Below are 57,671 nucleotides of genomic sequence, written 5' to 3' on the forward strand. Positions count from 1 at the left end.
GGTTTGAACGAGCTTCAAGTTCATCGTAACTCAGCGTTTCACCTTGATAGGAGATGGCGGGGTCACTCCCATGTGTCTTAACCTTTTGCTGAAATAGATCTAATAAACTTGTATTAGGAATTATATCTAAGGACGAGTGCCCTGCACTGTTTACATTTGATTGATCGTGCTCACTCATCTTCATTGAAGTAGTCAATAACGCTGGTTTGAAAACATCCTCGTCTAATGAACGAATGCTTAGCTCAACTAAATGGCTTAGTTGTTTCGCAAAACCTTCAATAGTTTCTCGAGTAAAAAGATCTAAAGCATAGTTCCAGTTAAACTCCACTTTATTCGGATGAATCCTCACACCTAGGCTGATATCAAACCTTGCTTCTTTATGTTTAATCGATAACGGTGTTACCTGTGTTTTCTCAAACTCAAACTCCTTGTTACTGGCATGTTCAAGCACCATCATAATTTGAAATAACGGTTGCTTTAATTGTTTCGCTGAGAGTTTTAAGAGCTTAGTTGCCTGCTCAAAAGGAAGAGACTGATGCTCAAAATCAGACAAAAGATTTTGATGAGAGCTTTGAATAAGTGCCTTAAAACTTATCTTTTCAGGCAGATGGGTTCGCAGGGCTAAATTATTCACAAAAAAGCCAATCAGATGATTGAGCGCTTCTTTTTCACGGTTTGCACTGACTGTCCCAACAAGTACGTCCTTCTCTCCTGAGTATCGGCTTAATAAAACAACCAAGGCTGAGTACAGGATAGAAAATGGTGTCACTTTTAATTGCTTTGCCGTTTCGAGCAAATGATGTGAAGTACTTTCATCTAATGCCGTTGAAACATTTTCCCCCTGGTAACTCGAAACCTCAGGACGCTTTAAATCCGTATTTAAAAATGTTTTAGGCTGATACTCAGCTAACCTTGTTTGCCAATAGTCTTGTTGTTTACTTGATGGATTAGTTTCATGTTCATTTCTTTGCCAAGCGGCATAATCTTTATACTGAAAGGCTAATGGCTTTGGTTGGTAGTCCTTTCCAGAAACAGATGCGTTATAGGCATTTTGTATCTCGTTTAAAAGAATATCACTAGACTCACCATCGATAGCAATATGATGAACGCCAACATAGAGATGGTATTTATTATCAGCAACTTTGGCCAAACCTACTCTAAAAACATCGCCTTTTGCTAGATCGAAAGGACGCTCAAAAATATTAGACTCAAAATGACTCACCAGATCATCTAAATCACGCGCTTTAGTGACGTCTTGATAATCTAATAATTGTTTAACAAGGTTAGAATTAACCGATTCATGCTTAACCACTCTTTGATAAACTTTTTCCTGCTCTGAATGATATGAAGTTGTTAATATCTGATGACGTTTTATTAGAGCTAAGAGGCTTTCTGACAAAGCTTTAAGACTCAATTCGCCCTTTATTTCGAACTTAAAAGGCACACAATAGTGCTTACCTTTTGTTTCAATTTGGTCGAGAGTCCAGAGTCTTAATTGCGAGAAAGATAAAGGGCTTTCTTGCTTTTCACTCAGCTGAACAGGCGTTGTTTTAGGAATGATATTAGTGTCATTATCTCCACTTAACTTATCACTTAGTTCATCTATTAGCTTAGCCAGTTCATACACAGTGCCAGCTTGTATCAAACTTCTTAATGATACTTCGTACCCTACTTTGTCACTGATACGATTAACCATCTTTATTGCTAGAAGTGAATGACCACCTAGGCTGAAGAAGTTTTTATTAATATCAAGCTTGGCAATGCTTAACATCTCCTCCCATAACGCCGCTAACCATGTTTCTCTGTTTGTATTAGCGTGAAGCACTAATGTCTGATCAGTATTTTCTGCACCTGCTTTATCTATATCAGGTAATGGGAGAGCAAGTCTGTCTACCTTGAGGTTTTGGGTTAGAGGAAAAGCCCACAGTTCAACAAAATAACTAGGAACAAAACTTGAAGGCAAATGCCTGGTTAAATATCGACGAATTTCAACAAGATCAAGTAGCTCACCTGACTTGGGAATCAGATAGGCAACTAAAGCTTGATAATCTGGCTTAATTTCTTTGATCGTCACAAGCGCATTATCAATGCTGTTGATCTGCAATAGATGATGCTCTATTTCACCAGCTTCAATACGAATGCCGTTTAACTTAAGCTGGAAATCTTTTCGAGAGATTAACTCAACACTGCCATCTTCTAATCGCCTTGCAAGGTCTCCTGTTTGATACATGCGCTCACCGGCATCGTCACAAAAGATATCTGGCTTAAAACACTGTCTTGTTAATTCATCATTAGCTAAGTAACCTCTGGCGAGGTTTTTACCTGATATGTAAAGCTCACCAATACAGCCAATGGGCAATTGATGCTCATTTTCGTCCAAAATATAATAACGATTATTGGCGAAGGGCTTACCAATATTCACCTTATCTTGATTAAGGCTGACTTGATTACCTGAGCAGTAAACTGTTGCTTCTGAAGGGGCATACAAGTTAAAAAGTTTGGCCTCTGGATGGCTGTTCAATAAAGCTTGTTTCAAGCTCTCAGGTAAATGATCCCCTCCTGTTATCATTTTAAAATCAGAATTGGGCCTGAAGCCTTCATCGTAAAGCAGCTGCCATACTGACGGTGTCGCTTGCATTAAGCTGATATTATCTTGCTTTACCCTGTTTAAAATCGTTTTAGGTGATCTAGCTTGATCCCAACTTAAAAGACTAATGCTGGCGCTGCTGACAAGCGGCATTAAGATTTCGGTAATATGAATATCAAACCGTGTTGATGTCATGCAGGCCACAATATCATGAGTTTGATAATTCACTCTTTCTTGCATGGCATCCATAAAATTATTCAAGCTGGCGTGCTCTAACATAACGCCTTTTGGTTGCCCGGTAGAACCTGAAGTAAAGATTACATAAGCAAGATCTGATGCGTGACTTTTGGATGTAGGATTTGTGTTTGGAAAGTTCGCAAGTATGTCTTCTGCTGTGTGCGATGATATATCCATCACATTAAGCGATTGCATGCCTGCTTTAGCTCTATCTGGGCCAAGCATCAATTTAATCGAGGCATTTTCCAGCATGCCTTTCAGTCTTTGTTCCGGCTGCTCCGTATCAATTGGCACATAAGCTGCGCCTGATTTTAAAATTGCTAAAATGCTAATAATCGCATCAATATGCCATGAATAACCCATGGCGATACAAACATCTCTTTTAGCAACTTTGCTTATTAGGTAATGTGCAATACGGTTAGCTTTTTTGTTGAGTTCAGCATAGCTTAGGGTTTGCTTCTTTCCCTCTAAATACCAGACACAAGCAAGTTTATCTGGGTTCTGACTGACATTTTTCTCAAACCTTTCAATAAAACTTAAGTTTGGATGGAAGTTTTGTTGAGTATTATTCCAAGCTTGAATTTGTTTTAAATCAGTTTGACTAATTAATGAAAAAGAAGCGATGCTTTTATTAGGCGCTAGAATGAGCTGCTCTAACAAGGTTTTATAACTTTGTTTAAATGCTATGATACTCGTTTCTTTGAACAAGGCTTTTGCATATAGCCAATATAATTCTAAGCAATCTCCCTTATCCGTAACGTGCAGCTCTAATTCAAAATTAATCCGTTTTCTATCCACTAGAAGCTTAGTGACATTAGCACTATCTAACGCTAACGATGCTTTGTCAGTTTGATTAAGCACGAATAGCAACTGCAATATCGGTGCATGTAACTCACTTCGTTCTAGTCCAATCTGATCAACAATTTTCTCAAAAGGCATGGCTTGATGCTGAAATGCTTCTGCTAACCCTTGCTTGGTTGTTTCTAATATTTCGGAAAAACTTTTATCTGCCGCAATTTGATTTCTTAAGATAAGCGTATTTGCAAAAAAACCAATTAAATCACTTACCCCTGAGATGTCCCTGCCTGAAACAGGTGTACCTATCACCACGTCTTCGTTTTCAAGCCAGCGGCCAACCAACACACTATAAACACTCATTAAAACCGTATAGAGACTGACGCCTTGCCTCTGAGCAAAAGCTTTGACTTGATTAGTCATTGCCTGATCTAGCTGATCTTCAATCAAAACACCCTCAGATAGGGTCTGATTAGTCCGTTTATAATCTGTCGGTAAGCTATTTAAGCTTTGCACCCCAGACATTTTTGCTTTCCAGTAATTTAACGTTTTTGTACTTAACTTGCTCTGCTCGCTTTCTTGCCAATGTGCGTAATCAGCGTACTGAAACTTTAATGAAGGCAGTTTCACTTCAGAAACGGGTTTATTAAGCGCGTAAGCTCGGTAAATGTCATTCAACTCTGAAAAGAAACAAGAGTAGGAATAGCCATCGAAAATTAGGTGATGAAATACAAACGTTAAAATAGTTTCTTCTGGTGCTAGCTTTAACAGGGAAACTCTAAATAAAGGAGGCTTACTTAAATCAAACGGTTTATTTGCTTGTTTAACTAACCAATCGGACTCTGTTAGATCACCCTTTTCTTCCACTTTGATCGGGCATTCTACTTGGTTTTGGCAAATTACCTGTTTTATGTCTTTGTCTATAGAGGCTATGGCCGTCGACAAAATACTATGCCTTGCCATGATCTGCTTAATGCTGGCTTCTAGCCATTCGATATTTAATGGTCCAGAGACTTTAAACGCCGCCACCATGTGATATAGAGCGCTATCGCAAGCTAATTTTTCAAGAAAATACACACGGCTTTGGGCAAAGCTAAGAGGCGCTTTATTTGAGTTTAATGCCTGAATTTCTAGCGCTAAATCAGGCTTTTTATGACTCTCCAAAAAATCAATTAAGGCCTGTTTTTGTTCCTTTAACTCCGCCGCTAAACTTTTAGTTAACTTGCCTTTTTCAGCTTTGTATTTTAGTGAACCATTTTCCACATATAGATAAACACCTTGTGACTTAGCCCGGCTAATTAGCTTATGTGGCATTAGATTTCTCCTTCTTCTAGATCTAACGCTAATTCAGGACTGTCTTGGCTAACATTGCTGTCGATTACGGCCTGAATGAAGCTCGCTTGAGCTTTAATGCTGGGGTTATTGAAGAAGTCACTAATACTTAGCTGCACAAAGAATTGTCGCTGAATCTCTGCAATGATGTTCATCGCTAAAAGTGAATGCCCACCAAGTGAGAAAAAGTTTGCTTGAATACTTAATTCAGTTCTATCAAGATGCTTTTGCCATATTAAACTTAACTCTTTTTCTAGCATGCTTGAGGCAGGCTCAAATGGTGTATCAGTGCTTAGAGGAGAATCCAATTTGGCTTTATTTACCTTGCCTTGTGCTGTCATTGGGATCTCATCCATTAAGATAATGGCATTTGGGCACATGTATTCAGGCAGTTTCGCTTTTAGTTGTCTTCGAAGCTGTCTTACGAGTTTCCTTTCACTTCCTTGTCCTGCTAACCAAGCCTGTTTGACCTCATTTTCTACAACAACATAAGAATAAATAGCCGCATCACTCACAATTGAATAAGCTTGCTTAACATCTAGGCTAGTTTCTAATTGGTAATTAATTTCTCCCAAAGCCACTCTAAAACCACGGACTTTTATTTCATCGTTGAGTCTACCTAAAAAGATAAGCTGTCCATCTTGATTCCATTTAACTAAATCACCTGTTCGGTAATATCTTTCTTGAGTGGAAATCTGAGCCGAAGCTGACATTGGATTAGTATTTGGGTCTATGGCTTTGCCTGGTAAGGCACAATCCGGGATAAAGACTTTTTTATTAAGTTCGTCATTATTTAGATAACCTTTGGCAATACCATCTCCTGCAACATATAGCTCTCCCGGTACCCCAATAGGTGCTATTTGACCATTAACAAGGACTCTTACTTTGGCATGAGATACAGGACGACCAATTGGCACGTCTTTAATATTGTGAAGATCAACCTTGTAGAAACAGGCATCAACGCAGGTTTCAGTTGGTCCATATAAGTTATAGAAAGCAGCATCAAAGCCCTCTGGTAAACGAATGTCTCCTAGGACATCGCCACCAGTGAGCAAGGTTTTTAAACTCCTTGGCCACTGGACTTGGTTAGCACATACATGAGTCAGCAAACCTGTCGGTAAGCATGTGTGAGTAACTTGTTGAGCATTTATTAATTGTATTAGAGTACTTGGGTTATCTCTTTCTGCATCAGGTACAAGCACCAATTTCCCGCCTGCCATTAATACCGGCCAGACCTCGGCCATAAAGGCATCAAAGCCAACATAGGCAAGGCTTGTACCCACACTGTTTTCATCTAATTTAAATTCATCGATATGCCATAAGCTCATTTTATAAAGAGCAAGTTGGCTGATTTCAATGCCTTTGGGTTGTCCGGTTGAGCCAGATGTATAGATAACATAAGCACTTGCATCTGGTTTGTACTGACTTGCTTCAAAATGTGTATCTTGAATGCTTGTGAAAAGCACGTTATTTAAAACAATCTGATTACATGGCAGGTTATTAACGCCAACTAACGAGCCATCATCAATGATGAGCTTTGCTTGGCTATCAAGTAAAATATGCTTCAATCTCTGTTCTGGTAAATCACTCCCCACCATAACGGCACAAGCACCGAGCTTAAACACAGCCAGCATAGCAATTAGATTAAAGGTATTTCTTTGACAATGAATGGCGATTTTATCGCCTTCTTGGTAACCATTATTTTTAAGCTGATGTGCTAACGCATTCGAGTAAATATCTAGCTTGGCATAAGAAAGGGTTTCTTGGATATCTTGAATAGCCGTTTTGTCTTTAAGGCTCTTAGCCTTTTCTCTAATCGAAGTAACTAACCCATGTTCTTTAAACGTTTCACTTGTATTATGAGATAAAGGAGCACCTTGACCCCAAACACTTAGTATTTGTTTTCTCTCTTGTTCTGTAAGGACATCTATTGCAGAAATCGGTTGATGAGAGAGAAAACGATACTCATCTAGAATATTTAAAAAACTGGTTTTGAAAGCAGACAAAAATCGCTGCATCTCATCTTGGGTGTAAATGTCATTACGGTATTCCCATAAAAAGTGGACTTCTTCACTTTCGTTAAAGGTTTTACCTCTTGGAACGACAAGACAATCAATATCAAATTTTGAAGTATCTGAGATAACGGTTTCGTCTTTATACCAAGTCAATCCCTCAATTTCGCGCTCATTAACCGGTGTATCATGAAAGCCTAAAAGAACATTAAAAAATGGATTAGATGCACTACCGCGCTCTGGATTAAGTGCTTTTACCACAAGGGGGAAAGGTAATTCTTCATTCGCCTGAGCCTGATCAACGATATTCTGTGTATTTTGAAGAAATTCAAACAAGGGGGTTTCAAGATTAAGTTTATGTCTAAGTACAACCGTATTCACAAACATACCTAATGTGGCATGTGAGTCCGCCCAGTTACGATTAGCAAAAGCTGAACCAAAACTTAGATCTTGTTCACCTGAAAAACGCCCAAGGCAAAGATACAAAATAGAGGATGTATAACTAAAGGGAGTAATGCCTATATCACGGCATAAAGTCTCCATTGCATGCCATTGTTCACGCGTGAAAATCATTTTCTCATGAGAACCTGCAAAGCCTAAGCTATGCGATTTTTTACCAAAAAGAGCCACACCTTGCGGTGCACCTTCTAACTGCTTTTTCCAATAACTTTTCTGTTTTTCAGCATGCTTTGAATCTAACCAAGCTTGTTGCGATAAAACAAAGCTAGAGTATTGGCTTGCCTCTTGATAAGAGGTTTTAAACTCAGCATTAACAAAACTATGGTAATGATGTATTAGTTCGTTGGTGAACTCGTTCGCACTCCAACCATCATGGATAATATGATGTTCTTGATGCAGTAAGACATGATGCTCTTTATCAAATCTTACCAAGATAAATTCAGCTAATGGTAACTGACTTAAATCCTCGATACGGTCTAATTCTGTCTTAAAAGTATGTTCTAAAAAGGCCTCTTTATCTTCCTCTGTCACAGTTAGAGCATCAATACTTCTTAGACTCATCTTATATTCTGGCAATATAGTTTGGACAATGCGGCCATCTATTTCCGTGAATCTTGTGCGATAAATATCGTGATTAATAATAATTTGGTTAATTGACTTCTCAAGAGCATCACTTACGAACCTCCCTTTAAAGTGCGTTGCGGCTTCAGCCAGATAAGCTTTGCTATCTGGCTGGTTCTTATGCATGTACCAAGCAACCATTTGCTGGTTGGAAAGTGGAAATTCAGTTTTACCTTTATCGATTGCCTTTGTTGTTAGACCATCTATTTGCTCAAGCTGACTATTCGCTAACACACCTTGTATTGTTGCATCTTGTTTAAATTGCTTCATGGTGAGATGACGGTTCAGCAAGCTTCGTAATCTACTCATAAAACGTATTGCGGTGATTGAATCACCACCTAGAGCGAAGAAATCATCATTTACCCCAAGCTCATCAAGATCAAATATATTTTTCCATTCATTTACAAGTATTTCTTCATCTGGTGAGTTCGCTAAAATGAGTTCACCTTTTCTTAGTGGCGCAAAGCCTGTAGGAAGTTGCTCGTGATCGATTTTACCCGCCAACGTCAGTGGCCACTTTTCTAATGGAACGAATAGGCTTGGAATCATGTAGTCTGGCAAACTTTTAGCCAATTTCTCTTTAATCGCGGTGATATCTGAGTCTTTAAGGTCTTTTCCTACCAGATAGGCGATTAATTTATGCGTTTCTTTTGTGGTCACTGCTTTAACAAGTGCCTGGTCAACCAGGCTATCAAGGCAAAGGCTTGCTTCAATTTCAGCAGGCTCAATACGATAGCCTCTTACTTTTACTTGCCTGTCATTTCTGCCGATGTACTCATAGCTGCCATCTTGCTGACAAACAACCAAATCACCTGTTTTATATAGAATCTCATGACCAACTTCGCTATAGGGATTTGACATGAAGTGGTTTTGAGTGAGCGTCTCTTGATTCAAGTAGCCATTAGATAAGGCGATACCACTAATATAAAGCTCCCCCATCTCGCCTATTGGCAAGCGGTTCAAGCTTTGGTCCAAAACATAAAAGTTCACCTTATCGATAGGCTTACCAATATTGTTTTTAGCTTTTGAAATATCATGACAAAGATTCATAGAAACTGTCACAGTGGTTTCAGTTGGACCATATGAGTTAACAAGTCTCTCACCCCAAATTTGCTGAAGCGATTTTGGGCATTTATCTCCCCCTGTGACAATGCGTTTTAAATTTGGCAGTTCTCCACAATCGCCCAATGCCGATAAAAATGATGGCGTTGCATGTAGGTGGGATATTCTATTGAATTCGAGCATTTGCTTGAAAATCGTTGGGTCTTTTATGTCATCACTTGAAGGGATGAAGAGCTTGGCACCATTGAGTAAAGCTAAGAATATATTTTCAATTGAGGCATCAAAGATATGGTTAGAAGATAAAATGATGCTTTCATCTTCGGTAAAGTGATACGCCCTAGTTTGGTTTAATATTAAGTTAATAAGACTATCCTGTCTTACCATCACTCCCTTGGGTTTTCCTGTTGTTCCTGATGTATATAATAAATAAGCTAAATCAGTAATTTCATTAGTTTTAGTAGGTCTTTTTATGCCATCAAAAGTAAATTCTGTAATTTGGTGTAATTGACTGTTTTCTTTTTTGTATCTGATTTTATTTAAATAAATTTTATCACAAACTATTATATCTGCACCTGAATCTTCTATTATGTATTGAATTCTATCTTCTGGATAATCTGGTGAAAGAGGAATGTAAGCCGCGCCTGATTTTATTACACCTATAATTGCGATTATTAAGTCAATACCTTTATCAAACAGAATAGGAATGAATGTTTTATCATCTATGTCTTTTCCATTGAGTTGGTGGTAATCCCATCTTATTCGTTTAGCCAAGGTATCTGATAGCTTATTAAGCTCTTGATAAGAAATGGTTTTATCTTTATAAATTAAAGCTTCTTTAGCGGCATATTGCTCGAATTGGTAGTCTATCAGCTCGACTAACGAGAAACTTTCAAACTCCATCATTAGCTTTTTTTTGACATCAAATATACTGTCTTTAGTTGTTGTTTTCTTGTCTTTTTTATTATTATTTTCTTTGATCAAGTCTTCCATAATTCAACCTAAACTAAATTTTTTTAAAAACTTTTTACTTGTTATTTATGCATTTGTAAAGTTATTGTTAGTAAAGAAAATTATCAATCTTGACTATTAAGTTAAGCTCGTGAGGTTAAATGAAGAGTGTAAACAAAGAGTTTTGGTATTCTTTTTTTGATGAGAATCCAGAGTCAGATGATGTTGCTGATGCTATTAAATCTGTAGGAAGTTTAAGTCGATTTACACGCCCTGATTGGAGTTTAATCCTTACTCCTAGCCTATTTACTGAGACGGAAATCTCTAAAAATACGCTTGAGCTAAATACGCTTTTCCAACTCATAAAAAAACTAGTACTAAAACTTTATGATGGAGATTATTACGCTTTTTCAAATGCTGTAGGCTTTAAAAATATAAAGTTACAAGCCCTTTTTGATAGCTATGCTAAGCGTCATCTCAATGTCATAACCCCTTGTCGCTGGGATCTCATTAAATCAGATTCCGGATTAAAAGTTTTAGAGCTTAACGCTGGTGGATCTCTAGGTGGCTTTGCCTTCGATCAAGTCCAGAAAGTATATGATGACTGCTTTAACAAAGCCCAACTAGAAACAGATCGCTCGCTTGATAATGAAGTTTGGGCTGCACCTTTCGATGAAATTGCCAATTTTATGATCCAAAAACTTACCAAGCTAAACAACCCACTTGTTTTAGTGATTGATGATGAAACCATGTATCAAGACAGCCCTCTGATTGCGAATAGTATCTCTATGGCTCTTGCCACTAAATTGCAGATTCAGGTTAAAACCATAGTACATACGGATTTTGAGAAATCGTTAGATGAACATGATGGTGATGTTATGACTTTTGAAGTCTTTAGCATGAGTCATATTGCTAAGGCTGAAGATGAGTATCATGGATACTTTTGCGCCATAGACAATGATGAGATCACACCAACAATTGATCTTTTAAGCGAGCTCTATATGAGCAAAGCCATGCTTGCTCTCATTGCTGATAAAAATCACTTCCCACTCTTTTCGACAGATGAAGTTAAAGCCATTGAATCGCTCGTACCAGAAACCTATCTGTTAGAAAACGCATCTGAACTCGATCTAGGCAATGATTGGTTGCTCAAGCCGGCTAATGGTTATGGTGGTCAAGGTGTTATCTGCAAATGGGAAACACAGAATGAGTCTTGGCAACAAAGTTTAAATAATGCCAAAGATATTGACTCAGCATTTATATTACAGCGTAGAGTCAACGCCACCCAAGAAAAACACATCGCAATGACAGCCAGAGGGGACTTTGTAGAATCTACTTATCCTAGTGTTTATGGATTCTTCAATATTAACAATCAATTTGCTGGCGGCAGTGTCAGACAGTCACTTACCGCTAGTGGTGTGATTAATGCGAGCAGAAACGCCGCGGTGGGGATTGTTAGACATCACAAAGACAGTTGAAAGACTGACATAGGCTTAACTTGGGTCAGCAATCGCGCTTCCTTCTCGTGTGTTTAAAGTTTGATTCAAAAATATCACACTGGCAAAGGACGCGATTGCAGCACCAACTAACCAAGTATTAGTTAGTCCCATGTAGCTAGCACCTAATGCGCAAAGCAGAGTACCAAGCACTCCCCCAGTCCTAGAAACAAAAGACATAATAGAGTCAACCGTTGATCTCACTTTATCTTGTGTCGCATGACCAACTAAGTGGCTACGAGCAGATGCACCCAGCTCAAGTGAGAAATCAAAGGCGATAAATGAAATGAGAAACAGAATAATATGATTAGAAAGACTTAACGCAATGACACTAAGGAGCTGGCACATCAAACCAATAAATAGCACCTTGCCCATTTGCTGATTTAAAATATCGCATAGCCATGTTGTTACGCGTGCTGCAAGTCCTGCAAGAAATAGAGTAACGGCAAAAACTAATCCAAACATCCATGCAAGCGATTCACCTTGAGTAATATCATAAAACTCAACCTGCCAAAATTTTTCAATTGCACTAGCAAGTGGAATAGCGAGCAAACCAGACATTAAGATTCGCCATAAAACCGGATGTGAAACGGCAATAATTCCATTTTTTAACTGCAAACTCACGCCATTAAAACTCGACTTTGACATAGTGTTAAACACCCTCTTTTCTTTAATCCAAACAAAAGAAGCGATAGACACCAAAAAATAGCAACTTGCTGCAGCTAACAATAAGATTCGAAATAGAGTCAATTGATCAATTGATATCCAAATGCCTATATAGACAAAAAGAGAGCCCAGTAATGCGCCGCAAGCCCCCATTAAATTCGTTCTAAAACCTACCATGGCAAAACCTTTTTGCAGGCTCTGCTCTCCTTCTGATGCTTGGTAGGTTTCAACAAACCAAGCAGTTATTGTTCCAGAACTTAATGAGATCCCTGCGCCCCAAAATAGCATGCTTAAAATTGCACCTATGACACTTGGATAAACACACAAAATTAGTAGTGAACAGATATTAAGAACTAACGAAGATATGAATAATTTCTTTCTTCCTATCTCATCAGCTAATCCCCCTGTTGGTATTTCTAAGAGGATAACTGTGCCACCCATTACCGCCATAATGACGCCAATCTCTTCAATATTGGCGCCCATTTCGATAAATAACGGCGTTAAAATGGGCAGAGCTAAGAACTGTCCGAAGAAAAATAGCCCTAAAAGAAGTCCATAATAATGGCTTAATTGTTTTCGATTCATCCATAAATCCTATCAAGTACTAAATACTGACCACTTACAAAAAAATTTATTTTTAATTTTGCATTAATGTTATAACCATATAACAAAGATTAAACAATTATCACAATAAATTAATCACTTAGGATTTAGGTTATAGCTCATGGATGAACAAATCTTAAACAACATACCTGGCATGGATAGCGCTAAACAGGTCGTTTGCATTGATGCTGATGCACTAACTGAGTCATCTTTTTACGACAATTTTGTCTCATTAAACAAGCCTTGTTTAATTAAGAATGCCATATCCCATTGGCCAGCAATGAATAAATGGTCAGATAAAGAATACTTAAAGACTTTGTGTGGAGAGAATACCTCTAACTATTACCCCCACATGAATTATGACGATGAAAAGAATATGTTGGTTGATGAGACAAAAGTCAGTTTTTCTCAGATTCTAGATCTTCTTTCTGTCGACTCTGACGAAATAATTAGTGCTCCTTCCATTTTATTAGAAAGAACGCCTTATAATGTCCTGGCTACAGATATGGCTGGGTTCAACTTTTTACCACAGCCTTCAAAACCAATTGCCTATCCAACAAGTCGTGCCTTCTTTTATAAGAAAGCAGGTACTGGTTGGCACTATCATTTTGTAGATGAAACTTTAATGTGCCAAGTAAAAGGCACAAAACGAGTGGGCCTTTTACCACCCGATAAAATTACAGATGATATTGTTCATGATATTTTCACAACAGATGCTTATTTGTTAAAGGATGCTTTTAAAGATAAAGACAAGGAGAAAATACAACCTCTCATTGCACAGGTCGAACCTGGTGACGCGCTTTATATCCCTCCTTTTTGGTGGCACGGTGTTGAAACCTTAGATAAAGAGTACGGCATCACTGTTGCCAATTGTTGGCGCTCACCTTTTCATGTTATGGGCGACCTTTCATATCCTACTGTTAGAAAAATTTGGAAAAAATCTCTTACCAAACCTAATAAAAACACACCTTTTGTTGTTGCTTTTGGCTCACTTAGTTTTATTGCTCAAGCAATACGACTGTTTCAAATCCCATTTAAGCCTAAAAATCTAAATAATTAACTAACCATATTAGACAATGAACTGATTATGTTTCATACAGTTACGCTCAATTCATTGTCGAAATACGGACAAATTATGTCTATATTGTGAAATCATCTAAAAAAGTGCGAATTAGTTCACTTTCTCCTTTGACACCTGCCTGATAAACCAATACATTTTGCCTGCTGGTACAAAACCAGCTTCGTTCTCGGGGCGGGGTGAAATTCCCCACCGGCGGTAAGAACTTTATGTTTAAGCCCGCGAGCGTCTAACCTTGGTTAGAGTCAGCAGATCTGGTGTGATTCCAGAGCCGACGGTTATAGTCCGGATGATAGAGAGCGTGATAGACAAGATAGTCCCATGGCAGTTAGTCAACTAATTGCTTGGTAACTCTGTGTGAGTTCGCTCAACATGGTTATTTTTGCCTGTCCGTTCGCCCTGATTCAATATTTTATATAGGATTTACCAATGAATCAGAGCTTAACGAATAACTCTACTTTTAATGCTGAAGACCAACGTATTGCTTTTTTATACGGTTCTTGGCACTCAGAAATTGTTTTAAACTGCCTAGAAGGCTTTAAAGCAGAATTAGCCAAACGTGGATACAATACAGACAATATTGATGTCTTCCCTGTTCCAGGCGCTTACGAAATTCCATTACAAGCAAAAATCTTAGCTAAAACTGGCAAATATGCAGCTATTGCAGGTTCAGGTTTAGTTGTTGATGGTGGTATTTATCGCCATGATTTTGTTGCTCAAGCAATTTGTACTGGTCTTATGCAGGTTCAGTTAGAAACTGAAGTGCCTGTTTTAACAGCGGTATTAACACCTCATAACTTCCATGAGCATGCTGAGCATAAAGACTACTTTAGCCGCCACTTTGTGGTAAAAGGTACTGAACTAGCTAATGCTGTTGATGAAACAATCAAACTTACGGCTCAAACTAAAGCTCTCTAAGTTTAAATTTGTTATTAAAAAAGCCGATCAAATGATCGGCTTTTTTTGTAGTTAGAGTGTCTTGTCGTATTGCTTGACTATTTAATTGGCAATACTAACTCTACCGTCAAACCGCCACCAAATGTGTCTGTAAAGAGCAAATCGCCATTTAATTTTTCAATAATATTATGGACAATTGAGAGGCCTAATCCTGCGCCTGCTTGGGAACCATCCCGATAGAAACGCTCGATTAAACGATGTTTTATACTAGCCGCTCCACCTGTTCCTTGAACGCCCACACCGTGGTCTTGTACTTTAACAGAGTAATGCGTATCCGTTTGCGCTAATAATACGTCTATAGAACCGCACTGGTGGGAGTGCTTAATAGCATTCGATATTAAATTTTGCATTAAGATATCGAAAATACCTTCAGACATGGTTAAGGTCCAATTATCAGACTCTTCAACATCTAATGTTATTTCAATTGATTTCTTGTTAGCTAACGGAATTAGCTCTGCCAGACATTGCCTTGAATGTCTCGCCAAGTGTATTGTCTCTGCTACTACAGGTTTACCCTGCTCTAACCTAGCTAAAGTTAGCAACTGAGCCACAATACGTGCAGATCTATCCACTCCTTGCTCAAGTTCGTTAAGGGCTTTTTCTTTATCGGCTAAATCATCTATTTGAATAGCATTTTGAGCATGAATTTTAAGCACTGCTAGAGGTGTTCTTAATTCATGAGCAGCATCACTGATAAAGCGCTGCTCCCTTGCCATCATGTCATCAATATTAAATAACAAATCATTTAACTTGTTCTGAATTGGTTCTAGTTCATCTGGCAATGGCGAGATTTGAACAGGCTCTAACTTTTTAGGGTTACGGTTAGATATTTCATTAGCCAAAGCGGCGATAGGAGAAAGACCACGTTTAATCGCTAACATCAACAGAAAAGCTAAAATAGGTAATGATATCACTTGGGGAATGACAGTTTGTAAGACAATATACTCAACCATTTCATTACGAATATCTTCACGTTCAGCAACAAGAACACTGATATCTCTACCATCTATTTTACTGATAAGGTGGTAAGTTCTCCAAGATTTGTCATGGCTTTCGACATAAGAAAATCCCTGCTTTGAGTTTGAAAGGTCGCTAATCAAGGCATGACTTGAGCCTATCCAGTTTTTACCATTTACTTTAATCTCAAAATAGACCTTATGTTCATACTCATGGGGCTCAGTTGAACTGTCTGTTTTGTTATTTAAAGAGTTCTCAATCACATCTAAAAAGTTTTTGCGTTGTGACAAATTTAGATCATTAATAATGCTGCCTGTAACTAGCGTTCTAAGTGTTCTAGCTTGTTGTGACAATCTAGCATCAAATATTTCTTCCACTTCATGATTTGCGTTTACAATTCCAGTGATAGAAATAATGCTACCTACTAGCACTAAGCAAGTCATTACTAAAAATAAGGTACGCCTAAGAATTGATTGATAAATATATTGCTTCAACTTTACTCTCATTTATGCAGATTCTTTATCTAAAACATACCCTATACCACGAACCGTGCGAATGACTTTTGGAAAAAGTTTCTTACGGATATGATGAACATGGACTTCTAAAGTATTACTCTCAACATCATCTTCCCAGCCATAAAGCAGTTGCTGTAAAGTGTCTCGGGTAAAAACATGTCCAGGCTGGCTCATCATTTCTTGAAGCAAGGTGTATTCACGACGAGTTAGGGAGACTGGGCTTCCAGCATATGTAACTAATTTTGCACTGGGATTAAGCTCAATTCCGGCATGAGAAATGTGGGCTTGAGTACGACCTGAGTTACGTCGTAATTGAGCTCTTATGCGGGCTTTTAACTCAGTAATATCAAATGGCTTTACTAGATAATCGTCTGCGCCTGCATCAAGACCAGCAATTCTATCGTCTATGGCATCTCTTGCCGTTAGTATAATCACAGGCATATTCTTATCTGCAGACCTTGCTTGTTTCAAGACAGAGATACCATCTAAATTTGGTAAACCTAGATCTAAAATAACAAGATCAAACGTTTCATTCAAAAGCGCATGTAACGCTTGGTTGCCGTCAGTAAGCCAATCAACCACATAGCCTTCTGGCTTTAATGCCATACGCATCCCTTCACCCAAAGAATGGTCGTCTTCTACTAATAATATTCTCATGCTCTTTAAACCTTAACTTATTCTAATTGTGCTTTTTGTGATTTTGTAAAAATGAAACTACTTGCTTCAAAGTTGGTACACCTTTAAACCTTGCTACTTCTTGTGAATCTTCATTCAAAAACATCATTTTCAAACTTTGGCACGACACGCCACCCTATATTTGAGCCAATGAGTCAGGCTTTTAATCCTATTAATTTTAAATGCATCATTCGTTTTTGAAAAATCTACTGATACAGTTCATTTTTTAATGATTATTAATTAACCAATTAGCACTTAAGAGTTTACGAATACTCTTGCCTGATAGGATGCTTATATTTTTCAATCATGAAAGATAAAATCTGATTACTTAATTGTAAAAGTGCCTCCTATTGTTACCAACTAAACTTAAGGAAATATTATGTCTCTCTTAATCTAGAGGTAATTTTTCAATTCTATAGTGTTTCAAGATTAAGACTCAGGCCTAACATTCACTTTAAACAGTAAAAACTAGATGAAAACCTAATGTTAAGCACTCTATTAAAAAGCTTAATGAAGGCAATTTGAGGAATTGCTGAAACTAACTAATGGCATGTTCAACATTAGTTCAGGCAATTTACACCTAATTCAAAAGTCACCAAGCAAGGTAAGATTGATCAAGTATTAGGCAATGTTGGATGGAAAAAAGTCGATTTAGATAAGATATAAGGCATAAAATTGCCTCCCTAAATGGAATTAGATTTAGGTGGCATAGGTAAAGAGTATGCTGTTGAGAGTTTTTACAGCTTGTTAATCAGCACTATAAGCAAGTCCCAAATCTAGTTAACTTTGGTGGAGACATAGTTTGTAATTTAATAATCAGCTTGGTTAGCTGGAATTGAATCACCTATTGGTTTAAATGCTCAAACAAGTATGCCTTTAACCTGCGAAGCCCTTGCAACATCAGGCGATAGTAAGCGTTTTATTTAGCATAAGGGGAAGCGATATTCTCATGTATCAAATCCTAAAACAGCTTGATCTGCTTCAACTATCCACGTGCCATAACGGTTGCCACGCCAGCATGCACTCAAGCAGGTTTATTGGCAACATTGAGCTTAATACAAGGTAAAGGTGCTGAAAAATATTTACAAAATATAGGCTTCAAATATTCTATATATCTATCTTAAGTTATTGTTCTAAATGCGTTTCAATAACATCTTCAAACTCTAGTTTAATACTAAATATCTGGGAAAAAAGCCAAAGACCGGAAGCGCTTAATGCCCAAAGTAAACTCGTAAGTAACAAACTGATTAAAGGCCAAATAATGATGAAGACGATAAAAACATAGCTGTAATGGTACGCTTTCCCGAAAAAATCGATACCTGAGCTGTAACTTAAAACAGCAACGAGAATTGAGATGATGAGTAGTAGAACAAATAAGCTACTGCTTAGCGCAGTTAGAAGTAGTTTAAATAAGGATAATTGAGACAGTCTTTCTGCTTTTACAAACATTCAAAATCACTCCAATAGCCAATTATATAAGCGGCATAGCCAGAGTCTGATGAGAAAGTCGCATGAAACAGTTTGCGGCTAACTAAAACTACTTTAATCAGAAGGCAAAGCGTTAATCTGTACCAATTAAGGTACTCAGTTTGTTATAAGCAAAAAAAACGCCAAGTTGGCGTTTTTTTGATCAAGCAAGAAAGAAGTTATTGCTTGTTTACTGGATTGTTCTTGAAAAGTTTATAAATGAAACCCTCTACAGTATTTGTATATTGGCTTGATAAGCCTAATGTGTCGATCATATCAAACTCATCTAATTCGAGTTTTATTATTTCTGTACTTCGAGCCAACCCCTGACCTTTAAGTTTAAATGCCTCAGAAGTGGCACAGTTATCTGGTGTTTCTATGATGGAGCAGACGAGTAACACTGGTGATGCTGAAGCTTGCATAACATGCATTGGTGATACACTCGCCCAATAATTTTGATCGGACCCAAACGCATCACGTTCAGCATAATTTGAATCGTTTTGCATTAGGTTAACGGTATCTAAACCAATAGGGTTAACCGCAATTGTACCTAACCAAGGCTTAGCGCCTTGTTCAAATGCCATTTGTGGGTTTGCAGCTAATAGAGATGTTAGATAAGCACCAGACGAGTGTCCCATCAAGATAACATTACTTGGGTCCCCTCCCCATGCAAGCATTTTTCTCTGCACCAAAGCGATTGCCTTAGCAACATCCCTAGCTTGATCATCTGGTTTAACACGATTAATGGAGCGGTAATTAGTTGAAGCAAATACCATCCCATTAGGAACCCAACGTGAAAGCTTATTCGATGTAAAAATCGAATCAGACTTATCACCAAATGTCCAAGCCCCACCATGCACCATAAGTATAGCTGGGCGATTTTTTGTATTAATTGGATAAGACGGTAAATAAATATCTAAGGTTTGCTTGTCATCATCACCAAAAGGCTGATCTTCCAAAAAGAAGACTTTTGGCTTTTGAACCTGATCTTGGATAGGTGCAATTTGAGCTTTTGCTGGCAGTGATGTTAATAAAGCACTGGCTAGCATTAAACCTAGCGAAATTTTTGAAATCATCTATTTGAACCGTTCAAGCATTAAGTTGATTGCAATTATAAGCACTTAGATTCCTTAAAGAAAAGTTAAAAAAAGAAAAAAGCGTAGAAGCATTAAGGAGTCTTCGAATAAGCCACCACTTCTCAGTCTTATCAGAAAAAGTATCAGTTATGACGGCGCTCTAAAGTAATCTAGGGAACCTACTAATAAGCTCCCCCGCCTCAGCGCAACATTAAAAAAACCATTTAATAGCCACTTAGCCAAGCCTTTGACATCGAAAAAGTAATTTATAAGCGTTCTTTTCAACGCTTTCATATGAATTAGATTGTAAAAATTTTACATATGGTCAAAAATATCGATTCTCATTGTAATTTTATGACATAATGAGTGCGGTTAACGACTATCTTAAACCGTTTAAGTTAATAAAATGAAATTTTATAACATGATGTTTTTGTCAGTATAAGCATTAAAACACATGCATTTATGACATAATTAGCGCTAATAAAGTTAGCGCTTGATAAGGGATCTATAAAAGATACTCATTAAGCCCTAAACCTTTTAAATACGTACACTTACGTTACTGACTGACAACATCTATTACTAAATAATTTTATGCAAGAAAATACCAAAAACACCAAACCAGCATCACAAAATAGTCTAAACCGCCGTTTCTCCATTGCGCCAATGTTGGATTGGACAACTTCTGATTACCGTGTTTTTGCAAGAGCCTTAACTAAGGAAACCTTGCTATATACAGAAATGGTTACAACCGGTGCGCTCTTAAAAGGAGATAACCCAGAGCGTTTTTTAAGATTTGAAGATGTGGAGCACCCAATTGCCCTTCAACTTGGTGGCTCTGATGCGAAAGCACTTGCGCAGTGCGCTAAGCTAGCTGAGAGTTTTGGTTATGACGAGGTAAACCTAAACGCGGGTTGCCCAAGTGATAAAGTGCAACATAGTTTGATTGGCGCCATTCTAATGGCTCACCCAGAAAAGGTGAAAGATGCCATGAAGGCAATGCAGGATGCTTGTTCAATTCCAGTTACACTCAAGCATAGAATCGGTTTAGATGATCAGCAAGAATACAGCATAGTTAGAGATTTTATCGGTGATGTTGCCACAACAGGCACTAACACCTTCATTGTTCATGCAAGAAATGCCATTTTAGCTGGGCTAAGTCCTAAGCAAAACCGTGAAGTTCCACCTTTAAAGTACGATTATGTTTATCGTTTAAAACAAGACTTTCCTGATTTAGAAATCATCATTAATGGTGGTATTAAAACACTTAATGAGTGTGAACAGCATCTAAACCACGTTGATGGCGTCATGGTTGGGCGAGAAGCCTACAATAATCCGTGGATTTTAAGTCATGTTGACTCACGTCTATTTGATCAAACAGATCAAGTAACGGATCGAATTCAGGCCTTATTAAATTTTGTTCCTTTTGTTGAACAAAGATTAAATAACGGCGAAAGGCTATCCCACTTAACTCGTCATATTATGGGGATATTCTTAGGACAGCCTGGAGGTAAGCAGTTTAGACGTTATCTTTCAGAGCAAGGACATAAAAAAGACGCATCGATAGATGTGCTAAAACAAGCCATTGATTTGGTAATTGAACAGTTAACTAGAGCGAAGGAAATTAAAAATGAGCAATAAGCTTTCTCAACTAAAAGCCTTTACCACAATTGTGGCTGACACTGGTGATATCGCAGCCATTAAAGAATACATGCCTGAAGATGCAACGACTAACCCATCCTTGATGCTGAAAGCTGCACAAATCCCTGAGTATGCTCCATTTATTGATCAAGCAATCACTTGGGCTAAAGCACAAAGTGATGATTTGAACCAACAGATTATTGATGCGTCAGATAAATTAGCTGTCATTGTGGGTGCTGAAATCCTTAAAACAGTACCAGGCCGTATTTCAACAGAAGTTGATGCACGCCTATCTTTTGATAAAGACGCTACTCTTGCTAAAGCGCGTAAATTGATTGCTTTATATGAAGAAGCAGGTGTTTCAAAAGACAGAGTACTTATTAAAGCCGCTTCAACTTGGGAAGGTATCAAAGCCGCTGAAGAGTTAGAGAAAGAAGGCATTAACTGTAACCTAACGCTTCTATTTTCTTTTGCTCAAGCAAAAGCATGTGCTGAAGCAGGTGTATATCTAATTTCTCCATTTGTTGGCCGTATTCTTGATTGGTACAAAAAATCTACTGGAGAAGAGTACACAGCAGAAACAGACCCTGGTGTAGTTTCTGTTACTGAGATTTATAACTACTACAAACAACACGGTTATAACACTGTCGTAATGGGTGCTAGCTTCCGTAACATAGGCGAGATCGAGCAACTTGCAGGTTGTGATCGTTTAACTATCGCACCAGCTTTATTAGGTGAGCTTGAAAAAGACACTGGTACACTAGAGCGTAAACTGACGCCTGTAACTGATATTGAAGAAGCGCCAGAAGCCATTACAGAAGCTGAATTCCGCTGGGAAATGAACCAAGATGCAATGGCAACTGAAAAGTTATCTGAAGGCATTCGTAACTTCGCTATCGATCAAAACAAGTTAGAAGAAAAACTAGCAGCATTACTATAATGCAAGTTATCACCTTTACTTTGATACATAAATGATAAAGGCAATACACATTAAAAAGCCGTAATAATTTTTATTACGGCTTTTTAATGTCTGATTTCCTAGGGAAGCTAGGATTAAGTCACCTCTTCTCAATTTGCTCTTTTATGCCATATTGCTTGAAGGGCATTGTCTAAAAAACGTTAAGCATCCTTTATTGCTTTCTCAACTGCTTTTTGAGCATGAATCAGGCTTGTGTCATAAATCGGCAAATCCAGATCTTGTTGTGAGATTAGCAAACCAATTTCAGTGCAACCTAAAATGACGGCTTCAGCGCCTTCACTTTTTAGCTTATCAATAATTGCAAGATATTCTTCTTTAGATTTTTCAGCGCAAATACCCAAACACAGCTCATTATAGATAACATCATGAACAGTTTTAGCATCATCTCCAGTTGGTACAATGACATCTAGTCCGTATTCCGATTGAAGAACTTTTTTATAAAAAGTTTCTTCCATTGTGAATCGGGTCCCTAATAAAGCTAGCTTGGATATCTTGTCTTGCTTTAGCTCATCCCCGGTTGCACGTGCTATATGCAACAAAGGAATTGAAATGGCCTCTTCTACCTGACTCGCTACTTTATGCATCGTATTGGTACATATGAGAACAAAATCTGCTCCAGCGACTTCTAATGATCTTGCTGCATCAATCAAAGTGTCACTAGCGGTTTGCCAATCACCTCTTTGTTGACAAGCTTCAATCTCTGCAAAATTTAAGCTAACCATACATATTTTGGCACTGTTCAAGCCACCTAACGCTTCCTTAACCTTTTCATTAATTTGTTTATAGTAGGTCGCAGTCGACTCCCAGCTCATTCCACCAATTAATCCAATTGTTTTCATGACACCTCCAATTTTTAAACTGATTGGGTATTTAAAACGAAAAGATAAAGTCTTTATTAGTGACAGTTTTTTATTGTATGAGAATACAGATGTATTTGAGAAATGAAGCCGTTTGTTTAGAGAGAAGCCATGAAGATACTTGGCTTAGATTTTTAGTAGGAGTGTTTCAACTAACTATTAAACTTCATATATGTTGAACCATGGTGCTGGTAAATTGATAATTGGGAGATATTTGGACAACCTTCACAGCTTAAATGTAAAGTTAACCCTTGGCGTCTTGGGCTTGGGTTGTCAGCAATATTGGTGTCTGTCATTACTTTTTCATCAACTACGACATGCAATCCATTTCTATCATCTTCATTACGTTGAAATACTTCTACTTTTTTCTGGTGCATATAACTAGAACCGCAATTTGGGCACTCTAATGGTAAGCCAATGTCATTTTTATAATCACCAAATGCTAATTTCATAGATCGTCCTCGTTTCTAAAAATGTTTAGTTCAATAAAAAGTACCGTCTTAAAAGTTTCTTAATTTGTTTATACAGCAGAATTTCATACCTGTATAAAAATATCAATGTTAAATATTTTCAACACCAAATTGCTGATACAAGCCATGAGCGTCTGATATAGCAAGCATAATTTGCTTTAACCCCTGTAGCTCATCGCGCTCTATGCTTTCTAAACCCTGCCCTCTGTTCACCAAAAACATAAAGATTGACTAAACGCCTTCTTAAATACGCCAAATGTAATTGCTTTGGTCCAGTAACTATTGCTGATGAAATCTTAAAATTTTGGAATATCAATGTCATTCTGGTCGCAACTAACCCTGTACTTCTTTGTCTTAGTTAAAGTTTGACACATAATTTACGCATTCATTCCTTGGTATTTTGGAAAAATTATTAGGATTTAACCCATTAACCTTTATAATGAGTATGTTTTTAACCTGAAATGCAAGTGTTTTAAGAGAGATAAATGTCCAATCTGAACCTTAATATATCTTTATTAATGGAAACTTTTATAAAGAAGTTTTTTAAAGCGATGGATAACGCAGTTAAAGAACTAGATCTGCCAATAACGCATCAAGACACTATGCTTATCATGGTCACTTTTCGATCTCCTGGGCTTACAATTGGGGAATTAGTGGAGTCAGTTTGCCGAGATAAATCTCAAATCACAAGAAAAATTAAAGAATTAGAATCTAAAAATCTCTTAATTCGTAAATCAAGTGAAACAGATGCTAGAGTGTCAAAAATGTATCTGACCGATGAAGCTAAAATTATTGCAGAAAAACTAGACGTTACTCGCAGCCAAGTGCTAAATAAAATGTTAGTCGGATTAGATAAAGAAGAAGCATCAAGCTTGGCCATGATACTTGGAAAGCTCTCTGTTTAAGCTCACTTTATGAGCCTTAAAGGCTCATAAAACCACCCCGCAAACGTAAGACCCCACTCACTTCACAACGCGTTATGATAAATTTAAACTGATTAGATTACACATAAAGTTAATAAAAGTGTATTTTAAGTAAATTAATCAATTACTTAGATTTTTACAAAGTGATTAGGCTTGTTAGCCACAAACACATTTCTACTTAATTACACAGATTAAAAGCAAATCGCCTAGATTTATTTAATACACGTAAAACTAACAAGGATGAAATTTTGACTCTTACTATGAATAGCCATGATGCCAAAGATTACTTCAATCAACTTAATGATGAATATCTTAGTCTACATAAAGAAAAAGAAAATTTATTTTGGCAAACATACATGGGGACAAGCGATCAGCATGACGTATTTGCTCAAGCAGAGTCCGATCTGAATGCTTTTATTTCTGCGCCTATTCGTATTACACAAACTCGTGAATTTATGGCTCAGGTAGACAAAAATGACCCTGATACATTGCATGGTTTAAAAGGTTGGTTATCATTTTTTGAGGCTAATGCGATAGAAAGTGAATCTGGTAGAGAAAAGATGTCAGCACTGATTAAAAGCGAGGCTGAATTATTTGCTAAAAGACAGAAATACATAATGCACTTTCAAAATGATAATGGCATTACAACGCCAGCATCATTGACGGTTCTATCTGCAAACATCAATAATAGCGATTCAGAGGGTGTCAGACAAACATCACACCAAGCCTTACTAAACCTTGAACAATGGGTGCTTGAAAATGGCTATATTGAGCTCGTAAAACAAAGAAATGAATTTGCTCGTGATCAGGGCTATAAAAACTTTTTTGATTATAAAATTAATAAAACTGAGCAAATGAGCTGCGATGAACTTTTTAGAATCTTAGATGATTTTGAAAAAGAAACACGTGATGGAAACCTCAAAAGCATAGAGACTTTAGTTCATGCAAAAGGCATTAAAGCTAAGCTAGGACATAACTTTCGTTTCATGTACTCAGGAGATGCTAATCGTGAGTTAGATGCTTATGTACCATTTGCTAAGTCACTACAACGTTGGGTCAAGTCATTTGGCCGATTAAATATTGACTATTCAGGTGCCGAGTTAACTCTTGATCTACTAGATAGAGAAGGTAAGTTTCAGAACGGTTTTTGCCATGGTCCTATTCCTTCTTTTATGAATAATGGCGATTGGCAAGCAGCAAAAGTTAACTTTACAAGTAACGCCAAGCCAGACCAAGTAGGGAGTGGTTATAACGGTATTAACACACTGTTTCACGAAGGGGGACATGCGGCTCATTTTGCTAACGTAAAACAAAATGCGCCTTGCTTCTCACAAGAGTTTGCACCAACGTCTATGGCTTATGCTGAAACACAATCCATGTTCTGCGATAGTTTATTAAATGATGCAGATTGGCTAAAGCTTTACGCTAGCAATAACGATGGGCAAACAATACCCGATGAGTTGATTAAATCTTTAATAGAATCAAATCAACCTTTTCAATCTTATGAAGAAAGAAGTATTTTAGTTGTCCCTTATTTTGAACATGCCGTCTATAGCGCTGATGAATCAGATTTAACACCTGAATACTTAACAAAGTTAGCGAGAAAAACAGAGAAATCTATTTTAGGGTTAGAAACGAGCCCAAGGCCACTACTCGCAATACCTCATCTTTTATCTCAAGAGGCAGCCTGTTCTTATCAAGGTTATTTATTAGCGCATATGGCTGTGTACCAAACACGCGCTTTCTTCATAAGCGCCTTTGGCTATTTAACTGATAACCCAAAAATAGGTCCTCTTTTAGCGGAACATTACTGGAAGCCAGGAAACAGCATTAACCATAATGCCACCCTAGAAAGCCTTACGGGTGAAGGGTTCACAGCAAAGTTTTTGGCTGAACAATGCAACCTAACAAGTGAACAAGCTTGGCAGATTGAAAAGCGCAAAATAGAAGCATTAAAAACGCGGGATCAAGTAGAAGCGGCGAGTTTAAATGCAGACATTAAATTAGTTGATGGCGATCATGTCATCTGCTCAAATCAGGTCAACGATAATGAAATGTGTGATCAATTTGAGCAATATATTAATTGTCGTTACTTTGCATCTTAACTATTTATATCAATAACTTATGCACGACCTATAATCTAGGTCGTGCATAGAGATTAGATGTTTGGTTGATGAAAGCCTGTATAGCTAGATACAGCATCTAAATTAAGGGTCTCTTCCCTATCCTGTAGTTCTACTAGCGCATATTCAACTTCGTACCATTCCCCTTCATAGAGATAGTTAAAACTTGCAGAACCAGTTTGCCAGTCTTCTGAGATTGCAATTTTTAAAGTAAGGTTTTTACTTTCCATGGGCTGGCCACCAAATTGAATAGTCGAAAGGTCGAATCCATCCAGTACAATCAGAACATGATTGTCACTATTGTTAGATAAATATGACCATTCGCCATTAAGGTGTGAAATAACATTTACGGGAGGGTTTGTTGCTTGGTATACATTACCAACGCCATTTACTGTTTTATCTGGGCCATTTATTACTAAGTTTAATCGGAGTGTGGCACTACCTAAATGAGTTTGCTCTGAGATTTTTTGTGTAATGCAATATGATACGTGAAACATTCCCTGTTGATTTTCAGCTTGTATACTCATGTGTTCATCCTTATATGTCAATCTGACTTAATTGATTACAAACATGACTACGCATCCTTGTTAAGGCTGTAATCTATTTTGAGCATAGTAAGCTTTTGTGAAAAAGCTAATTACATTGAATTACATCTGTTATTCACGGTGAATATGATTCAGTTTAAGTTCAAACTTATAATATTCAATATCCATTTTATAAAATGCCTGACCAATAATGTTAAAGCCAAGTTCTTTATAGTACTGCTGGTTATCTTTTCGTGCATCACACCAAAAATAATCTACGCCTAACGATGTTAAGTCTTGAATAATATGAGATAGGAGTTTTTTGCCGACACCTTTACCTTGATGAGATTGAATCGTTGCAAACCTTCTTAATCTCACTCGGCAAATATCATTAATTGTTTTCGAATAAAGAGAAGCAACACTGACTAATTGATTATCAATATAAACGCCGTAGTGTTTTGCGTCTTTATCTTCTTCTGTTTGACAAAAGATTTCAGGCAGATTCGGCCATAAAACTTGTTGCCTTATAGGTAAGCATTCCTGCCAGGTGATAGCTTGTATGATCATAAACTCTAGATTTTATACCTGTATTTATATATACCAATTTTTGCCTTTTATAACAGATATACATGAGCAAACGAACTTGAATTTAATTTGGGTACAATTTTCTACATTGAATGAATTATCTAACAATTTTTTGTGATTTAGTTACAATAAACAGCATTTGTAACTTTAAGATAATCATACATTTAATCGCTATTTTTTTGATAATGACATTGTTCCACGGCCTGATTAAACGTCTCTAAAAATGTTGGGTATTTAGCTAAGAATGGATGGTTAAAATCATACTAACCATATTATCAAGAGCCATTGTCTCTGCAGACACATTGTAATTATTTTTTTTAAGCCAATGAACAATATTTGAACCTCTAGTTCCTGCAACTTTTGCTGTTTTTTTAAAGTCACTCGAACTTGTATCCGTGCCTGAATCTTTTAAGGTGTACCAGACCCAATTTTGGGGAGCGATATCAACAGATCGTGTTGCATACTCATCCCTAGAAGCATTCCATGAAGCAGAAAAAAAAACATCACTTATGCCCATTTGAGTATGTTGTTGCGCTCTACCCCAAGGCACGACCTCGATTGTTAGATTAATGCCCGTAGAAGCAAAGCTACAATTCAAATGCTTAACACTTATCCCAGTTAACTCACCTTGAGCATCAAAGTAATGATATGGAGGCCAAATTTTAGTAGAAAGTTTTACATTGTTTGGGAGGGCTTGGATGGATTGACTTGCGATAAAAAAACGCAAGCAGGTATTAACCTATACATAGCTTTTACCTGTTTATTTTTGCTTAGTATAGGTTAATACGAAGGGAGGAATCAGTGGTATTATCAATTATTAAAAAGTTATAAATTCAGTTAACACAGCGCTAAAAGATCTCTCTGTAGGCAAATAAACCTTGGCTTCCACCGGTATGAATAAAAAGAATATTTTCACCTGATGTTATTTTTCCAGAGCGACAATAATCGATTAGTCCAGCCATGCCTTTACCCGTATAAACCGGATCTAGCAATATACCTTCTAGCTGGGCACATAGATTGATTGCTTCAACAACAGCTGGAGTGTGAATACCATACCCTTCTCCAACATAAGCGCCATCTGTTATCACATCTCCTTGCGTTCCAGTACCTTCTAAACCGACTAATTTAAGTGATTCGGCTAACAATGCAGTGACTAACTCACTTTTTGTCTGGCTGTCTTGGCTCACACACATACCATAAACAGGAAGCTTATAGTCTGCCGCTTTAAAACCTGCTAATAACCCAGCTTGTGTACCAGCACTGCCTGTCGCTAAAAAAAGTTTATCAAAGCTAATCTTGTTAGATTGTGACTCGTCTAAAATCTCATTAGCGCATTGAACATAGCCCATACTTCCAATCGCACTTGAACCTCCAAGGGGAATAACAAATGCCTTATGCCCCTTCTTGGCTAATTCTGCTTTAAGTTGGTAAGCATAATCTAAGCAATCAACGCCCTCATTAACTCTATGGATATTTGCTCCAAATAATTTGTCTAACAAAATATTACCATTGGCGTAGTAATCTTGTTTTACAGTTCCTTCAACATCTTCTAGTACAAGTTCACAATTAAAACCGTATTTTGCTGCTGCTGCAGCCGTCTGGCGTGCATGGTTTGATTGTATGCCACCTAAGGTGATTAATGTATCAGCTCCTTGGGATTTTGCTTCTCCTAACAGAAACTCCAATTTCCGTGTTTTATTACCACCACCAGCAAGACCAGTACAATCATCACGTTTAATATATAGGTTGATCCCAAGGTGCTTAGAAAGCCTTGGCATATACTCTATTGGGGTTGGTTGATGGCATAGAGATACACGAGGTAACTGATCAAATAAACTCATTAATCACTCCTTAATTCAGGTATAAAACAGAGTTAATAAAAACAAATAGCATGTTCAGATGAAGATTTTAGTAGAAACCAAATGATAAATAGAGGTTAGTTTTTATACAGAATAACCACATCAAGATTAAGTTATTATTTCAAAAAGAAATAAACTTATCACATTTTAGAATATAATAATTTAAGGATACCCTTAAATGACTATCGATTACTTGAAACTTTTACAAGCTTGGTATGTTTTGGATTAAAACGCTTATATCCAACACCTTCAAATTCTACAAAGATCATTTCGTGCCCATCACTCTCTTGCCTTATGACCACACCTTGGCCAAATTGATCGTGACGTACTTTTTCACCCGGTTTGAGCCTTCCACTAAATTGACTCTCCACTTGATTTAATTCTTGAACTAAAGACAGTCCAGCAAGTGAAAAATAAGTTTTAACTTGGGCTGCATCCTTTACTTCTAAAGTGTCTGTGTGACCTTCGATATGTCTTGTTAAAACTTTTTGAGACAAAATTGGTTGGGACTCAAAAATAAATCGAGATAGATCTGATGCTTTTTTCGTGTTTACTGCTTTTTCAGCAAGTGTTAATCGCTTTAACTCTTTCTTATCGGGTTTATTAAGTAATACAAGCCTTTGTTTCGCACGGGTAATTCCAACATAAAAAAGACGTCTTTCAGCTTCTATTAATCTTGTATCCATTTTATTCGCTTCATAATAAGGAAACTGTCCTTCCTTAAGCCCTGCCATGATCACCAGATCAAACTCTAATCCTTTGGCCTTATGCAAGCTCATTAAGTGCAAACCATCTAAATTTTTATCTTGTTCTTTTTGTTTATCTTGAATGGCAAGCTGCTTAAGTTCATTAAGTAAGGATGGTGCATCAAGCTGAACACCCGCTATGTAGGCAATGAAAGATTCGCAGGTCGCAACTTTTTCATTATATTGGATATCTTTACTACTGGTATTTTCAAAATATCGATAAATCCCCAGTTTCTCTAAAGTATTGATAATGCCTTTATCCGGCTGTTTTTTATAAAGCGTTAGACTTCTTAACCAGTCTGCACGCTCAAGTAGTTTTTTAGCACGCCACCCACCCGCTTCATCAGCCATGCTTTCGAGCATTTGCGGGATAAGGTGAGGTGATGCGATCGCCCTTTGGTTAATTGTTTTTCTTTGATTAGGTGGAATACCTAAGCTTGGTACTGTCATTAAATAACTAATGTCATCCCTATCATAAAAAAGGCTCGCATCATCAAAACCACCAGCCATGACGGCAATATAGGCCATTAACATACGGATTTGTCGATTTTCAAATAAGGGTGAATCACCATGTAATTGATAAGGAACCTTTCTATGCATCAATGCCAATTGAATGGGGACCATATCACTGTATAAACGCACTAACACGGCTGCATTAGATAGAGTACCAACCCTATTTCCCCAAAGCTTTAGCTCAGAAAGAAGCGCTTTACCCGTTTTATCATACTGAGCAAATGCAAACTCAGTTTCTTGCCCTTTACCAATAACGCATGGTTGCAAAGAACTGGCAGGTTGGCTTGCCTCTTTTCTAATGTTATATGCCAGTAAATTCGTTGCCATTAATCCAATTTGGTGCCCAAATCGAAAACTTGTACTTAAATCAAATCGTGTTATTGGCTTGAAGTCTTCATCAATTTGATTCTGCATAATATCTGGCTTTGCACCACGCCATTCATAAATGCATTGCTCAACATCACCAACCATCATCCAGTAACTAGAGTCTTGATATAACTTCTTTAACAAAGCATATTGGCTGTCATTAATATCCTGGAATTCGTCAATTAACAAATGACTGTATTTAGGTACCAAGCCCTGATACAAGGCTGTTTGTTCTTCGTTTGCTGCTTGTATAAAAGCTAAAGGGTCACTAATCAGGTCGGAGAAAAAGCGTATTTTTTTGCGCTGCCGTAAGGCTTCAAATTGCTTATATAAAGCGGGGAAAAAAGCTCTTTCTTTTGAGAGCTTAACGTCGTGGAATACCGCTTTAGCAGATTGTGTAGATGACTTCACTTGATCAAGAAACAAAATAGCATCTTCTAGCCAATCTTTTTCATCATGCAGTTCAATGCTCACATTAAGGCGAACTAGCTGTTGCATGGCCTCTCGTAAAAGCTTAACTAAAGAAAAGTCATCTGTAACGAGTTGAGCGCGCTCAATTAACTGCCTCTGCTCCATCCTTCTCGCTAACTTCATGCCAAAACTATGAAATGTCATTACATCTGGTTTTAGGGCGCTTGTTCTTTCTGCACTTAAAGCTAACCTTTGGCTAAACTCTTCTTGAGCACTTTTATTAAACATAAATACAGCAATACGATCAGGCTGAACCCCTTGTTCAATTAAGTGATTAATTCTTGAGATCAAGGTGGTTGTTTTACCAGCTCCAGCAACAGCGATAATTTTTGAATGGCTATCGATATCAGACTCGACAACAGCTTGCTGCTCTTTCGTTAACGGGTTTAGCATCATGAATACAATCTATTTACATGGCCTAAGTACTTTGAGGTTAGTAATTAAGCTTAATTAAAATAAAGGCGTATCTTGTTAGGCCTTTTTTACTTATCTTCGAACAGGTTGCCAATCTCTCGATAAGCCAAGTGCTCTTTACCAGCTATTTTACCTATAGCTTCGCCACAAATGACAAGCCGTCTCTGTAGCCTCGCAAAAAATACGCCATTCGTTCTCGCTATCAAAGGTAAACTTGACTGATTAACATCATCCGCCATGAGGTCGACAACTTCGCCAATTTTCTCACCAACTTCAACCATTTCCCCGATATTTTTGTTATAACAAACTATACCTGCGCATGGTGCTTTGACCAGATCCATCGCATCCAAGGGGTAGTAATGCAACTCACTGGTATCAACTGTCTCTACAACTTGATCAATAACCTCACGCTGACTTAGATAATCAAAAATCGCTAGGGCATCACCTAGAGCTTGCTCTTGGCTAATATCATTTTCGCCTCTTAATTCAAGCGTTAGAGACCTTGCTCCCCAAGGTACTAAATGCGCATAATGGTTTTTCAAGTGACGCCAAACGGAGACATTTGTCTCGTCAAAGGAGTGTGCTCCTGTTTCTAGCTCTGATAGAGCGACCTTAGCGCCCATTCTTACGAGCAGAGGTGCGAAATGGTCTTCAAACTCTTGCGCCACATATGCATGCATTGAGGCTTCACCTGAACAATGTAAATCTAAAACCTCATCAGCATCCATTGACATGGCCAGCAGGGTTTTCTTTAAACCCTTTAGCTCGGTTGTTTCTGGTAATTGTTTTAGTTCTTCAGCCATCACCTGACGTATTAATTTCACATTATCGTCTTGGTTTGAGGTAATCTGACCTTTGATCTTTTTTTCTACCTTATCACCAAGTTGAGGCCAATTACGGTTGAAATTACCGCCACCATCAGAAAATGCAAAGCGCCCTGGAATATAACCATGAAAGTTTTGCGCTAAACCAATTGGATTAGCAACTGGCACTATTGTGATCTCACCTTTAATTAACCCAGCTTCATCTGCTTTAGTTAAAAGTTGAATTAATTTGTTTAACACGAGGAAGCCAGGCCATTCGTCAGCATGTAATCCTGCTTGAAGGTATATTTTTGGCCTTGCCCCAACTTCACCAAAATGATGCGCTTTAATCATTCGCGCAGTGCCAGGTGTTGCGGATGGCAATATGTGAGAAAGGATTTGATGAGACATAAAACAACCTTAATTCAACAGGATAAAACGAGCTCAATATAATACGATAAAATAATGCTAAAGGATTGAACTAAAATAGAATTTTTAGATCGAACATTAGGAATATCTAATCCACTTCATTGACCCATAATAAATAGGATCATTTATGTTAAAAAAATCATTATTAGTCTCTGGTGTCCTAGCATCTTTGATTAGTACCGCAGGCGCTCAAAACTGGCAAGACACCTTAGAGGAAGCAAAGGGTCAAACTGTTTACTGGAACGCTTGGGGAGGCTCAGATAACATTAATGCTTATATTGATTGGATTAAATCAAGTGTTAAAGAAGAGTATCAAGTTAACTTAAAACATGTGAAGCTTGCCGATACGGCTGACGCAGTTTCACGAGTATTAGCGGAAAAAGCCGCTGGAAATAATAACAAAGGCTCAATTGATCTCATTTGGGTCAATGGTGAAAACTTCAGAACCCTAAAACAAAACAATTTGTTATTTGGTCCATTTAGCCAAGAACTGCCAAATTACCAGTACATAGATGAGTCAAGTAAGAAAAGTTTAACTCAAGATTTTGGAACGGATGTAGATGGCATGGAGTCTCCTTGGGGAGCAGCGCAAGTTATCTTCATGTATGACACAGTCACAGTATCTCAGCCACCAAAATCAATGGCACAACTATTAAGTTATGCCGAAAGTAATCCTGGTCGTATTTCTTACCCAGAACCCCCTCAGTTTTTAGGTACAACCTTTTTAAAGCAAGCTCTCATTGAAACGACGCATTACCCAACGGCTCTCTCTAAACCTGTCACTCAAGTTGATTTTGATCAAGTGACTAAACCTTTATGGGCATTCTTAGATAGGTTACACCCTAATACTTGGCGCTCTGGCACCTCGTTTCCATCTAGTTCAGAACAGATGATGCGCTTATTAGACGACCAAGAAATAGATCTAGCACTAAGCTTTGATGTATCTGCAGCGTCAGTTCAAATAGATCAAGGTAACCTAAGTGATACTGTCCGATCTTACGTGTTTGACAGAGGCACCATAGGTAACACGCATTTTGTTGCCATTCCATACAACTCGGCATCAACAGCGGGTGCTCAGGTCGTTGCTAACTTTTTATTATCACCAAAAGCACAAATTAAAAAACAGGACCCAACTACTTGGGGTGATTTGAGTGTATTAAGTTATAACAGACTGTCTCAGCAGGATAAAACTGCGTTTGATAATCTACCAAGAGGTATAGCAACTTTAACCTTAGATGAGTTAGGCGAAAGTTTACCTGAACCTCATGTTTCTTGGGTTGAAGCCCTCGAAAAGGAATGGCGTAAACGTTACGCTAAATAAGATCACGGTTCTTCTATCGCTTCAGCACTTTTAATTAGGTGCTGAAGCGCATCAACCCCTCATTTATATATCATCAAGATTGGCATTTAACATAAACATGTTTATGCTTTTGCTTTTAAATACATAAGGTTAAGTCATTGATAACGCTATCCATCTCAAAATTCACACTTAAACTTAATGGCTTAGCAACAGCATCACGCCTCATAACGCTTTTATTTATTTTACCTATCATTCTGGGGTTAGTTGGAACCTTATTACCCGCATTTGATTTTCTTCCCGCCCTATCTCATTACCAATTCAGCCTAAAGCCTTGGTTTAGTTTGTTTGAGTCTCCAGAACTTTGGGGCAGTATTAAACTGACATTATTAAGCGGCTTACTCGCTAGCTTTATTTCATTCGTAATTGCTTTTGCAACTATTTCTGTTTTTTATGAAAGTCGATGGTTGATTAGCATTCGTAATACATTAGCGCCTATTTTAGCCATACCTCATGCTGCTATTGCCATTGGATTGGTATTCATCCTGAGTCCAAGTGGTTGGATCGTTCGACTTTTGAGCCCATGGTTAACTGATTATGAGAGGCCACCTACTTGGATAAGCGTACAAGACCCTTATGGACTATCCCTCGTATTAGCCTTAGTGGTCAAAGAAACGCCCTATCTGCTATTTGTGATACTAGCGAGTCTTGAACAAATTAAGACGTGCGAACTTATCAAGGTGGGTACCAGCATGGGTTATGCTCGAATAGCCGTTTGGCGTAAGGTAATTCTTCCCATATTGTACCCACTCATCAGGCTACCTCTTTTAGTGATTCTGGCATTTAGTTTAACTGTGGTTGATCTATCACTCGTTATTGGACCAAATACACCTTCAACATTTGCGGTCACCTTATTCCATTGGTTTAACGATACAGATTTAGATATGCGCTTTACGGCTTCTGCTGGCGCCGTTTTACTGATGTTTATTATTTTATTGTCAGCATTATGTTGGGAAGCCTTGTATCAAATTTTTGTGTTATTTGATCGTAGGCGTTGGTGTAACGGCAAACGTACAAGCCTGTTAACCCCTATTTTCCATGGCGCTGCCTTTACATATTTAGTCTCTATGTTGTTAGCTGTACTTTCACTTATCGTATTGCCTATCTGGACATTTACTCATAGGTGGCGTTTTCCTGATATTTTGCCAACTAGCTGGTCTTTTAAAAAGATTGAACAGCTCGCCCCTTTACTGTTTGAATTAGCCTGTGTGAGTTTAGTCATTGCTTTTGCCAGCACGCTATTAGCCCTTTGTATTAGTATTTTAATGCTTGAGCAAAAACGTACTCTTCCAAACAGTACCAGGTGGTTCGATCGCTTTATCTATTTGCCTATCATCTTGCCTCAAGTTGGTTTTTTATTTGGCATTCAGGTGTTTTTAATTTGGAGCAATAACAGTGGTTCACTACTAGCTGTCATCGGCTTGCATTTACTTTATGTATTACCCTATGTTTATTTGACCTTATCAGGCCCATATTTGGCTTTTAACCAGTCTTTTTATAGACAAGCTGTTTGCTTAACAAAAAGGCCATGGCATTCATTTCTACAAGTGAAACTTGCCATGCTTAAACCCGCATTATTCAGTGCTTTTGCCCTAGGAATTGCTGTCAGTTTTGCTCAGTACTTGCCCACATTAACGGCAGGTGAAGGTCGTATAAATACATTAACAACAGAAGCTGTCGCCTTAGCAGCCTCAGGAGAAAGGAAAAAAGTTGGTAATATGGCAATGCTACAAGCATTATTTCCCTTAATAATTTTTATGCTTGCCCAGTGGTTACCCAGAGTATGGACACAATATCGCTTGAAGCTAGCTAAAATGATTACCCATAAATAGCCTATTTTTTAAATTATTGAGACGAATGTGTTAAAAGTAAAAGATTGTCATTTAAGTATTGCGGGAACCCCTCTGGTGTCGGAGCTTTCCTTTGAAATAGATAATGGTCAGGTATTAACCTTAATGGGTCCAAGTGGTTGTGGTAAGTCCAGTTTACTCAACTATCTATCAGGTACATTAGAAACAGGGTTTGAAGCTAAAGGCTGTATTGAGCTTAATCAAAAAAGAATCGATACATTGTGCACGCAAAATCGTAATGTCGGCATTCTTTATCAAACGCCTTTACTTTTCCCTCATATGACCAATTTAGAAAACCTCTTATTTGCTATAGACGCAAAGCAACAGGGTCTTACCTCAGCGAATAAAAAGAAACTCGCCATGTCTAAACTTGCTGAGCTTGGCCTAGAAACTAAGGCTAATAATTTACCAAACTCATTATCTGGTGGTCAGCAGGCTAGAATAGCGCTTCTGAGAACCTTACTATCTAGTCCAGACTATCTTCTACTCGATGAGCCCTTTAGTAAGCTTGACCCTGAGCTAAGACAAAGTGTTCGTCGATTTACTCTTGAACAAATTCAAAAAGCCAACATTCCCACTTTGCTTGTTACCCATGATGAAGACGATTTCACGGCTATGGGTGGAGAATTAATTCAAATGCAAAATCTTAGTAATCATTTCTAAATTATGAATCAGTTAAAATACATTAATGCTTACCCAAACCATTTACAAAACCAAATTCAAACTTTGATTGATCAAGATAAACTCGCAAATTATTTGTTATCGCGATTTCCCGAACCTCACAAAATTACGAATGATAAAGCCCTAAGAGATTATGTTAGTAACCTTAAAAACCAGCATATGAAGAAGTCAGCTAACTTAAGTAAAATTCAATACGACAATAAAATACATCTGGTTAATAACGCTTTAGGCATGCACTCTTATGTATCTCGTATGCAAGGAAATAAACTAAAGAGTAAAAATGAATTACGTATAAGCACCCTATTTAAAAATGCCCCTATCCAGTTACTTAACATGATATGCGTTCATGAACTTGCCCATCTTAAAGAAAAAGAGCACAACAAAGCCTTCTATCAACTTTGTCAGTATATGCTAAGTGATTACCATCAACTTGAGTTTGATGCCCGTGTATACCTTACACAAGTAGAATTTTTGGGTGAAATTTACTAATGCAGCCCGAGAGCTGCATATCATGGGAAGAGATTTTTAACTTATTTACGAGAAAGGATACGCTAGTGATTTGTTCTAAAAGATCTATTTGGAGTCCCCGTCCAACAACGAGATAAGAATGGATGATCTTTTGTTAAGAAATAGGCATAACTCCCTTGAGGAAAATCATTTGAATAAGTAATTGTGCCATTACACTCATCTAAATCACCAGCACCTTTTACATACTCCCAATCTTGGTTGAAGGTGCCGTCATACTTACCATCAGGATTATTACTTCCGCCAGGCCTTACTCCTTCCTTTAATCGATACGAAGAAGTCAGCATTTTTACGCCATCACCTAAATCACCCGTTAGTGCATATACTGGATATCCATCTGCCGCCCAACCGATTTGTGGTGAATGCTCTTTAGCACTCCAGCCAAGTTTTTGTAGTAATCCGACAGGTAAACCATGGTAATGATATGCCCCTGTTGGTTGTACATGAGCATTGTTTTCATCCAGCCCTAGAGGAAGAGCACCACCGAGAGCATCATAATTCCATCCTCCTCGCTTACCTTTCCAAAACTCAGCTGTTTGCGCTTCAAAAGGAACACCATTCATAGCGACGCCCCAATACCAACCATCAGAGGGGGTAACACGATACGATTGTGAGGGTGTTGTTGTCAATTCAAAGTGATAATCCCTGGCTTTAATACGGTTAGGGTTACCTCTATTGGGAAATGCTCCAACTTTGTGCTCAGGAATACCATTTGACACTATTACTCTTGTATTATGTTCAATACTTACTTGCATCAAGTTTGCTTCACTCAGAGAGGAATTTGCATTGATAAGAACGACTTCTCCTATACTTGTCTCAGTATGGCTTCTACTAGGAGGCCCACCTGAAAGCATACGCCCACCTTTTTTTCCTTTTGCATGTCTGTCTGAAAAATTGTGACTAGTTCCACCTGTACTAGAACAAGCTGATATAAAAACACTCATACCAATAATTGAAACTAAAAGAGTCGTTTTATTCATCATAATTTATTCCATAAATGAGGTTGGTACTATGGTGACAGGGCCACTTCCTGCCTCACCAAAATCTAGCACTAATGTGAAAATCTGAGGAAGACCAAGTTTATTTGTAACTTGCAGGCTCTGCTTATTACTGAAAAATACTTGAGAATCTGCCTTTATTTTAAGAGGAAGTCTTAAGCTTGTTTGAACCCTACCAACATTGCTTTTGATTCTTTCCAAAACCAATGTTTTATGCCCTCTATTACTTAATGTCAGTGTAATATCAGCTTTTTTGTGTGTAAATTCAGCCTTATCTAGTTCAATAATAAGATCCGATGTATGAGACCCTGTATGGGCTAAGGTAAAGGAGCTGAAAACAAGTAAACCGAGTGCTAAAATTTTTCGCATTAGATATCTCTTAGATATTTATGACACATAATAAACCTTTGCTTTGCTTTGCTTTGCTTTGCTTTGCTTTGCTTTGCTTTGCTTTGCTTTGCTTTGCTTTGCTTTGCTTTGCTTTGCTTTGCTTTGCTTTGCTTTGCTTTGCTTGTAAATGACTTCAGCATGTAAATTTTTTGTCATTTGTTATTAAGTATTATGCTAAGAATAAATAATTTGCAGCTTGAATATTCACTTTGTTTAAAAAGCACTGAAGTCTATAGATTAGTAAGCGCTTTTGACCTTTTACGATTTAAACTTACTCTGCATACCCTATCTATTTCGTGTGATATTGATTCAAACTCTTTATAATCCACCTTTAATTCTGACATTAGCTAATTAAGATAATTTATGATTACTCAAACTCAAACTATTGATTTAAACACTCCGACAGGTGTGATGCGCTGTACACAATATCGCCCTGTTGAAGAAGGTCAGTTCTCAAGTATTATTTTTTATTCAGAAATTTTTCAAATTACAACACCAATAGAAAGAACCGCTCGTATCATGGCAGGCCATGGTTTTGTTGTATTAGTACCTGAAGTTTTTCATGAGCTAAATCCAATAGGAACTGTCCTTGCTTATGATGATGCAGGCAAAGATAAAGGCAATGAAGATAAGTTTACTAAGACGCTAGAGTCACATGACACTGATACCGAAGCCATGGTGGACTTTCTAAAACAGCAAAGTTATTCAAATGGTCTAATAGGCAGTATGGGTGTATGTATTGGTGGCCACCTAGCTTATCGCGCAGCATTAAATAAATCGGTTTCGGCTAGCTTTTGTTTATATGCAACTGATATACATTCGAACACTCTGCCTTGCACAGAAGGAAACGACTCTCTAACACGAACTAAAGATATGGATGCAGATTTTTGCATGGTATGGGGGAGACAAGATCCACATGTTAGCCCTGAAGGCAGACAAAAGATTTATCAAAACTTAATGAAAACAGAGCGAAATTTCACTTGGCACGAATTTAATGCTCAGCATGCTTTTATGCGTGATGAAGGCGATAGATATGACGCCGAGGCTGCATTTAAATGCTATAACCTAGCCACTAACTTTTTTCATACCAGACTTAAATAAAGATAAGGGGAACAGTTCATTACTGTTCCCTGCTTTTATTAATGTAGCAACTAACGGTAACTAGGTAGTAGTGTACAAGAGCCAATATCTGAAGAGGCCCATACTTCGCCATCTTGTATGGTGACATTCAATTGCATAGAACGCTGACATAATTTTTCAAGCTCTATCACTTCCGCTTCAGCAAACCTTAAAACTTTCAGATTCGTAAAACGTGATAATTTACCTTGATTCTGCTGCCACCAAATATCAGATTTGTCGTTATAATTGACTATGATGACATTCTCACCACGACCACATGCTTTTCTTAGACGCTTTTCATCTGGCTGACCTAAATCTATCCAGAGAGTAATATCGTCAGACAAGGTTTTTTGCCACAAATCAGGTTCTTCATCTGTGCTAATACCTTTGCAAAAAGACAATTGTTCATCGCCTGTTTTCTCATCTGCTAATAAAGCAAAGGTGATCAATCTAACCATCATTCTTTCTTCGGTTTCAGATGGATGCAGGGCAAGTGTCAGGTCATAACCCTGATAATGAGATCTATCCATATCAGATACTTGAATACTTGCTTTGAAAACCGTCGATTTGATCGCCATTTTTACTACTTTTATAAAATAATGTTAATTAAATTAAGCATTTGAACATGTTTAATCACTTATGCGTGGCATTGTACCTTAACCGATTTAATTTAATAGTCTTATCAGTCCGTAAAAAATTAAGTTGAGTCCGATTCAGTGAAATAAACTGATTTATTCCTTAAGTATCAGGGTTATTTTTTTCACTAATAAAGATAATTTAGTTATTTGCATATAGCTTGTTGACATATATTAATTATTCAAGCCTAATACTCATGCTTAATACAGGATTAAGCATCATCATTTCATTCACTTAACACGCACAGTTTGGAGGTAAATATGAATTTCTATCAAACTAATACATTTTGCTCCAATTCTGTTAAACGACATACACGTTAAACTGCGTACTAAGTAATCAATATTTAGCCGCAGATCCTATGCGGTGATTAAATACTATTAAAGCATATGGTCTCGGTTTTAATTAAAATCTGGAGATAACTATGACTTTTATTGCCCTATTGAACGCGATTAAAAACTACTTTGAACGTATTCACGCTCAAAGAGCACTTAAACATTTAGACTCACACTCTTTAAAAGATATTGGCTTTTATAACGATGAAGGACACATACGCCCTTTGTCTGGTGATCTAGGTAGTCTTGCCAACAAAGTTAAGATTAGCACTAGAGTTATCAAAGAAGACGAGCCAATACCGCAGAGAAGTGATGGCTAAGCCAAGGCTGCTTAGGTAGCCAATATCTAAGCAGCAAAACAACCTCAGCTTTGCTGAGTTGAATACCAAATAAACTATGGTATTCATGTAAGCCGAATAAAGTCTTTTTTATTCGGCTTTTTTCTGGCCTTTAAATAACACCTAAACTTCGAATAGAATTAAACTAATTTCTTCAAGGTGAGTTTTAATTTTTTCCAAGCAAAGCTCAGTTTCTACATCCTGCATTTCATTACCTTCCAGTAAAACATAACGATCCTGGTCAAGGTTTTCCATTCGAGAAAAGTAAAAAGATTCACGCCAGTACTTACAAGGCACAGCTTTAATGTTGAGATGCTTTTCACATTCGGCTTCATCTTTCAAATAAGCAAATACACCTAATGCTTTATGTTTATAAGCTTTGATTGAAACCCCTTCTGGCCAATGCAGCAGTCTTATATCTAAATCACACTTAATATCTGCATTTTCTTTTTTCACATAGACCTTTTTAACTTCGAAAGAACCTCGCCATTTTGAAAACATCTCACTGTTAAAGATTTGATGCTCAATTTTATCAAAATTAGATTCGATTTTTTCTGCCGTCACTTTAGTTTTGTCAGTCATACTATGCTTACCTTTAATTCGTTCAACCATTAAGACTGGACAGCCTTAGCGTGGGGAGTGGTTGTAATAAATGCACCCAAAATTTGAGGGGCTACTTTACAATATTGCAGGCGCTAAGTTTGATGAGTTGTATTTATAACCTAATAAGTTTTTCTAACAAATTTACTAGGTTAAATAAGGTAGTATGCCCTTCCTGAAAACTTATAGGTCAATAATGCACCCCTCTATCTGGTCAGAAAAACGCTATTTTACATACTTATCAGGTAGCATTTTTTCAACACAAGGCATTTGGATACAGCGTATGACGCTTGGTTGGATGTTGTGGCAAAAGTCACATTCTGAAAGCCTACTAGGTGTATTAGCCTTTTTACTATTTGTTCCATCAATTCTTCTCGGGCCATTATTTGGCGCTTTAGTCGATCGTGTAGATAGACGAAAGGCAGCGCTTTCAACGAGCTTAGTACTGGCTTTAGTTTCCTTGAGTTTGGCATTATTGACACATCAAGAACTTATGAATGAGGCGAGTTTACTTTTCTTTGCTCTCATAATAGGTATCGCAAACAGTGCATACCAATCCATAAGATTATCTTTTGTACCAGAGCTTGTCAGCAAGGTTAATATGCCTAAAGCTGTCGCAATTAATGCAATCATTTATAACTCTTCTCGTTTTATTGGTCCCATGATTGCTGGCTACCTTATTAAGTATCAAGGGGATGCTGTCTCTTTATACCTAGTTGCAACCTGCTATTTACCTTTAATTTTTGTTTTAAACAAACTAGCTCTAAATACTTATCAAGTAAAAAATAAAACCTTTACCTTTCTTGCTGATATTAAAGCCGGATTTAAATACACCTTAAAGTCGGATCTAATTTCAACACTTTTAATAGTTATCAGTATTTCAGCGATATTAGGCCGTGGCCTGTTGGAAATATTACCCGCTGCTGCTGACACTCTATATCAAGGAGGCGTTGAGGCTCTCGCATGGTTGAACTCAGCTGCTGGAGCCGGTGCTATTGGTGCTGGTTTAGTTCTTTCAAGGTTAGCTTCAAAACAACTTCTAACAGCCTTAAAAGTTGCAATTGTTTCGTCAGGCTTATTAATTATCTGTTTTAATTTTATGGCAAGTCTAGAGCTGGGTTTATTGTTAATCGCCCTTTTAAGTTTTAGTGCGACTGTCTGTGGTGTCAGTACCCAATCACTTATACAAGTAACAGTTGCTAGCGAATTTAGAGGAAGAGTCATGAGCTTATGGGGAGCGATAAATTTAGGAGGTGGTGCTATTGGGGGGCTGATTTTCGGAGTAACCACTGAATCTATTGGTTATCAACCAGCATTTCTTTTATTAGGCGCCATCTGTGTCATTATCTCTTTTATTAAGGTAAGAAAGATAAGACTTTAAGCATATTGCCTTTTATAGGAATACACTAACATTACTTCATGTAATACTATTATATAAAATCATTTGATTAGGTTATACGCATGAGCATATATGATATAGAAGTTACCCAAAGTAATGGCAACACATACTCATTATCAAACATAAAAGGCAATGTTCTCCTTATCATCAATACAGCTAGCCATTGCCGCTTTACCCCTCAATATCAAGCGCTAGAAGAATTACACAAAAAGTACAGCCATCAGGGGTTGATGATTCTAGCCTTTCCCTGCAACCAATTCGCTAATCAGGAGCCAGATAAGGGAGATAAAATTGAAAGTTTCTGCCAATTGAATTATGGCGTCACCTTTGAGCTGCACAAAAAGATCAAAGTTAATGGACCTGATTCGACACCGCTTTATCAATACTTAAAGCAGCAAGCAAAAGGTATTTTTGGCACCCAATCGATAAAGTGGAATTTTACTAAATTTCTAGTTAACCATGATGGATCTATTATTGAACGCTTTTCCCCTAAAACAGACCCATTAAAACTGGAAGATAAAATTAAAATTTTTCTATCTAAACGCTAGAGAAGCTTCGAATAAGTCCTCACTCCTCAGCGTGTGGATAAACCTTTAAATTTATAGGGAGGTACGCAACTTAATCGTGATTCTATTGATAAGGTCCTCAAGATAAAGATGGAGCTTAATCTCAGTTTCCACGGCGCTGACTAGTGGAATATTTAAATAGGCTTAGACATAAAAAAACTCGCCGAAGCGAGTTTTTTTATAATGCGATTATTTAAGCTGTGATAATTGGTGTATTACAAACAACATCAGCATTTTGACCACGATGACGAAGAAGGTGATCTAGTAAAGTGATAGCTAACATAGCTTCGGCAATTGGCGTAGCACGAATGCCAACACAAGGATCATGACGTCCTTTGGTAATGACATCAGCAACATTGCCTTCTCTATCAATTGTTTTACCTGGCACAGTAATACTAGAAGTTGGCTTTAACGCCATATGTACGACAATGTCTTGCCCAGATGAAATCCCACCTAGTACACCACCTGCATGATTTGAGCTAAATCCTGTGGGTGTTAGTTCATCTCTATGCTGACTTCCTTTTTGCTCAATAACCTCAAAGCCATCACCAATCTCAACACCTTTAACCGCGTTTATTCCCATCATAGCTTTGGCAATATCTGCATCGAGTCTATCAAAGACAGGCTCACCTAAACCTGGCATCACATTACGTGCTACAACAGTGATTTTAGCGCCAATTGAGTCACCTTCACGTCTTAGCTCAGTCATATACTTTTCTAGCTGAGGAATAGCGTCAGGATCAGGGCTAAAGAATGGGTTTTCATACACTTGAGTTAAATCTTTTACTTCAAGTTTAATTGGCCCTAACTGAGATAAGAAACCATTCACTTCAATATTAAAACGTGTTTTAAGGTATTTCTTAGCGATCGCACCCGCTGCAACCCGCATTGCTGTTTCACGCGCAGAAGAGCGGCCACCACCTCTATAATCTCTAAAACCATACTTTTGGTCATAGGTATAATCAGCGTGAGCTGGTCTAAATGTATTTTGGATATTACCGTAATCTTTTGATCTTTGGTCTGTATTTTCAATTAAAAGACCAATAGACGTTCCCGTAGTTTTACCTTCAAATACACCAGAAAGAATTTTAACCTGATCCGGTTCACGTCTTTGAGTGGTATATTTTGAAGTCCCAGGCTTACGAAGATCTAGATCTTTTTGTAAATCTTCTTCTGAGATTTCTATTCCAGGTGGGCAACCATCAACAATTGCACCTAATGCAATGCCATGGCTTTCACCAAAGGTAGTAACTTTAAACAGAGTTCCAAATGTATTACCTGACATAAACTCGCTTTGCTCTTTTTGTATAATTAAAGTGAATGAGTGATTAGATCATTTTTTGATATAACAAAAACACCATTACCACCCTGCTCCAACTCTACCCACATAAAGGGGAAGTCAGGGAATGCTTCTTGTAACGCTATTTCGCTATTACCCACTTCATAGACAACGATACCGCCATCATGCAGGTGATCTACCACTTGTGTTAAAAACTTACGTGTAAAATCTAATCCATCAAAACCTGACGTCAGTGCTAGCTCAGGCTCTTGATGAAACTCTTCAGGCGCTGTTTGATAGTCATCTGCGTCCACATAAGGTGGATTACAAATAATCAGATCATATTTACGGCCTTCTAAGCTATCAAACATATCTGAATGAATAGCTTCAACTGTCTCTTCAACCTGATGCTTTATGATATTTTCTTTAGCGACAGACAATGCAGGTAAACTAATATCACTGATATCGACTTTAGCATCTTCAAAAATTAATGCCGCTGTAATACCTAGACAACCACTTCCCGTACACATATCTAAAATGTTAACTGGATACTGTTCGAGCCAAGGCTGAAATTCATCTTTAAGCAATGCCATAATAGGAGATCTTGGAATTAAAGTGTCTTTGGTTACCTTAAAAGGTAAACCCATAAACCAAGCTTCACCTAGTAGGTATGGCAAAGGTGTTCGTTTAGAAATACGCTCATTAAGCAATTTTAAAATGCGTTTTTTCTCATCAATTGTAAGCTTACAATCCATCAAATCTTTATCGAAGTCTAACGGCAACTTCAAAGCACCCAATACTAAGTTTACAGACTCATCCCATGGATTATCAGTTCCATGGCCATAAAAAAGATTAGCTTGGTTAAATCGGCTAAAGCTCCAACGAATAAAGTCTTTAATGCTTGATAAATCACGTAGAGCGGATTGTCTATTACTCATTAATTACTGCTTCACAATGTCAAAAGGAAACCATTATACCTTGTTATCAACTGACCTTTATCACTTTTCTTCATTAAATTAAGCATTGCTTTCATCTAAAAACAAAAATCCATAAAAAGAGACAAACACTTGAGATAAAAGTAGTTATTTCGGCTTTCTTTGTTCAACCTTCTGCTGAAGTTGAATTAGCTCTTTAAGCTGTAAAGTCAATTCGTTTACATTGTTTTCATGAGTTTTAGAGATCAACTCTTCGATTTTTAAAGCCTGTCTATTCAGTTGCTTAGCCTGTACTTCAAGTTGAGCTTTTAAGTTTTCTCTTTCCTCTTCAAGCAAATTTACTTTTAGCTCAAGCTTACTGTGATCTAATTCTTTTTGTGACAAATTAAGTGTCGCTTCTTTAATCTGAGACTTATCATGTTCTGACTGAGTCTGAGTAACTTTTAATGTTGTTAATGTCTCTTGATACCTTTGCTCAAAATACTCAATTTTTTTACGATCTGACACACTTTGGATTTGAAGCTGGTGTATTTCATCTTGCTGCTTTTCAATGTCTTCTGCTTGATTTCGGGCTAACTCTGAAAGTGACAAATATTGTCCATGGGTGGCATCTTTTTTAAGAGATTGCTCATTTTTCTCTTGATGCATCCTCTCTTCTAACAAAGACTCAAGATCACGGCTTATATCTCTTTCAAACTTTTTAAAACTTGGCATAAATACAGATGACAAATCTTTAAAGCTAGCCTCTTGCTGCTCTTTATAAAGCTCCTCCCAATCTGTAATTGCTTTTAGAAATGTCGTGTTCGAGCATTTACGCCCGTCTTTTTTTAAAAAATATTCAGTTAAACGAGGGATATTTGGAAAGTAGTTTTGCTCTAACAATGACCAGCAGGCCAGAATAATTTCTTCGCGTGAGATATTAGCTTTACGAGCCATGGAAATGAATTCCGTTTAGATAAATAGAATAATAATTATAAACTATTTATTTTATAGGATACAAAGATAAGCGTTACCCTATTTCTTCGAGGTGATTTAAAACTTTGATTGTTTCTTGATAACCGTACTCAATCATTTCATCAGCACGCCAAAACTCATAGAAGGAACATGCATCTTTAGAAAGACTCACGACGGCATCTGGGGGATAGCCAGCAACTTTATATTGCGTCAAAGAAGCCTGCATTGTTTCAAACATGGTGTTTATAATCTGCAGTCTTCCCCAATTTTCAGGTAAATGCTCTGTATCAAGACTCTTTTTGTCACCTTGCGAAGCTACCTTATCAACCAAAAGGTCCTCAAAATTATCAAGAACATTAGCTTTAAACATATCTCTAATATTGGTAACCCAGACTTCTGAGCTTTCTTGAGGTTGTTGGGTATTTAAATTAGGCATCGCTTGTGAACCATTAAGATCGACCGCAACAATATAATCAGCATTGGCAGCAATAGTCGGGATGATGGGTAATGGGTTTAATAAACCACCATCAACATAGACTTTGTCACCAAGACGAACAGGCAAAATCAGTGATGGAATGGCAGAAGAAGCTCTTAAAGCATTAATTAGGGAGCCTGATTGAAACCAAGATTCTTTTTGATTAATCAAATCAGTCGCAATGGAAGTGAAGCTAATATTTAAATCTTCAATATTAGGATCACCAATAATATCTTTAATCTTGCTAAAAAGCTTATCACCTTTGATCGCTCCGGCATTGGCAATGCTAATATCGATAAGCCTTACTGTTTCTAACCGTGTGAGATCAGATGCCCACTGCCGAAATGCATGAAATCTACCTGCTGCATAAGCACCACCAATAATGGCGCCAATAGAGCATCCTGCAATAGAAACAATCTCAAAACCTTGCTCTTCTAAAGCATCGATTACGCCAATATGAGCAAGACCTCTAGCGGCACCAGAGCCTAAAACTAAAGAAACTGTCTTTTTATTCTTTATTTGCATCACGGTTTGAAATCACTGTTACCTGACTTTCACCATATACTGGCTTTGCTTGATTTCCCAAATTTACGAAATGTATATGCTTGAGATCATCTTCACTCAATTCAGCCTTAATATCTGCAATTTCTTTTTCACCTTTTATAAAGGATTCAATAGGAGAAAGAGACGATTCAGTAGTAATCGCAAACACATAGTTCTGCATATCGGCTTGCCCATTAATGAACTGATTCAATGCAAGTTTATTATCAAGATTAACTTGTAGGGCGATATTTACCTTGGATGTATCTAGTTTAGTTGCGACATTATCCAAGCGTAGCATGACATCCCCTGCCCCACGACGGTTCAAATACAAAACTTGATAGCCTGAACCCTCAGTAGATTCTTGCTCGACGACAAGTAAATATTGGTTTGCATCGGCACCATATAAGCGATAATCATTGAAGAAATTATTGGCCCAAGCATTACTACTACCACAAGTACGACCACTACATTCATACAGAATATTGCTTGAAGCTGTCATCTGCTTTCTATAAAAATCATAAATGGGTAACAGGCTCTCATTACGGCCAAATTTGAATAAGGATGAAGAAAGTTCACCTTGAACCTGTTTAGCTTTAATCGGGATCCAAGTTCGTGCAGACTTCTTCAGGTTAGCAAGCGGTAAAGCATAATCAACTTGAGAGCTTTGATCATGCTTAATGAGATTCGCACCTTTAAATTGTTCCAACGTTTGGCTTGAATAACCATAGGAAGAAACCAATCCTAAACCTAAAATACAAAGTGCTTTTAAATGCTTAGTGTTTATGAGCTGGCTAGAATTAGAATTCAATAAAATATTATTAATAACTCTCTCCTTAATACCCTTAGTAACGATATGCTTTTATAAATAAAACTTAGTGACTTGTTATAAAAGCATAAACCCTTTTCGCAACTTTTTGATAACTTTCATCTTCTAAGTGAAAGTGATGACCGCCATCACACCAATCTAATTCGGCGGATTTAAAGTTTTCACACATTTCAATGGCTTGTTTTTGACATGCTTTAAAAATGCCTTGGTTTGCTAATAACATAAGTGTTGGACAAGAAACGCCTTTAATGAAAGCGGTTACACCTTCTTTGTCCATACGATATGGAGAAGGAAATGTAAGCTTCGGGTCATGACGCCACCGATAGCGGCCATCTTCTCCCACAAAACTTCCACGCATTACTAAGAATTTTGAAGCATTATAACCAAGCTTAGTGAAGCCATTCATTCGTGCTTGAATCATGGCTTCTTGATTGTCATAACCCCTAGAGGCTGATCTATCAATACTCATTTTATTAACAGCATGTTGTAACTGAGATACCCGTTGAGATGCATCTGAAGTTAATGGCCCCAAATTGTCTAACATGACTAAACCATGGACTTTATCAGGAGCAATAGATGCAACTAACATGGCGATAGAAGCTCCCATACTATGCCCAACAAGCCAGACTTTCGCATTCAAATTTTGTATGAATTGCACAACATCAAGTACATAGTCCCATAAATGATAAAACGCCCCATCAGGCCTATGATCTGATTTACCATGTCCTGCACAATCTAAACTGTACCAATGACAGTTAGGTATCATCTGAGTGCATCTATCAAAACTTGCTGCATTATCAAGCCAGCCATGAAGTGCAACTATTTTATGATGAGCCGTTGTTAATACACCTTTCGGCTGAGTTTCAATAAAGGATAATTTAGTATGTTTTAATTCAATTTGGGTTTCACGATCCATCATATACAACTTAATACTAGTCTTATCAAAATAAGTGTTAGCTATGCGCGTTTTCGACCCAACGCAATTGACAGCATGAAGTAGCAAGAACCTCACCTTCAACGGCAGCAAGCGTCGCTGTTTGCATCATAAAGTCTGGTGGCAAAGGCATATCTGCTAACAAGTCGACCATTTGACTTGCAAAAGGTTCGTGAGTTACTAGCAAAACCGACTCTGCCTGTAAATTTGATAACCAAAGCGCAACCTCAATTGGTTTACCACTTGGTGTGATCTTGTCATCAGTCGCACTAACTCCCGTATAATTAATAGCGTCTAAAAAATGATGTGCTGTTTGCTGAGCTCGTATATAAGGGCTCACAAAAACTTGATTAATACTCTCATTTTTTTGTTTGAACTTTAATGCTGTTGAGAGTACTTCCTCCACCCCCATTGCCGTTAAGTTTCTGGCCGCATCATTACCTAAAGTTGGTGCTTCTGCATTACCGTGACGCAAAATATATAAGCGTTTAATCCCCATATCCAAAATCCTTATTTCGCATTAGGCCATGGCTGAAATGGGTATGGCTTTTCTTCAGTTTGAAAACAGACGAAAGAAAGTGTTTGGCTAATGAAGTTTGATAATGAAGCCACAAAATCGGCAAGACTTTTTGGCTCAAATTGAGAACCAAAACGAATAATAGTAAGAATAATGAGCGCAATGCCAAATACAGACAAAGAAATATTTAACACAGCCCAATACACTGCCATGAATACTAAACGAACCCAAAAACCTTGATCTGCATACCCTGGTTTAGCCATTACTTTTCTCCTCATATGTCGCAAACTCTACATCCCACTTAAGCTCACCTGTCATCATGGTTTGAACTAGAGAGTCCAATTGACACCCATCAAACACAAGCTTAGACAATCCTAATGCTAATGGCATATAGAGTTTATTTTTTTCTGCTTCTGAAATTACCATACGCAAGGTGTTCACCCCTTCGGCAACTTGTCCTAATTCTGCAACGGCTTGTTCTAATGTTTTACCCGAGCCTAGTGCAAAACCAACCTGATAGTTTCGACTTAATGGAGATGAACATGTTGCAATCAAATCTCCCATACCAGCCAAGCCTAAGAATGTCATTGGATTCGCACCGAAATGAACAGCAAAGCGGCTCATTTCAGCTAAACTACGCGTCATTATCATAGCCATAGTGTTTTCGCCAACATTGAGAGCTTTTGCAAGCCCACAAACAATGGCATAAATATTTTTTAATGCGCCAGCTAGCTCTACACCTTTGATATCAGAGTTTTCGTATACTCTAAAAGTTGGCGACTTAAGTAATTCCACAGCATGACCTCTCACCGCATCATCTGGGCTTGCAATAACAGAACCGGTTAATTGCCCTGCCGCTATCTCTTTTGCTAAATTCGGCCCACTCAAAACACCAATTTTATCAGTAACATTTTGACGAAATAAAATATCACTCATCAACTCAAAGCGGTTTGGATTGAAGCCTTTGGTTGTACTGATTAACATTTTATCTGGTGTTAATAAGGGAGTAATTCTTTCTACAACTTGTTCGAAAGATTTTGATGGGATTGACACAAAAATAGCATCACTTTCAGCAATCGCCGCTTCTAGATCGGTAGTAGCAAGTAACTCTTCACTAAGTTGAGCTTTAGGAAGATAGCGACTATTGAAACCTGTTAAATTAATTTCCTCAACTTGCTCTTCATTTCTCATCCATTGGCTAACAATATGTCCATTATTAGCCATGATATTCGCTAAAGCGGTACCAAAACTACCACCACCAAGTACACAGACGGTTTCTTTAGCCATCTTGTTTTTAAACCTCCGATTTACCTTCAAATAAAGATAAATTTAATAAGATTAGATAAATTTTAAGACGAACAACTAATGCAAATTTTCTGCTGCTCACTATTAGCAGGTATCGCAAGGTGCGATAAGGTCTCATGCTCATCAAAAGGTTGCTTTAATACCTGCATAAGCTCATCAAATAATTTAAAGCTCCCACCCTCTGCCGCTGAAATCACATTTTGAGCTAAATAGTTTCTTAGAATATATTTAGGATTGAATTTTAGCATTTCAACCCGTGATTCTTCCCACGATCTGGTTTCTTGCTTACGTCTGTCACAATATTCATTTAACCAAAGGTTAATTGCTTCATTATCATCAAAGTCAGCAATCAATAACAGACGATCATTAGCCTCTTTCATTTGGCTTAGGTTACGCCAAAAACTAGTATAGTCTACTTGTTCCTTTTCTAATAATAACAATAAATTAGAAAACATTGCCTGATCGTCTTCTAGCTCTAAAATAAAGCCTAATTTTGATCTTATCATTGTTTGAAAGTACCCCATTAATCTGGCTTCAAACTGACTAAGGACTTTAACTAGTTGGCTTTTAGTCAAATGATTAGAAAAACAATGAAATAGGCAATTCAAATTCCATAGTGCCACAACAGGTTGACGCTCAAAAGCATAACGGGCTTCATAATCTGATTGATTTGAAACCCACCTTGGCTGATATGATTCCATAAATCCATAGGGACCATAATCAATTGTTTCCCCTAATATAGACATATTATCTGTATTCATTACACCATGCTGAAAACCAACTGCCTGCCACTGCGCAATCATTTTTGCTGTTGAATCTACAATCGACTCTAGCATAAAGAGGATATTCTCCTCTCTACCTAATGGCTGCTTAAAATAACGATCTATAACATAATCAATTAAAGAATCTAATTCGTGTGTTTTCTTTTGATAAAAGAAATATTCAAAATGACCAAAACGAATGTGTGTTCTAGCACTTCTAAGTAACATAGCGGCAGGTTCCGCTTGCTCACGGTAAACATATTGGTCACTTGAAAATAATGCTAGAGCTCGAGTACTTGAAATGCCTAAATGATGTAATGCCTCACTGGCTAAGTACTCACGAATACTTGAACTTAATACGGCCCTACCATCACCACGCCTTGAATAAGGCGTAGGACCCGCCCCTTTCATATGCAGGTCAATTATTTGACCATCTTGGTTGGTCACTTCTCCAAGCAATAGCCCTCTACCATCACCTAACTGCGGTGTGAAGCCGCCAAACTGGTGCCCTGCATAGACCATACTTAATGCGCCAGAGATAGGTTCATTTCCTAGAAGCAGGTTTAATGTCTTAGCATGCTTAAGATTGATATCTAATTGAGCAGCCAAAGCGTCATTTGAGTAGGAAAGGGTTTGTTGAGTTAAAGGTTGAATTTGACCTTGAGATGAGAAACTAGAACCAAGTGTAGAAAAATGATGTGAAAGTTTCATAAATCACCCAAACAACAAGAGGAAGAGTAAGGTTTGAAGTGAGAACTGACAGCCTAATAATTAGACTGTCAGTATATATTTTAGCTGTTACTTACATACTCGCAGCGAATTTTTTCACCTACTACTTTTTCAATTTCAGGCACCATAAATGCGTCATCTTCACTGGCAAAGCTGACAGACTTACCTGATTCACCACCACGGCCCGTTCGACCAATGCGGTGAACATAATCTTCTGGATCTTCTGGTAATGAATAATTTACGACTAATTCAATACCATCAACATGAATACCACGACCGGCCACATCTGTTGCAACCAAAACTTGAATACGTCCATTTTTAAAGTTAGCTAACGTTTTAACTCGCTTATCTTGAGACACTTCGCCAGACAACATAGCGCAATTAACGCCAGCATCTTTCAAGCGCTCATACAGGTCACGGGTTTCATCACGTCGGTTAGCAAAAACGATCGTTCTTTGATTATCTTTTTCCTTAATTAGACTCTCAAGCACAGGCCATTTCTGATCTGCTTCAACACTATAAATAACTTGCTCAATGTTTTTATTTGTCGTTTCTTCAGGAACAACAGAAACTTCTTTTGGGAAGTAAGTCCATTGACGAGCAAGGTTTTGAATATCTTTAGGGAAGGTTGCACTAAAAAGCATGGTCTGACGCTTTTCTTTATGCGGCGTCATGCGGATAATACTTTTCACATCAGGGATAAAACCCATAGATAGCATGCGATCCGCTTCATCAAGGACTAACGCTTCTACCTTGTTAAGGAGTACTTTTTTGTTTCTAGCAAAATCCATTAAACGACCAGGCGTAGCAACAACGATATCAACACGCTCTGTCTCTAACGTCTGCTTTTGCTTTTCGTAGCTTAAACCACCCACCAAGGAAACAACATTAATATTAGAATTAGCTGTTAACTTAACTGCATCATCAGCAATTTGAAGCGCTAATTCACGCGTTGGCGCTATGATTAGGCCCCTAGCTAAACGACTATCACGATCACCCTCTAGAGGGTAATCAATAAAGTCACTTATCATGGCAATTAAAAAGGCCGCTGTTTTACCGGTACCTGTTTGTGCTTGGCCAATTAAATCATAGCCTTGAAGCGTTTCAGGTAAGGTAGCTGCCTGGATTTCACTGCAGTACTCAAAAGACATTTCAGAAATTGATTTAAGAACTCGGTCAGGAAGATTTAAATCATGAAAGCGAACTTTACCCTCAACTTCAGCCACTTGAAAATCATCAATGGACCAAACAGCACCCGTAGCAGGTTTGTTTTGAGAAGCATCATCCTGACGCTTAGGTTTGCGATATGATTTTCTTGGTTTTTTAGTTCTAGGTTTTTGTGGTGCGCTCTGATTATCCATATTGGAATCTATGATCTTCTGTTGAATGTCTTATGGAGTCAAAGACGTAATGCCTTTGAATAAATTGTTATCACTAATTTGATGTGGGTGGAGTTTACAGAAATACCACCCATTTTTACAGTCATTTAATTAGTTACTCACCAAGCGCTTAACTAGATTCTAGCTTTAGGCTATAGGGTGGTAAACTGTCTATAAGGTTCCTGCCATAGCGCTTAGTAATAAGGCGCTTATCTAGTATGCAGATTTTCCCAGTATCATTCTCACTGCGTAATAAACGACCTGTCGCCTGCACTAATTTAAGAGACGCATCAGGGATTGATATTTCCATAAAAGGATTCCCACCACGCTTTTGAATCCATTCTGCTAAAGTCGCATCAACTGGGTCATCAGGCACTGAAAAAGGTATTTTGGCAATAATAACGTGTGTTAAATATTTACCTGGTAAATCAACACCTTCAGCAAAGCTTGCCAGCCCCAACAACAAACTCCCCTTGTCTTTATCAATTCTTTCTTTATGAGCCTCAAGGATAATACGTTTTGACTGCTCCCCTTGAACCAACATAATATCTTTAAGCTCCTGCTTAACGGCATCAGCAACAGCTTCCATCTGCTTTCTTGAGGAGAATAAAACCAAACTGGCAGCTAAAGGATCAACCTCATTATCTAGGTATTGGATAATTTCTTTAGTATGTTCATCCGCCTTATTTGGTTCATGCTCAAGTTTTGGAATTTGCAAAACAGCTTTATTCTGAAAATCAAAAGGGCTTAATACTCTTAAATATTCTGACTCCTTCGGCACGCCACTTCTCATATTAAAACGGTGAAATTGATTTAATGCTGTCAAAGTAGCTGAGGTAACAACCGCGGCAAAGCATTTATCCCATAATTGCATTCTTAATGTGTGCGCAGCAAGAATGGGTGAACCACCCAGCTCAATATCCTGCTCCATTCCTTGACCAGTCAATGTAAGCCATCTTGCATTAGGTGGGAAGTTCTGATCATCCGCCGTAGAGAATAATAGCCATAACGCTTTTGCCTGCTCTAACCTACCGAGTATTACGCCTAAGATTGGTAGCCAAACTTCTGCGGTTTCAGGCTTCATACCCATACCCTCATTCTGCTTAACTTTCTTACATTCATCGTGGATCGACTCGATCGCAGAAAAAAGTTTTTGGTAGGAGGTTTGGAGGCTATAAGCGAGCTGCCTTAACTCATCAGGGATAATGCCAAACTCAAATCTATGCTGATCATTATCATCAACATTTTGCAGATTATTAATGAATGGCGCTAAACCTTGTTGAGCATATTGAATAAAATTAACAATGGTTTGCACCATTTGTGGAATCTTGAACAATAATTGCCCAGTAACACTAACGTCGTCAGAAAGCTCCTGCTTAAGGTTTATCAGGTTCTTCTCAAGTTGTCTTAACCAAAGAATGCTTTGCTGTAATCTAAGTTCGTGTCTGAAATGATTAATAGCTTTGTCGGGTAAATGGTGCCCTTCATCGAATACATAAATACTATCGGCAGGGGCAGTCAGTATTGCTCCTCCACCTAGAGATAAGTCCGCTAATACAAGGTCATGGTTTGCAACTATAATGTCTGCAACTTCTATTTCAGCTCTAGCCTTATAAAATGGGCACGCCGTAAAGTTAGCACAATTACGGTTTGTACATTGCTGATGATCCGTTTTTAAACGTCCCCAATCTTGCTCTCTTACAATACCTGTCCAGTTATCTTTATCACCATCCCAAGTGCCAGCTTTAAGCGCATCATCCATTTCTTTATAAAGAGCGGTATTAACATCTCCTGGCTGCAAATGCTGTTCAAACAAACCTGCGAACATATCATCCGTCGCTTGTGTCTCATCATCTAGATGACTTTCTAGATGATTTAGACACAAATAACGACCTCTACCTTTAGCCAAGGTATATTTAAACTGATAGTCAGTATGCTTAAGGAGTTCTGGTAGTTCCTTGTGAAGAATTTGCTCCTGCAAAGCGACAGTTGCCGTTGAGATTACGAGTGTTTTTTCCCGTGCTCTGGCTATAGGGACTGCGGCTAGGCAATATGACAAGGTTTTACCTGTACCCGTACCAGCCTCTATTACCGCAACATGTTTTTCACCCAGTCGATTACCTTCACTGTCAGGTTTAACGTTACCCAGTGTTCTCGCAATAGCACCAATCATTTGCCTTTGACCGGTACGAGGGTTGTGCCCTTTTGCCTTAAGGTTTGCTCGGTAAGCGGTTTGTATTTTTAACTTTAAATCGTCAGAAAGCATTTATTTATTTGAGTATCCCTTTAAAAGCTGTATATAATAACAGTTACTGTACAAACAACCAGATGCCTTATGATTAAACTTACAAAAAGACAATCCGATGTTATGGATACAATCCGCGACTTTATTGCGGAAACTGGCTTTCCACCAACACGAGCCGAAATTGCAAAACAGCTAGGTTTTAAATCACCAAATGCTGCGGAAGAACACTTAAAAGCCCTTTGTAAAAAAGGTGCTATTGAGATTTTACCTGGTGCTTCACGTGGCTTACGCATCATTGAAGAAGCCAGCAATGATGCAAACCCAGAGCTTGGGCTGCCTATTATTGGTAAGGTAGCTGCAGGTTTTCCAATACTTGCCCAGGAAAATGTGGACTCTCATGTTCAAGTGCCACCAAGCATGTTCTCACCACAAGCTGATTATCTCTTATCTGTAAATGGCATGAGCATGAAAGATGTGGGCATTATGGAAGGAGATTTACTTGCCGTCCATAAAACATCTACCGTACGTAACGGCCAAATTGTTGTTGCACGTATCGGCGATGAGGTGACTGTAAAACGCTTTGAAAAGAAAGGGAATACAATTCGCCTCATCGCAGAAAACGAAGAGTTCAATGACATACTAGTCGACTTAGAAAGTGAAGAGTTTGCCATTGAGGGCCTCTCAGTGGGTGTTATACGACAAACAATCTAAGTAACACGCATAAAAAAAGCTAAGCCTAGGCTTAGCTTTTTTTA

At 37.8% G+C, this 57,671-nt stretch carries 48 protein-coding genes and 1 riboswitch (1 of these 49 running past the window's edge); of the genes, 16 read left to right on the forward strand and 32 right to left on the reverse strand.

The window, feature by feature from the left end:
* Positions 1–4,933 carry the 5' portion of a non-ribosomal peptide synthetase gene (locus OA91_RS03810; protein WP_063337218.1) on the reverse strand. It extends 7,061 nt beyond the left edge of the window, so the window shows 4,933 of its 11,994 coding nt (coding positions 1–4,933); its start codon is at positions 4,931–4,933; its stop codon lies beyond the left edge, outside the window.
* Positions 4,933–10,095 carry a non-ribosomal peptide synthetase gene (locus tag OA91_RS03815; protein ID WP_063337219.1) on the reverse strand — a complete coding sequence of 1,721 codons (5,163 nt, stop codon included), beginning with the start codon at positions 10,093–10,095 and terminating at the stop codon, positions 4,933–4,935. Before OA91_RS03815 ends, OA91_RS03810 begins: the two co-directional genes overlap by 1 nt.
* Positions 10,096–10,214: 119 nt before the next feature.
* Here OA91_RS03815 and OA91_RS03820 point away from each other — a divergent pair, with 119 nt between their 5' ends.
* Positions 10,215–11,531, forward strand: a complete 1,317-nt coding sequence (locus OA91_RS03820) for a hypothetical protein (RefSeq protein ID WP_063337220.1) — start codon at positions 10,215–10,217, stop codon at positions 11,529–11,531.
* 15 nt (positions 11,532–11,546) lie between these two features.
* Here OA91_RS03820 and OA91_RS03825 read toward each other — a convergent pair whose 3' ends face one another.
* On the reverse strand, positions 11,547–12,800 hold the full coding sequence (locus OA91_RS03825) for an MFS transporter (protein WP_063337221.1): 1,254 nt from the start codon (positions 12,798–12,800) through the stop codon (positions 11,547–11,549).
* A 139-nt stretch (positions 12,801–12,939) separates the two neighbouring features.
* Between OA91_RS03825 and OA91_RS03830 the strand changes: the two genes are divergently transcribed.
* Both OA91_RS03830 and OA91_RS03835 read left to right on the forward strand, forming a co-directional pair.
* Positions 12,940–13,878: a cupin-like domain-containing protein gene (locus OA91_RS03830; RefSeq protein WP_063337222.1), complete on the forward strand. Its 939-nt coding sequence runs from the start codon at positions 12,940–12,942 to the stop codon at positions 13,876–13,878.
* Positions 13,879–14,057: 179 nt separating this feature from the next.
* Positions 14,058–14,201: riboswitch (FMN riboswitch) on the forward strand.
* 124 nt (positions 14,202–14,325) lie between these two features.
* Positions 14,326–14,814: a 6,7-dimethyl-8-ribityllumazine synthase gene (locus OA91_RS03835; protein WP_046017917.1), complete on the forward strand. Its 489-nt coding sequence runs from the start codon at positions 14,326–14,328 to the stop codon at positions 14,812–14,814.
* A gap of 77 nt (positions 14,815–14,891) precedes the next feature.
* Here the strand turns inward: OA91_RS03835 and OA91_RS03840 are convergent, their stop codons facing one another.
* The 4 genes from OA91_RS03840 to OA91_RS03855 form a co-directional block, all read right to left on the reverse strand.
* Complete coding sequence (locus OA91_RS03840; protein ID WP_197477728.1) at positions 14,892–16,304, reverse strand: ATP-binding protein; 1,413 nt, start codon at positions 16,302–16,304, stop codon at positions 14,892–14,894.
* A gap of 12 nt (positions 16,305–16,316) precedes the next feature.
* Entirely contained in the window at positions 16,317–16,982 is a 666-nt protein-coding gene (locus OA91_RS03845; protein ID WP_046017919.1) for a response regulator, read from the reverse strand.
* A 1,143-nt stretch (positions 16,983–18,125) separates the two neighbouring features.
* The gene (locus OA91_RS03850) at positions 18,126–18,449 is read right to left on the reverse strand and encodes a hypothetical protein (protein WP_063337224.1); all 324 of its coding nucleotides are present in this window, start codon (positions 18,447–18,449) and stop codon (positions 18,126–18,128) included.
* Positions 18,450–18,646: 197 nt separating this feature from the next.
* Entirely contained in the window at positions 18,647–19,543 is an 897-nt protein-coding gene (locus tag OA91_RS03855; protein ID WP_063337225.1) for an alpha/beta hydrolase, read from the reverse strand.
* A 591-nt stretch (positions 19,544–20,134) separates the two neighbouring features.
* Here OA91_RS03855 and dusA point away from each other — a divergent pair.
* A complete protein-coding gene (gene dusA / locus OA91_RS03860) occupies positions 20,135–21,181 on the forward strand; it encodes a tRNA dihydrouridine(20/20a) synthase DusA (protein WP_063337226.1) in 1,047 nt (348 codons plus the stop codon).
* Positions 21,171–22,121 carry a transaldolase gene (tal, locus tag OA91_RS03865; RefSeq protein WP_063337227.1) on the forward strand — a complete coding sequence of 317 codons (951 nt, stop codon included), beginning with the start codon at positions 21,171–21,173 and terminating at the stop codon, positions 22,119–22,121. Before dusA ends, tal begins: the two co-directional genes overlap by 11 nt.
* Before the next feature lie 179 nt (positions 22,122–22,300).
* Here tal and OA91_RS03870 read toward each other — a convergent pair whose 3' ends face one another.
* The 3 genes from OA91_RS03870 to OA91_RS24690 form a co-directional block, all read right to left on the reverse strand.
* Positions 22,301–22,999, reverse strand: a complete 699-nt coding sequence (locus OA91_RS03870) for an aspartate/glutamate racemase family protein (protein ID WP_063337228.1) — start codon at positions 22,997–22,999, stop codon at positions 22,301–22,303.
* A 170-nt stretch (positions 23,000–23,169) separates the two neighbouring features.
* On the reverse strand, positions 23,170–23,469 hold the full coding sequence (locus OA91_RS03875; protein ID WP_046017924.1) for a hypothetical protein: 300 nt from the start codon (positions 23,467–23,469) through the stop codon (positions 23,170–23,172).
* 108 nt (positions 23,470–23,577) lie between these two features.
* Positions 23,578–23,709 carry a hypothetical protein gene (locus OA91_RS24690; protein ID WP_269447897.1) on the reverse strand — a complete coding sequence of 44 codons (132 nt, stop codon included), beginning with the start codon at positions 23,707–23,709 and terminating at the stop codon, positions 23,578–23,580.
* A gap of 263 nt (positions 23,710–23,972) precedes the next feature.
* On the opposite strand from OA91_RS24690, the gene OA91_RS03880 reads away from it, so the two are divergent.
* Both OA91_RS03880 and OA91_RS03885 read left to right on the forward strand, forming a co-directional pair.
* Complete coding sequence (locus tag OA91_RS03880) at positions 23,973–24,392, forward strand: MarR family winged helix-turn-helix transcriptional regulator (RefSeq protein ID WP_046017925.1); 420 nt, start codon at positions 23,973–23,975, stop codon at positions 24,390–24,392.
* Positions 24,393–24,658: 266 nt separating this feature from the next.
* Positions 24,659–26,515 (forward strand): M3 family metallopeptidase, encoded by a 1,857-nt coding sequence (locus OA91_RS03885; protein ID WP_231870304.1) that lies wholly within the window; start codon positions 24,659–24,661, stop codon positions 26,513–26,515.
* Between the two features lie 53 nt (positions 26,516–26,568).
* Here OA91_RS03885 and OA91_RS03890 read toward each other — a convergent pair whose 3' ends face one another.
* From OA91_RS03890 to OA91_RS03915, 6 genes are all read right to left on the reverse strand, one after another.
* Entirely contained in the window at positions 26,569–27,060 is a 492-nt protein-coding gene (locus OA91_RS03890; RefSeq protein ID WP_063337230.1) for a DUF1842 domain-containing protein, read from the reverse strand.
* Between the two features lie 129 nt (positions 27,061–27,189).
* Entirely contained in the window at positions 27,190–27,624 is a 435-nt protein-coding gene (locus OA91_RS03895) for a GNAT family N-acetyltransferase (RefSeq protein WP_063337231.1), read from the reverse strand.
* A 256-nt stretch (positions 27,625–27,880) separates the two neighbouring features.
* A complete protein-coding gene (locus OA91_RS03900; RefSeq protein ID WP_063337232.1) occupies positions 27,881–28,369 on the reverse strand; it encodes a substrate-binding periplasmic protein in 489 nt (162 codons plus the stop codon).
* 121 nt (positions 28,370–28,490) lie between these two features.
* Positions 28,491–29,483, reverse strand: a complete 993-nt coding sequence (locus OA91_RS03905; protein WP_063337233.1) for a D-cysteine desulfhydrase — start codon at positions 29,481–29,483, stop codon at positions 28,491–28,493.
* Positions 29,484–29,683: 200 nt separating this feature from the next.
* The gene (locus OA91_RS03910; protein ID WP_063337234.1) at positions 29,684–31,993 is read right to left on the reverse strand and encodes an ATP-dependent helicase; all 2,310 of its coding nucleotides are present in this window, start codon (positions 31,991–31,993) and stop codon (positions 29,684–29,686) included.
* 86 nt (positions 31,994–32,079) lie between these two features.
* The gene (locus tag OA91_RS03915; protein ID WP_063337235.1) at positions 32,080–33,225 is read right to left on the reverse strand and encodes a succinylglutamate desuccinylase/aspartoacylase family protein; all 1,146 of its coding nucleotides are present in this window, start codon (positions 33,223–33,225) and stop codon (positions 32,080–32,082) included.
* A gap of 145 nt (positions 33,226–33,370) precedes the next feature.
* On the opposite strand from OA91_RS03915, the gene OA91_RS03920 reads away from it, so the two are divergent.
* The 4 genes from OA91_RS03920 (at position 33,371) to OA91_RS03935 (ending at position 37,620) form a co-directional block, all read left to right on the forward strand.
* Positions 33,371–34,564, forward strand: a complete 1,194-nt coding sequence (locus tag OA91_RS03920) for an ABC transporter substrate-binding protein (RefSeq protein ID WP_063337236.1) — start codon at positions 33,371–33,373, stop codon at positions 34,562–34,564.
* Positions 34,565–34,701: 137 nt separating this feature from the next.
* Complete coding sequence (locus tag OA91_RS03925) at positions 34,702–36,432, forward strand: ABC transporter permease (RefSeq protein WP_231870305.1); 1,731 nt, start codon at positions 34,702–34,704, stop codon at positions 36,430–36,432.
* 27 nt (positions 36,433–36,459) lie between these two features.
* Positions 36,460–37,113 carry an ATP-binding cassette domain-containing protein gene (locus OA91_RS03930; protein ID WP_063337237.1) on the forward strand — a complete coding sequence of 218 codons (654 nt, stop codon included), beginning with the start codon at positions 36,460–36,462 and terminating at the stop codon, positions 37,111–37,113.
* A 3-nt stretch (positions 37,114–37,116) separates the two neighbouring features.
* Positions 37,117–37,620 carry a M48 metallopeptidase family protein gene (locus OA91_RS03935; RefSeq protein WP_063337238.1) on the forward strand — a complete coding sequence of 168 codons (504 nt, stop codon included), beginning with the start codon at positions 37,117–37,119 and terminating at the stop codon, positions 37,618–37,620.
* A 62-nt stretch (positions 37,621–37,682) separates the two neighbouring features.
* Here OA91_RS03935 and OA91_RS03940 read toward each other — a convergent pair whose 3' ends face one another.
* Positions 37,683–38,636 (reverse strand): YHYH protein, encoded by a 954-nt coding sequence (locus OA91_RS03940; protein ID WP_197477730.1) that lies wholly within the window; start codon positions 38,634–38,636, stop codon positions 37,683–37,685.
* Positions 38,637–38,642: 6 nt separating this feature from the next.
* Entirely contained in the window at positions 38,643–39,023 is a 381-nt protein-coding gene (locus tag OA91_RS03945; protein WP_063337240.1) for a hypothetical protein, read from the reverse strand.
* A 384-nt stretch (positions 39,024–39,407) separates the two neighbouring features.
* Here OA91_RS03945 and OA91_RS03950 point away from each other — a divergent pair, with 384 nt between their 5' ends.
* A complete protein-coding gene (locus tag OA91_RS03950) occupies positions 39,408–40,145 on the forward strand; it encodes a dienelactone hydrolase family protein (RefSeq protein ID WP_063337241.1) in 738 nt (245 codons plus the stop codon).
* Between the two features lie 50 nt (positions 40,146–40,195).
* On the opposite strand, the gene OA91_RS03955 is transcribed toward OA91_RS03950, so the two are convergent.
* Positions 40,196–40,741, reverse strand: coding sequence for a YaeQ family protein (locus tag OA91_RS03955; protein WP_063337242.1), 546 nt, complete (start codon positions 40,739–40,741; stop codon positions 40,196–40,198).
* A 479-nt stretch (positions 40,742–41,220) separates the two neighbouring features.
* Between OA91_RS03955 and OA91_RS03960 the strand changes: the two genes are divergently transcribed.
* Positions 41,221–41,451 carry a hypothetical protein gene (locus tag OA91_RS03960; RefSeq protein ID WP_046017939.1) on the forward strand — a complete coding sequence of 77 codons (231 nt, stop codon included), beginning with the start codon at positions 41,221–41,223 and terminating at the stop codon, positions 41,449–41,451.
* 141 nt (positions 41,452–41,592) lie between these two features.
* Here OA91_RS03960 and OA91_RS03965 read toward each other — a convergent pair whose 3' ends face one another.
* The gene (locus tag OA91_RS03965) at positions 41,593–42,051 is read right to left on the reverse strand and encodes a hypothetical protein (protein WP_063337290.1); all 459 of its coding nucleotides are present in this window, start codon (positions 42,049–42,051) and stop codon (positions 41,593–41,595) included.
* Between the two features lie 214 nt (positions 42,052–42,265).
* On the opposite strand from OA91_RS03965, the gene OA91_RS03970 reads away from it, so the two are divergent.
* Together OA91_RS03970 and OA91_RS03975 are read left to right on the forward strand one after the other, a co-directional pair.
* Positions 42,266–43,450 (forward strand): MFS transporter, encoded by a 1,185-nt coding sequence (locus OA91_RS03970; protein WP_063337243.1) that lies wholly within the window; start codon positions 42,266–42,268, stop codon positions 43,448–43,450.
* Between the two features lie 80 nt (positions 43,451–43,530).
* A complete protein-coding gene (locus tag OA91_RS03975; protein ID WP_063337244.1) occupies positions 43,531–44,016 on the forward strand; it encodes a glutathione peroxidase in 486 nt (161 codons plus the stop codon).
* A 211-nt stretch (positions 44,017–44,227) separates the two neighbouring features.
* Here the strand turns inward: OA91_RS03975 and aroC are convergent, their stop codons facing one another.
* The 12 genes from aroC to dinG all read right to left on the reverse strand — a co-directional run bounded on the left by aroC (position 44,228) and on the right by dinG (position 56,937).
* Positions 44,228–45,319, reverse strand: a complete 1,092-nt coding sequence (aroC, locus tag OA91_RS03980; protein WP_046017942.1) for a chorismate synthase — start codon at positions 45,317–45,319, stop codon at positions 44,228–44,230.
* Between the two features lie 26 nt (positions 45,320–45,345).
* Positions 45,346–46,251: a 50S ribosomal protein L3 N(5)-glutamine methyltransferase gene (gene prmB, locus OA91_RS03985; RefSeq protein WP_063337245.1), complete on the reverse strand. Its 906-nt coding sequence runs from the start codon at positions 46,249–46,251 to the stop codon at positions 45,346–45,348.
* A gap of 144 nt (positions 46,252–46,395) precedes the next feature.
* Positions 46,396–47,184, reverse strand: coding sequence for a hypothetical protein (locus tag OA91_RS03990; protein WP_063337246.1), 789 nt, complete (start codon positions 47,182–47,184; stop codon positions 46,396–46,398).
* Positions 47,185–47,257: 73 nt separating this feature from the next.
* Positions 47,258–48,202: a patatin-like phospholipase family protein gene (locus OA91_RS03995; protein WP_063337247.1), complete on the reverse strand. Its 945-nt coding sequence runs from the start codon at positions 48,200–48,202 to the stop codon at positions 47,258–47,260.
* Positions 48,186–48,926, reverse strand: a complete 741-nt coding sequence (locus OA91_RS04000; protein ID WP_197477732.1) for a DUF4892 domain-containing protein — start codon at positions 48,924–48,926, stop codon at positions 48,186–48,188. The genes OA91_RS03995 and OA91_RS04000 overlap by 17 nt, the downstream gene beginning before the upstream one ends.
* Positions 48,927–49,092: 166 nt before the next feature.
* A complete protein-coding gene (locus OA91_RS04005) occupies positions 49,093–49,962 on the reverse strand; it encodes an alpha/beta fold hydrolase (RefSeq protein WP_063337249.1) in 870 nt (289 codons plus the stop codon).
* A gap of 37 nt (positions 49,963–49,999) precedes the next feature.
* A complete protein-coding gene (gene sixA / locus OA91_RS04010; RefSeq protein ID WP_063337250.1) occupies positions 50,000–50,479 on the reverse strand; it encodes a phosphohistidine phosphatase SixA in 480 nt (159 codons plus the stop codon).
* Between the two features lie 11 nt (positions 50,480–50,490).
* Positions 50,491–50,760: a DUF4389 domain-containing protein gene (locus OA91_RS04015; RefSeq protein WP_046017949.1), complete on the reverse strand. Its 270-nt coding sequence runs from the start codon at positions 50,758–50,760 to the stop codon at positions 50,491–50,493.
* Complete coding sequence (locus tag OA91_RS04020; protein ID WP_046017950.1) at positions 50,753–51,784, reverse strand: NAD(P)H-dependent glycerol-3-phosphate dehydrogenase; 1,032 nt, start codon at positions 51,782–51,784, stop codon at positions 50,753–50,755. The genes OA91_RS04015 and OA91_RS04020 overlap by 8 nt, the downstream gene beginning before the upstream one ends.
* 62 nt (positions 51,785–51,846) lie before the next feature.
* Positions 51,847–53,274 (reverse strand): protein adenylyltransferase SelO, encoded by a 1,428-nt coding sequence (locus OA91_RS04025; protein ID WP_063337251.1) that lies wholly within the window; start codon positions 53,272–53,274, stop codon positions 51,847–51,849.
* Between the two features lie 80 nt (positions 53,275–53,354).
* The gene (locus tag OA91_RS04030) at positions 53,355–54,653 is read right to left on the reverse strand and encodes a DEAD/DEAH box helicase (protein ID WP_046017952.1); all 1,299 of its coding nucleotides are present in this window, start codon (positions 54,651–54,653) and stop codon (positions 53,355–53,357) included.
* A gap of 148 nt (positions 54,654–54,801) precedes the next feature.
* A complete protein-coding gene (dinG, locus tag OA91_RS04035) occupies positions 54,802–56,937 on the reverse strand; it encodes an ATP-dependent DNA helicase DinG (protein ID WP_046017953.1) in 2,136 nt (711 codons plus the stop codon).
* Positions 56,938–57,006: 69 nt separating this feature from the next.
* Here dinG and lexA point away from each other — a divergent pair, with 69 nt between their 5' ends.
* On the forward strand, positions 57,007–57,627 hold the full coding sequence (gene lexA, locus OA91_RS04040) for a transcriptional repressor LexA (protein ID WP_046017954.1): 621 nt from the start codon (positions 57,007–57,009) through the stop codon (positions 57,625–57,627).
* Positions 57,628–57,671: the final 44 nt, after the last annotated feature.

The organism is Marinomonas sp. SBI8L (assembly GCF_001624705.1).
Classification (GTDB): Bacteria; Pseudomonadota; Gammaproteobacteria; order Pseudomonadales; family Marinomonadaceae; genus Marinomonas.

Excerpts from the sequence above, each read along its gene's own strand:
- OA91_RS03815 (WP_063337219.1), bottom strand. The coding sequence starts at position 10,095 with ATGGAAGACTTGATCAAAGAAAATAATAATAAAAAAGACAAGAAAACA.
- OA91_RS03820 (WP_063337220.1), top strand. The coding sequence starts at position 10,215 with ATGAAGAGTGTAAACAAAGAGTTTTGGTATTCTTTTTTTGATGAGAAT.
- OA91_RS03825 (WP_063337221.1), bottom strand. The coding sequence starts at position 12,800 with ATGAATCGAAAACAATTAAGCCATTATTATGGACTTCTTTTAGGGCTA.
- OA91_RS03830 (WP_063337222.1), top strand. The coding sequence starts at position 12,940 with ATGGATGAACAAATCTTAAACAACATACCTGGCATGGATAGCGCTAAA.
- OA91_RS03835 (WP_046017917.1), top strand. The coding sequence starts at position 14,326 with ATGAATCAGAGCTTAACGAATAACTCTACTTTTAATGCTGAAGACCAA.
- OA91_RS03845 (WP_046017919.1), bottom strand. The coding sequence starts at position 16,982 with ATGAGAATATTATTAGTAGAAGACGACCATTCTTTGGGTGAAGGGATG.
- OA91_RS03850 (WP_063337224.1), bottom strand. The coding sequence starts at position 18,449 with ATGTTTGTAAAAGCAGAAAGACTGTCTCAATTATCCTTATTTAAACTA.
- OA91_RS03855 (WP_063337225.1), bottom strand. The coding sequence starts at position 19,543 with ATGATTTCAAAAATTTCGCTAGGTTTAATGCTAGCCAGTGCTTTATTA.
- dusA (WP_063337226.1), top strand. The coding sequence starts at position 20,135 with ATGCAAGAAAATACCAAAAACACCAAACCAGCATCACAAAATAGTCTA.
- tal (WP_063337227.1), top strand. The coding sequence starts at position 21,171 with ATGAGCAATAAGCTTTCTCAACTAAAAGCCTTTACCACAATTGTGGCT.
- OA91_RS03870 (WP_063337228.1), bottom strand. The coding sequence starts at position 22,999 with ATGAAAACAATTGGATTAATTGGTGGAATGAGCTGGGAGTCGACTGCG.
- OA91_RS03875 (WP_046017924.1), bottom strand. The coding sequence starts at position 23,469 with ATGAAATTAGCATTTGGTGATTATAAAAATGACATTGGCTTACCATTA.
- OA91_RS24690 (WP_269447897.1), bottom strand. The coding sequence starts at position 23,709 with ATGTTTTTGGTGAACAGAGGGCAGGGTTTAGAAAGCATAGAGCGCGAT.
- OA91_RS03880 (WP_046017925.1), top strand. The coding sequence starts at position 23,973 with ATGTCCAATCTGAACCTTAATATATCTTTATTAATGGAAACTTTTATA.
- OA91_RS03890 (WP_063337230.1), bottom strand. The coding sequence starts at position 27,060 with ATGAGTATACAAGCTGAAAATCAACAGGGAATGTTTCACGTATCATAT.
- OA91_RS03895 (WP_063337231.1), bottom strand. The coding sequence starts at position 27,624 with ATGATCATACAAGCTATCACCTGGCAGGAATGCTTACCTATAAGGCAA.
- OA91_RS03905 (WP_063337233.1), bottom strand. The coding sequence starts at position 29,483 with ATGAGTTTATTTGATCAGTTACCTCGTGTATCTCTATGCCATCAACCA.
- OA91_RS03910 (WP_063337234.1), bottom strand. The coding sequence starts at position 31,993 with ATGATGCTAAACCCGTTAACGAAAGAGCAGCAAGCTGTTGTCGAGTCT.
- OA91_RS03915 (WP_063337235.1), bottom strand. The coding sequence starts at position 33,225 with ATGTCTCATCAAATCCTTTCTCACATATTGCCATCCGCAACACCTGGC.
- OA91_RS03920 (WP_063337236.1), top strand. The coding sequence starts at position 33,371 with ATGTTAAAAAAATCATTATTAGTCTCTGGTGTCCTAGCATCTTTGATT.
- OA91_RS03935 (WP_063337238.1), top strand. The coding sequence starts at position 37,117 with ATGAATCAGTTAAAATACATTAATGCTTACCCAAACCATTTACAAAAC.
- OA91_RS03940 (WP_197477730.1), bottom strand. The coding sequence starts at position 38,636 with ATGAATAAAACGACTCTTTTAGTTTCAATTATTGGTATGAGTGTTTTT.
- OA91_RS03945 (WP_063337240.1), bottom strand. The coding sequence starts at position 39,023 with ATGCGAAAAATTTTAGCACTCGGTTTACTTGTTTTCAGCTCCTTTACC.
- OA91_RS03950 (WP_063337241.1), top strand. The coding sequence starts at position 39,408 with ATGATTACTCAAACTCAAACTATTGATTTAAACACTCCGACAGGTGTG.
- OA91_RS03955 (WP_063337242.1), bottom strand. The coding sequence starts at position 40,741 with ATGGCGATCAAATCGACGGTTTTCAAAGCAAGTATTCAAGTATCTGAT.
- OA91_RS03960 (WP_046017939.1), top strand. The coding sequence starts at position 41,221 with ATGACTTTTATTGCCCTATTGAACGCGATTAAAAACTACTTTGAACGT.
- OA91_RS03965 (WP_063337290.1), bottom strand. The coding sequence starts at position 42,051 with ATGACTGACAAAACTAAAGTGACGGCAGAAAAAATCGAATCTAATTTT.
- OA91_RS03970 (WP_063337243.1), top strand. The coding sequence starts at position 42,266 with ATGCACCCCTCTATCTGGTCAGAAAAACGCTATTTTACATACTTATCA.
- OA91_RS03975 (WP_063337244.1), top strand. The coding sequence starts at position 43,531 with ATGAGCATATATGATATAGAAGTTACCCAAAGTAATGGCAACACATAC.
- aroC (WP_046017942.1), bottom strand. The coding sequence starts at position 45,319 with ATGTCAGGTAATACATTTGGAACTCTGTTTAAAGTTACTACCTTTGGT.
- prmB (WP_063337245.1), bottom strand. The coding sequence starts at position 46,251 with ATGAGTAATAGACAATCCGCTCTACGTGATTTATCAAGCATTAAAGAC.
- OA91_RS03990 (WP_063337246.1), bottom strand. The coding sequence starts at position 47,184 with ATGGCTCGTAAAGCTAATATCTCACGCGAAGAAATTATTCTGGCCTGC.
- OA91_RS03995 (WP_063337247.1), bottom strand. The coding sequence starts at position 48,202 with ATGCAAATAAAGAATAAAAAGACAGTTTCTTTAGTTTTAGGCTCTGGT.
- OA91_RS04005 (WP_063337249.1), bottom strand. The coding sequence starts at position 49,962 with ATGGATCGTGAAACCCAAATTGAATTAAAACATACTAAATTATCCTTT.
- sixA (WP_063337250.1), bottom strand. The coding sequence starts at position 50,479 with ATGGGGATTAAACGCTTATATATTTTGCGTCACGGTAATGCAGAAGCA.
- OA91_RS04015 (WP_046017949.1), bottom strand. The coding sequence starts at position 50,760 with ATGGCTAAACCAGGGTATGCAGATCAAGGTTTTTGGGTTCGTTTAGTA.
- OA91_RS04020 (WP_046017950.1), bottom strand. The coding sequence starts at position 51,784 with ATGGCTAAAGAAACCGTCTGTGTACTTGGTGGTGGTAGTTTTGGTACC.
- OA91_RS04025 (WP_063337251.1), bottom strand. The coding sequence starts at position 53,274 with ATGAAACTTTCACATCATTTTTCTACACTTGGTTCTAGTTTCTCATCT.
- OA91_RS04030 (WP_046017952.1), bottom strand. The coding sequence starts at position 54,653 with ATGGATAATCAGAGCGCACCACAAAAACCTAGAACTAAAAAACCAAGA.
- dinG (WP_046017953.1), bottom strand. The coding sequence starts at position 56,937 with ATGCTTTCTGACGATTTAAAGTTAAAAATACAAACCGCTTACCGAGCA.
- lexA (WP_046017954.1), top strand. The coding sequence starts at position 57,007 with ATGATTAAACTTACAAAAAGACAATCCGATGTTATGGATACAATCCGC.